The following is a 56,445-nucleotide window of genomic DNA, read 5'->3' on the forward strand; positions in this document are numbered from 1 at the left end:
CAAAATAATTAACGTAAAAATTAACATTAATTTTGCGTTTACATAAAATATTTAGCGTAAATCTCCGCGTTAACTTTAATTTTATTCGACGGTGGTGAACTCAAGGCATCAACTGCAACGGAGACGCGCAAAAAGCGCGGCATCAATACGATGATCACCAACGACGTAGAGTTCAAATCGATCCCCCTGCCGACCGCCGAAATGGGCGGTGACGAGCTGTTCCAGCTTGGCATGATGTATTCCACCGGTCAGGGCGGCGCGCCTGTCGATCTGATTTCGGCGCACATGATGTTCAACCTGGCCTCGATGCGCGGTTCGCTCGAAGCCCAGGTCTATCGCAAGGAGCTGTCACGCGAGATGGGCCGCGAGGACATCGCCGAAGCACAGAAGGCTGCCCGCCAGTGGCTCGACGCCGGCCGTATCGGCTACGCGGCTTAATCTCGATCTTCGATCAAGATTAAGCTCTTTTGCGTAGAGCGCTCAAGTGTTGAATAGCGCGGTGGCATGGAAGCTAAGCTGCGGTCGGTTAGCGCTTTAGAGCCTGATCTCTTCGACGGGATCACCGCGCTCGTACTCCCATGTCGAAACCAAATTCAATACATCCGCGAATGACTCATCCGGATGAGACGTGGTACATAAAAAGCGGTCTTCATCGCTTCCGTCACCCACGACAATTTCGTCGATAATATCTTCTATCCTGGCGCAGCCTAGTCCGAATACGGCCAGTAGCGATACACCGTCCTTCAGGCACTGTTCAACAAAGCCCTCAAGCAGGGCCTCATTGGATACCGGAACGTGTAGAATGAGTTTGCGGGCGAGGGACATGCCCTATTTTAAACCACCAAACAATTGTCTGCCAGCGTCTTGTTCTCCGGAATTCATGACCTACTGGCCGAAGGCCTTGTAAGTAAAATAGTTCATTATGCCGCCGGGGATCAGATTGTTGACCCATTGCTCCATGAAGACGCCGGCTTCGGCGACATTGGTGCGCGGCACATAGATGATGTCGAAGCGGCGTAAAGCGACCAGTTGCCCCTTGCCCTCCAGCGGATTTTGCAGGTCGACGATGCGACGCATGGCCTGGCCGTCGCGCCCTCTGCGGATGATCAGCACCTGATGGCCCTTGGCGCCATGGGTGAAGCCGCCGGCCGCCATCGTGGCCTGGAGCGCATCCATATCGCCCAGCATATCGACCCAGCCCGGATTTCTCACTTCGCCGCCGACCAGCACGCGCATCGGCGCCGTGTCGCCGGGATAGACGGTCACCTGTGGATCGCGCAAGATTCCGGCATAGGCGCGGGCGATTTCAGCCTGTAGCTGCGGCACGCTTTTATAGGCGGCCATGACTTGTCCGATCAGGCCGAGCGTAATGCGGCCGTCTGGTCCCACCTGGGTCTGGCGGCTGAGTTCCGGCGCGCCGGGAACGCTCACTTCCAGCTTGTCGCCGGGGTAGAGCAGATAAAAAGGCTCGTCGTCGGTCCAGCGGGCGAAACCGATCAGCGGCGCTTCCGGCATTTTTTCTGTCGCGCGGGCGCTGCTGGCGATCAGGCCGTCACCGAGCGCGAGGCCGAAACCGGTTGCCAGGCTGGTTGTCAGTAAAGCGCGGCGTGTGACCATTAGGGCGGCGAATCCATGCGGTATGGGAGGGAATCTGATACCTATTGAATAAGGCGGAAAATGGTAAACATTCGTTAACGCCCGATCGGTTAATTTAGCAAATCTCAGACTTCCGCCCTTTGCTGAATAAGGGTAACTGTTTGAAACTTTTCTGAATTTTTGCAACGGACAAGAGACTCAATGCGCACCGACGACGTGTGGGACGATGACGGCGACCGGGTGGTGCCTTTGCGCCGGCCTGCAGGGCAGCCTCAGCCGGGCGCAGGCAAATCGGCGGGCAGGCGTCTCATGCAGTTGGGTCTCGGCGACATCATTGCCCTGTTGTTCCGCGAACTGTGGCTGATGCTTGTCGTTTTCGCCGTCATTTTCGGCGTGGGGCTGATGGCGGCTTTTTCCATGCCGTCCAGCTATACGGCCGGGGCCAGCCTGCTGATGCAACTCGGTAAGAACTATGTCTATGAACCGGTGGCCGGCGATGCGGCGCGCGGCGCAACGGCGACGATCGACCAAGTTGTGCAGTCGGAAGTCGAAATCCTCAGCTCCACCGAACTGAAGCGCAATGTGATCGCCAAGCTGGGCTACAAGGTCATTCTGCCATCGTCGCCCAGCCTGTGGGACCCGAAAACCGACGCCGCCCGCGCCGAAGCGGACGCGGCGGCGCTCAAGGTGTTGCAGGGCGGTTTCGAGGCCTCGACCGCGCCGCAGAATAATGTGGTGCGCCTGACCTTCAGGCATGAGGACGCGCAATCGGCTTCGCTGATTCTCAATACCCTGATCGACGAATACCTGACCTACCGCCAGCAGGTCTATGCCGACCAGACCGGTCCTTTGCTGCAAAAGCAGAAGGACAGTTTCGATACGCGTCTGGCCGACGCCGACCGCACCTATCAGGCGTTTCTGGCGCAAAATGGCGTGGCCGATTATGACGCGGCCAGGGCGACCTACGCCAAGATATACGATCAGGTCACGATCGACCTCTATGCCGCGCAGACGCAATACGCCACCGATCAGGCCAAGCTTAACGAGGTAAAGGGCAGTCTCGCCCGCCTGAACCCGGAAATGAGCATCGAGCGCGATCTCGATCTGTCGGTGCCGAACAAGATCTTCGCCTTGCAGCAGCAGCGTCAGGACCTGCTGTCGCGCTACCTGCCGGCGGCGCAGCCGGTGAAAGACATCGATGCGCAGATCGCTTCGTTGCAGGCCATGATGAACAGCGGCAAGGGAATCGGCGAGGCGACGCACAAACTGGGCGCCAATCCGCTGTATCAAAGCCTGCTCAGCCAGAAGTTCGACCTGGAGGCCGATATGGCGTCGGTGTCGGGGCGGATGCGTTTGTTGCAGCAGCAGGCCGGTCAGGTGATGAGCAAGCTTCAGGGGCTGGCGGGGCTGGAATCCGAGTACAATGTGCTGGCGACCGAGCGCAACGCCTTGCAGGACAGCATCAAGACCTTCACCCAGCGCATTCAGGAAAACCAGGCGGCACAGCAAATGAAGGCCGGCGACGATACCGTGCGCGTGGTCGAGAAGGCCCAGATGCCAAACAAACCCAAGAGCCTGAAACGCATTATCCTGATCCTGTCCTTCCTGTTCGCGGGGTTCACGGCCCTGTGCGCCGGGCTGCTGCGGGTCTATACGCGCAAGGGGTTCGCCAATGCGCAGATGGCCGCGAAGGCGCTGGATCTGCCGGTGCTGGCCCAGGCGAAGACGAAAGCCGCATAAGTGTACGGATTGCGCAACTTAAACGCCTTGATACGGATGCAGAGCGCTGCGACACTCCTGATATCGATTCGATGCGGGGATGAATGCGTCCGCGCCGGTTTTAGTGGCATCCATGGTTGATCTGACACGCGAAATGGCTGACCTGATGTCGGCGCTCGGCCGGCCGCAATCAGCGCAGGGCCGGGCGCTGATGTTTGTGTCGGCCTATGGCGGCGAGGGCGTTTCGACCGTGGCGCGTGAATATGCCCGCTGTGAAGCCGCCTTCGCCAGGAAACCGGTCTGGTTGATTGACGCTGATCTCGCGGGGCAAAGCCAGATGCAGGCCATGACCGCGGATCCCGAACGCTTCGGCCCGCCGGGCGCGCTTAGCCAGGCGACGCCCGATGGCTCCGTCTTTTTCACCGTGACGCCGCCGGGACGCGAGGCCGATACGCACTATCTGGTGGCGCGGCCGTTTCTCGGCCGCCGGCTGTGGGTGACGCGCTTTCGCCACAAGAACCTCGCGCCCGGCCAAAAAGCGCGGATTTTCGACCGGACGACCTACTGGAAGGCCTTGCGGCAGCACGCCCAGACCATCGTCGTTGATGCGCCGGCGATGACGGACTCCACCGTGGCGCTGCAACTGGCGCCCCTGATGGACGGGGTGATCATGGTGGTCAGCGAAGGCGAAGGCGATGTTCAGGCGCGCATCGACCTGAAGAACGACATCGAGCAGGTCGGCGGCCGGTTTCTGGGCATGGTTTATAATAATGCCAGCCGGATCGTGGGCGGGGCTGTGAGGCGACCGCTTGGGCGGTTAGCCGCCCTGTGAAGCGCCATATCGGGGAGGCGATCTCCGATTTGTGGCCGGGCCTGAAAGCCGACTGGCGCGACGACTGGTTGTCGCTGATCTTTGGCGCCAGCGTTCTGTTCGTTTTTTCGCAGGCCTGGCTGTGTCCGCTGTTCGGTTACGGCGCCCAGTCGGCGGCGGCAGGCCTGATCGTCCGCAACTTTTATTATCCGTTTTATCTGATGAGCCTGGCGCTGGCTGTGATCTGCTGGCGGCAGATGTTCAGCGCCCTGTGGCGGACGCCGCTGATACTCAGCCTGTTGATGCTGTGCGCCATATCCTATGTCTGGTCGATTGACCCCTCCGGCACTTTTAGGCGCTTTATCGCCCTGTCATTCACCATGCTGGCCGGTTATGCGCTGGCGGCGCGATTTTCGTGGGCGCGCCTGACCGAAGTCATCGCGCTCGCCTTCACGGTGATGATGCTGGGTTCGGCTTTTTTCGCCATTTTCATCCCCAAACTCGGCCTGATGCACGACCTTTTCCCCGGCGCGTGGCGCGGGCTGTGGCTGGAAAAGAACAATCTCGGTTCGTGCATGTCGATCGGTTTCGTGGCGGCCGCTGCGGCGGCGCTGCATAACCCCCGGCGGCGTCTTTTCTGGTGGATCATGGCGGCGGGCATGGTGGCGCTGACCGTGCTCTCGACCTCCAAGACCGCGCTGGTTTGCCTGGTGCTCGGCATGGGCGGCATCGCCTTCATCTACCTGGCGCGGCGCGGACCGGTGCTCGGCATCCTGCTGACCTGGCTGGCGGTAAGCGTCCTGCTGGCGTTGTGCGGTCTGATCCTGTTCGCACCCGATAAGCTTTACCTCCTGCTTGGCAAGGACGCGACCCTGACCGGGCGGACCTTCATCTGGGACGGCATCTCGCGCGTGATGGAAAGCCGGCCCTGGCTCGGTTACGGCTACGGCGTGGTGTGGACGGACGAGGGGGATTACGCGCCGCTGGCCAAGATTACCGCCGTGGCCGGGTTTCGCGCCTATCACGCCCATTCCTGCTGGTACGAGACCTGGCTGGGGCTGGGGATCGTCGGGTTTTGCATCTGGGCGCTGGTCTTCGCCGAAATCTGGCTCAAGGGGCTTTATCGTATGCTGCGCGGCGACGGCGGCTATTTCGCCCTGCCGCTAATGGGCATCTACAGCCTGTCTTCTTTGACCGAAAGCATGGCGCTAAGCTGGAACGACCTGCGCTGGAGCCTGTTCGTCATGGTGCTGGTCAAACTGTCCCTGCCAAGGGATGAGGACGCGAAGGATTTGAATTGGCGGTGATGGCCCGGTAGACGTTCAGGGGGTAACTACGGCCAGCGGACCATAAGCTTTATCCAGTCGGCATTTGGTTTACCCTCGAAATTACGCATATCGAGGGTGAAATACTTTTGCACCAGATCTATTGTCGATGCGCCGAACCCATAGGTTTCCGGACGCTCGGCCAGAATGTCGCAATTGAGCAGGTTTCCCATCGCGTCGAACTGACATTCCAGAAGGGCGACGCCGCGTTGTCCGATCGCTTTGGCTGACGCCGGGTAATATTTCCGCATGGCGTCGTAGCCCGGCGTAGAGACTTTCCGGGCCGTCACATAGTTTCGGCCCGGCCGGGACTTCGCTTCAGCCGGGATTAACGCTGCCAGTTCCTTCAGCGTCATGTGTCGCATGTCAGGCTGGGAGGTCGGTGTTTCCGCCCGCGCCGCAGAGGTCGCAAGCAGGGCAAGACAGATCACTGCAAAGAAGCGTTTCATATTTCCCCCCCCAAGAAATTTGAAAGGAAGATATGCGTAATTACCGTGTTTGTAAAACCTGTAGCCAGATCGGCTTTCTGGTAACGATGAAACTTCGTTTTTCTTTTACCTGCCAGCTATAGGCTGAGCCGGAGTCAAACCAGGGATGCGCCATGGATCAGGTTTATCTGCTTCACCATATTCGCACCATCGAAGACCACGAAGACGTCAAGCTTCTTGGTGTTTTCTCAAGCCGCGAACTGGCCGAACGGGCGAAGGAACGCGCGCTGAACCTGCCGGGTTTCAAGGACAGCCCCGATGGCTTCAGCGTTGATAAATACCTCGTTGACCGGATGGGCTGGACGGCTGGTTATCGCACGGTTTAAGCGCGCAGCGTCTTTGTCAGTTTCACGCTACCGCTATCGTTTGTGAAATATCGACACATAGGATAGCCTGGCTTTAACGGTACACGGAGGTGTTCATGTCGGTCGTCGGTATTGGTGGCGTGTTTTTCCGGGCGGATAATCCCGAAGCCCTGCTGGCCTGGTATGACAAGCATCTGGGCCTTGTGGTCGATTTTGCCTCACCGTGGGTGCCGGAGCGCGGGCCGACCCTTTTCATGCCGTTCAAGCGCGATACGGATAACTTCCCCGCCGACAGGCAGTGGATGATCAATTTCCGGGTAAAGGCGCTGGATCAGTTGATCTCAGCGCTGCGGGACGGTGGCGTTGAGGTGACCACGAACCCGGAGTGGGACTCGCCGGAAACGGGCAGGTTCGCCCGCATCTATGATCCCGAAGGCAATCCGATTGAACTGTGGCAGCCGCCCGCGGATTAAGCCGCCTTGGTCTTTTGTGCGGTCTGCCCGGACGCCAGTCGGGCGCCTTCGGCATAGGTGACGATATCGAAGCCCATATCAAGCGCCCGGACGATCAGGCGTTCGAGCGTTGCCGGCGTGCAGCCCCAGTCGGACGGGTTTTCGCGGACATCGTGGGTATAGAGCACCAGCCAGGCAGTTTCGTCCTCCGCGCGGATCAGCCAGTCAATGGCGGTCTGTTCGCCATCGGCGCCCTCAATGCCGACGGCCGGGGTCTGGTTGAGGTCGGTGCCGGGCGTGATCAGGCCGTGGTGCAGGGCGCGCGAGGCCAGGAAGCGGTCATTGAGCACTGATTTCGCCTGCGGGGAGACATCTCCATAGGGATAGGCGAAGGTGACGGCCTTTGGCAGGCCCATCTGGCGGAAAGCCGTGGCGCTGAGGTCGAGGTTTTGCGCAATCTCCGCCGCCGGGGCGCGGCCGCAATCAAGATGGCTGTGGGTGTGGCAGGCGATTTCATGCCCGGCGGCATGAAGCGCTTTTATTTCCGCCTCGGTGGTATAGACGCCCAGGTGACTGTCGCTGCCGGAGAGGCCGGCGGAGATGAAAAAGGTGCCGCGCGCGCCGTATTTTTCGAGGATGGCCGCGCCGGCATGGGCGGCGGAGGTGGGGGCGTCATCGAAGCTGACGGTCAGCAGGGGGCGTCTTAGGCCATCGAAGCGGGCCGGGCGCGTGTAGATCAGGCGCGCCAGCCGGCGGCGCAATTTGCCATAGAAAGAGCTGTCGGCTGTGTAGATGTCCGTCATCAGACCACCTGTGCGTAAAGGGCGGCGCGGTAAAGGCGCAGGGCGAAGGCGCGCAGCCTGACCGGCAGGAGCGGGGTCAGGCCGGCCGCTTTGATCAGCGGGCGAAGCGCACCAATAAAGGGGATTTTTCTCAACAGTTTCGCCGCCTTATAGCTGGGATATTGAGAGACGACATGAGGATGCTTTTCGACAACGCGTTTGAAGTTACCGACCGATTGTTCGTATTTGCGCGCCAGGGTTTCCGGCGTGTCGAGTCCCATATGGGTGGCCGTGTTGTCGATATGGCCGACGCCGTATTTCGCCGCGACGCGCATCCCCCATTCGGTGTCTTCCCAGCCCCAGCCGGTGAAGGTGGGGTCGAACCCTTCGGCTTTGAACACATCGCGGCGGACGAGCAGGTTTGAGGTGAAGACGTATTTTTCGGGGTGCTGGCTGCGGTCGGCGGCGCTCAGGCAATCGCTCTGGCCGGCCATGGTCTTGTGGATGGCGAAAGCGGGCGTATCGGGGGCTTGAATCAGCGAAAAGCCGCCGAAAACGACCGTGCTCCGGCCATTGGCCTCGGTCAGCCAGCGATCAAGGAAGGCTGGATCGTCGGGCAGCATGTCGGAATCGAGGAAGAGGAAATAGTCGCCGCGCGCCGCTTCGGTCAGGCGGTTGCGGCCACGCGCCCGGCCTTCGTTTTGCGGCAGAGTGATCAGTTCGCAGGCCAGAGGTGACTGGCTGATAAAAGCGCTGGTTTCGGCGGTTATCTCCGCCATGCCGGAGCCGTCATCGATCAGGATGATTTCCAGGGCTTCGGGCGTGCGGCTTTGCAGGGCGCGCAGCAGGGCCAGCGGGGATTCCCTGTAGAACGGGATCAGCACCGACAAGCGCGGCGTTACAGTGGTGAAGGCAGGGTTACGAAAGAGCTGGCTCATGCGAACACCTTGGCACGCAGGCGATTGACGATTTTCAAAGCCGGTTCGCGGATATGGTTGAGATCGAACAGCCAGGCCAGAAGTGCATAGACAAGAACGCCGGTCGTGCCTTTGGTGATCAGGTCGACAACAGGCAGGTGGGTGGACGGCACTAACGCGACCGCCGCCATCATGACCGCAACGCTGAGCAGGGTCTTGCCGAGGTCGAGGACGGGGACGGGCAGGGCCAGGGTTTTCAGGCCGAGCAGCCACGAAGCGACCAGACCTAGCGCAAAACTCAGGGCGGAGGCGACGGCGGCCCCCATCAGGCCCATCAGCGGAATGAGCAGCAGGTTCAGCGCGATATTGCTGACGGCCGGCACGGCCATGGCCACGACGAGCAGACGGGTCTTGCGGGCCAGGGTGAAGGCTTGCAGGAAATAGTAGGTGTTGAGTCCGGACAGCAGCGCGCCCAGGCTGATCAGGGGCGTCACCATCAGGGCATCGGCGCGCAGGCCCTCACCGATCAGCAAAGTGCCGAGCGCTGGTGCCACCATGATCAGGCCGCCGACCGCCGGGAACAGGACGAAGGCCATGGTGCGGATCTGGTGGCGGGCATTGTCTTTCAGTTCGGTTATACCGCCGTGTTCCAGGGCGTGGACCATGGCCGGACCGCCGGCGGCGCCGAACCAGATGAACAGTACATCGAGGATGCGCGAGGCCAGCGAAAAGCCGGCATGATAGGCGCCGGCCTCGGCGTCATTGAGGAACCAGGCGATCAGGAAGCGGTCGGCGGTATAGAGCGCCAGGGTCAGGATCAGGCTGGCCGACACCGGGAAGCCGTAATGGGCGTAGGCGCGGGCTTTTTCCGCACTGAAGCGGCCTTTGAGAGCACGGCCCCAATCCTCACGCACAACAAACGGCAGGCAAATCAGGGCAATCAGGCCGCCGCCGACGACCGGCGAAGCGCCGCCCAGACCAACCGTCGCGCACAGGACGCCGAGGGCGAAGCCGCCGGCAGTCTGGATCATATCAAGCATTGACGCCGCGCCAACCCGGCCTTCGGAGCGGCGCTGTTCCTGCACCAGCTTGATCAGCGAGCGGAAGATAACGCAGCCGAGGCCTAAGCCCATGGCCATTTTCAATGATTGACCGGACGCGCTTGATACCGGCCACAGCCACAGGCCGAGCGCGCAGACGAGGGCGAAGACAACGGCGACGACGGTGAACAGGCGGTAGAGGGTGCCGTAAAGTTCGGGGGCTTCACGGTCGGTGCGGGACTCGGCGGGATAGAAGCGCGCCATCGCGGCTTCGATCCAGGTGAAGAAGATTGTCTGGGCCAGGCTCGATATGCCGAAGGTCAGGGCGTAGCGGCCGTAATCATCGGGCGAGAGCACGCGCGTGAACACCATCAGGGTGGCGAACCCGATCAGGCCTTGCAGGATATTGGCGGGCAGATAGCCCCAGAGACCCTTAGAGAACATTGAAAGACTCCGAGGCGTATATGCCTCGGCAAGGGCAAGCGCCCGCCCGAGCCTTTGCGAGGTATCTCTTCATGTAAAAAGCGAAAGTCGTGAGCATCAGCGAACGACTTTCGCGTCGCCGAGCAGGCAGGGAATGGTCATGGCCATGATGTACAGATCGAACCATATTGAATGGCGCTCGATATATTCGACATCGAGGCCAATGCGCCGGCGCACATCTGCGGCATTATCAAGCGGGCCGCGTGACCCCTTGATCGCCGCCCAGCCGGTGACGCCGGGTTTCATGCGGTGACGCCAGGCGTATTCGGCGACCAGGCGCGCGCTTTCATCGGGGCCGGTCTTCATGCCGATGGCGTGCGGACGCGGGCCGACAAGCGACATCTCGCCCTTTATGACATTAAATAGTTGTGGCAGTTCGTCGATACTGGTCTTGCGGATGAAGCGGCCGATGCGGGTGACGCGCGGATCGCCTTTGGTGACCTGCTGGGCCGCCGTATGATCGGTCAGGTGGGTATACATCGAGCGGAATTTCCACACCCGGATCGCCTCGTTATTGAAGCCGTGGCGGCGCTGGCGGAAGAAGATCGGGCCGGGACTATCCAGCTTGATCAGAACGGCGACAACGGCCATCAGCGGCGCGAAAATGATCAGTGCGAGGGTGCCGATGATCAGATCCTCGGCGCGTTTCAGCATGGCCTTGTGATCGTCTTCGGAGATGCCAGAGACACGCGCCAGCGGAATATCTGCCACCCGTGACCAGGCGGCCTTGGCGGCATTATCATTATCCATATCGACGAACAGCGACACCTCATTGGGCAAGCTGCGCAGCTTTTCGATAATCGTCTTGACCCGCGCCTTGGCGGAGGTATCCAGCGCCACGACGATCTGGTCGACATAGGGGGTGATCTTGTGGCTAAGCAGGGACTGCACGTCGCCCAGCACAGGCACACCGGAAATGGCATGGGGATTGCGCGCCAGGCGGTCGTCGAAAATGCCGATGATATTGACGTGGCGTTCCTTGAGCGCGGCCTCGACCAGCTTTTCGGCATGTTTGGTGGCGCCGACGATAACGATGCTGGGGATCAGCTTGCCCTGGCGGCGCCAGCGATCGACCAGGCTCCACCACAACAGATGCTGGAGCATGAAATAGACCAGGCTGACGGCGGCCCAGAAACGGACGGCGGCGGTCACGGCGTAGTCATTTACGGAAAAATCAGCCAGGAAATCCGCCAGCACATAGCCGGCGCCGAAGACCATGGCCAGCTTGACCATGTGAATCCAGACGCGGGCATTGCGGCCGAAACGGTAAAGGCCGCAGGCGTAAAGCGTCCAGTAAAGGGCGAGCGTGGTGGCGAGAAACGGCAGGATATTGCCGAGCGGACTGGTGAAAAAGCCATGCGGCGCCACGGACCTAGCGCAGATGACGGCGAAGAAAACCAGGGCCAGAAAATCGATGGTGCGGAACAGGCGCACGAACATGTCGCCGCTGCGCCGTTCGCGGGCCGAAACCAGCTTTTCCGGCCGGAACGGACCTCGCCGGTCCTTTGGGTCCAGACGTGTGACGTCTTCGAGTGTATGGCGGGGGAGGGCGGCGTTCATGACCTGACTGTGGGCTTATTCTATGCTTGCGGGTTACGCTACGGTATTTGCCTTAGGCGTCAGTTAACAGGCGGCGATTTTCCTGATTTTTTCTTGTCCCGGCACGGAAAGGACAGGTAACCGCTTGCAAGTTCGAAGCCGGAAAAGCGATATTTTCGTGTTTGAGATGACATCTTGCGGAGATGATTTGCGGGGTGGCGCGCAAAGCTGTGCACCTTTTTTGCAAACGGCGTTGCCTTTTAAAAACGAATACGCTAACTCAGCCATAACGGAGACGTGGCCGAGAGGCTGAAGGCACTCGTTTGCTAAATGAGCGTACCCCCAAAAGGGTACCCAGGGTTCGAATCCCTGCGTCTCCGCCATCCCCCCTTTCCATAGTTTCCACTACTGGCCGATAACCCTTATGTGATAAGGGTTTGCGCGTTTTGGCTTGATCGTAGGTTTCCTTAATGTTCCCATCTACCCGCCGTCGTTGGTGGGATCGGTGGTGGGATTTGGGACAGGTTTTTTCATGGCAAATCGTACCGCAAAGAGGCTCACGACGAAGGGGGTAGCGGCGCTTTCAAAGCCCGGCAGGCACCCTGATGGCGACGGGCTTTATCTGAAAATTTCGCCAACAGGCGGAAAGGCGTGGATATTTCTTTTCAGGATGCCCGGGATGCGAAAAGAAATGGGCCTTGGTGGGATCACCGATGTCACCTTAGCCGAAGCCCGGGAACTGGCCGACATAGCGCGGAAAATGGTCAGGAGTGGGAAAAACCCGATCATCGAGCGCAAACTCGGTAATCGCACGGTAGCCGATACGCCGACCTTCAGGGTTTTTGCGGACGCATACGTTAAGTCAATTGAAAGCCAGTGGAAAAATGCGAAGCACAGGGCACAATGGAAAATGACACTTGAGGTGTATGCGGCCCCCCTTCATGACAAACTGCTATGTGACATAGACACCAATGATATCCACCACGTCCTGACCAGGGACAATCTGTGGAATACCAAGTCTGAAACGGCCAGCCGGCTCAGGGGGCGTATTGAGACCATCCTGGATGCCGCCCGGGTTAAAGGTTATCGCAAAGGGGAAAACCCCGCACGCTGGGAAGGTCATCTGGAGCATCTGTTGGGTAAGCGGAAGAAGCTCACACGCGGGCATTTCGCGTCGATGCCATATGAGGAATTGCCGGACTTCATCAGTGACCTGAGAACACGGACAGCCAAAGTCGCCAGAGCGCTAGAGTTCCATATTCTATGCGCGTCCCGACCCGGCATGGTCGAACAGATGCTGATGACTGATGTGAACTTTGATGAACGGGTCTGGACGATCCCAAAAGAGCGGATGAAGCTCGAACGCGATCACATGGTTCCATTGTCACAACGCGCGATCGATATCCTGCTCGAAATGAAGAAAACCATGAGAAACAATGTCGTATTTTATGGCCAGAACCCCGGAGAACCGATTTCCAACAATGCGCTGCGTGCACTCATGAAAAGAATGGAGAAGGGGCATTACACCCCCCACGGCTTCAGGTCGTCCTTCCAGGACTGGGCTGGCGACGAAACAGAACACGAGGAAAAGACGACCGAATTTGCGCTCGCGCATTCGGTAGGTGATGATACGAAAAAAGCGTATCGGCGCAGGCAAGCTTTGCGGAAACGCCGCGGCCTGATGGACGATTGGGCGCGCTACCTTAACGGGGAGAATGTTCGCCCGGACAGCAAGGCCGCATAATCAGGGCACCAGGGCTACAGGACTGCGCGTTGCTGCGTTTGCGCCTTGGCACATGCCGACGCAGAGTCGATCGCCAGCAGGATGATCCGTTCTGCTTCCTCGACTGGTATTATCCGCTTGCCCTCCAGCAAACCCGACCTCAGGCGACCTTCTTTGATCATTTCATAGACCTTGGTTTTACCGATACCGACGGCCCGGCAAAAGTCGTTGACGTCGTATGCGAAAATCGGAAGGCCGTTCTCTAACTGGGGAGCAGGCATTTCACACCTCGTTGAATTTTCGAGGTTATAGTGTTGCTGAGCGATGTGTCCTGCAAGAGCAAAAGACACGAACGTCCGTCCTGGACGGCTGAGATTGGGTGAGAACGGGTAAAACCGGCCGTTACGATCGAACTATATTGAACCATGCCTCTGACGCAGAGGCATGGAAGATAAGTGACATCACCGCCTGTCATCTGATTGTCACAATTACCGCAAAAACGCGAATTATGGCGACGTTGAAATGGTATGTGTGGACCGGGTGTGCGACCATCATTCAATTCTTAGTTGTTTGACGGTCGACGCGAAAGACCGGACTTGCAAGAATGGAGGACGCCGCCGGCATGGTAGAGCTGATACCTGATCTGACGTTCGAAGCCTTTGTTGAGGAAACCAACCGCGTTATTTCGCTGGCGCACCTGTACGAGATTTTCATCCGTCGCATGACGCTGTTCGGGCTGGACCTGATCAATTTTACGGTCATGCGCGACGGCGACGTGCCGGAAAAATATCTCGGCTTCGGTATTATCAGCACCTATCCGGCAAGGTGGCAGCGATATTACGAAACCCATGGCTGCGCCAAATACGATCCCGTACTCAAATGCGCAATCAGTTCGTCTCGTCCGTTCTACTGGCGAGATCTGGAACGCCGTACCCGGCTAAGTCGTAAGCAAATTGCGTTTCTGCGTAAGGCCGAAAAGTCAGGCCTCCATCATGGCGTTGGCATTCCCTTCAACGGTCCACGGACTCAGATTGCAGGCGTTGCGCTTGCAAGTTCCAATCCGTCGCCCGTTAATATGCCTAGCCTGGAACTGATTTTCGGCTACTGTAATCAGTTCTATATCTCGTTCAAACGTATCCTCGGCACGGCGGAATGGCAGATGCCACCGATGTTCGAACTCACGCCTAAAGAGTCTGAGGTCATGGTGTGTGTTGCCCACGGGCTGAAATCGGTCGAAATAGCAGACGTCCTTGGCATGAAAGCCAACACAGTCGAGTCGCACATTCGGGACGTGATATTGAAATTTGGTGCCAGCAATCGGGGCGAAGCCGCTACTCTGGCCCTGTATTATGGTTTAATTGATCTGAAACCTCACAGAAATTGGGGATGTTAACGACCCGTGAGTCGTGTTCATCTTAAGTCTCCAGCGAAACGGGGACCAAATAAGATGCTGAATATCACATCCTTTAAGGACATTACTCAGAACGCCGACCTTTTCTATGGCCAATTCCAGTTGCGTCATCGCGAATTCATGGAACGTCAGCATTATGACGTCCGGGCAATCAATGGAATGGAATTCGACGAGTACGACACCCTCGCAACCGTATACCTCGTCTACTCGACAGATGGTAAAACCGTTTTGGGCTTAAGCCGTCTTACGCCGGTCGGTTACGGCTGTATGTTACAAGATCATTTCCCGGACCTGGTCGGTGACAAGTCGATCTTCCAGGATGAGCGCGTCTGGGAAGGTACGCGGTTCTGCATTGACAGTCGCCTGCCAGCAGAAGAGCGCCGGCATATCTGCCATGTCATCTGTCGGGGCTATGTCGAATATGGGCTTGCTGTCGGCGCGAGCCAGATCATTGGCATGATGCAGACATATATTCTGAGGTCGGTTTTCGAACGATCCGGCGTATCACTGAAGCGCCTGGGCGACATCCAGCAGATAGGTGATCACAACAGGGTACAGGCCGCATCAATCGAAGTTGCATCCTGGCAGCTTGACCGGATAACCGAAGTGACCGGGATGGGCACAGTTCTCCCGGCCCTGAAAAAGGCGGCCTGATATGCCGCGGAGATCCAAAGCGACGCGTGAACAGTTCGTCGAGGAAGGCATTGACGTTATCGACCGGATGCGTGGCGACATGCGAAAACTGGGAATGACTGAGGCCGCAGAGGCCCTGGACCACGCCTTTGCGAAGTGTCTCCGGGCTTACCTCGGCTACATCGCAAAGGACCCGCGGTATCCGAGACGAAATGGCAATGGAAGTGGCAACGGCGGGACGACCGAATGAGTCGCGGAAGACAAATGAGTCAGTTCAGTCGGTAGGCGTAATCATCGGCCGGGACACGACCGATCAAAGGACGCCAGTAGCGCGGGCAGAACGCCTGCGGGGGGTAAGTGTATGTGTGAAGTGCAAAACGCATGTGTAGCGGGGGCGGCCGAACGCGACTGGCGTGACGGTGCCTATTACAAATCATTGGTGGCACTCGACAGGCGGCGATGGGCATGGCTCTGGCTGAAGCGAAATCACAACTATCAGGCCGCGCTCAGGGCCATGGCCGAAGCCCGATGGCAGCATCTGGGCGAGGGGCGGCACAAGCTTGTCCAGCAGAATTTGGACAGCCTTTTTCCAAAGGGATATTTGTACATGCCGATGGCGCGGGTGGTGGCGATCGGGATGCGAGGCTTTTCTGGCAAGCGGGCGTCGATCCGTCCGTTGTGGTCGCAGAGGCCAAACCTATATCCCCCTCGCACATTGATGCATTCGACATCGCCCGTTTCGCAGACAAGGCTGACCTGGTCATGGACGGCCACGGACACGAGGCACTGTTGCTCGATGATGGTGAACACCAGATTCAGCTGGACATTCGCCGGGGCACTCTTGGTAAGGGGCCGGTGCGCCTGCGCTATGTGGTGGAAGGCAATCACCAGGTCGATGCGAAATTGCGCACACTGACGCGCCTTCGCGCTTTCCAGCGTCTGGGACGCTTTCCCAAAGCGCTGTTCCCGATTGAGACCGGCGCGGCCAAATGGGCCCTGGCCCTTCATGCCTTTGATGGCGCGGCGTCTGGTGCAAGTCACAGGGAGATCGCGGTAGCGCTCTACTCGGAGCGACGGGTTGCGGAAGAGTGGAACGGCGCGTCGGACTTTCTGCGCATGCGTGTCCGGCGCTTACTGACCTTTGCCAGAAGGATGGTCGATGGTGAATACACGAAACTCCTCCACTGATCCGACGACCTGGACAGTCTTCCAGACGTTGTTGTCGGACATGGTGGGCCGCTACGTCGGAGTGCGACGGCTCGTAGCAATCGGTGCAGGTTTGGAAATTGTCGGCGTCGGGCTGGGCGTGGCCGGTCCATTTTTCCTGAAACTCGTGGTCGACAGGCTCGACAAGGGTGGCGCGGGGGCGACTGCGGTCCTGTGTGTGGGGCTTTTTGTGGCTTTCTGGGCCCTAAGCAATGTCATCGCGACCTGGCGTTTGCCTTATTCGACCCAGCTGATCGATCGGCTGACGGAGCGATATACGACCCGTGCGGTCCTGACCAGTCTGCCAGAAGCAGCCGATGGTCGCGAAGGTGACAGCGGACGCATGATGGGTTTGATCGAACGTTTGCCCTATAGCCTTACAATCGTAGTCGACGGACTAATTTGGCACGCTGCGCCGCTTGTCATTCAGCTCATTGCGAGCCTGTGGCTCTTAGCTGGGCTGATCCCGTTTTACTTCGCCATGATCCTCGCGGTGGTACTTGTGGCCTATTCTGGCGCCACTTGGCTTGGTGCCATTCACCACCAGAAACTGGCCGCTCATGCCAATACCGCGGCGGCCTCGGCCTCTGAGGTCACGAGCGATGTCATAAGGAATGCGCGGCGTGTCGTGCTCAACGGCACCCTTGGGGCAGAGATCGGTCAAATCCGTGAGGGGCTGCAGTTCAAGGCGGCCGCAAACCGACGAATGATGTGGTCGCTGGTCGGAACGTCGATCCTCCAGTATGGGATAGTCGGCATCGGCCTGACCGGGCTGCTGACAATGGCAGTATCCGATGTTCTGGCTGACAAGATGACAGTTGGAAACTTTGTCCTTCTCCAGGCCTATGTCTTTCGGCTGGTTGCCCCGCTGAGTGGATTTGGCTTTCTTTTAAGTCAGGCCTCAGTGTCGATCGCCAATATCCGGGACATTCTGGCATTCAATTCGGTTGCGGAAACGGACGCGTTCCAAATTGAGCCGCCAGCTGGTGCCGCTCAGATCGTTCTGGAGCATGTGAATTTCAGCTACGGACCAGGACTGCCCGGCCTGCACGACATTTCTGCAGTTCTGGAACCAGGAAGTTTCAATGTGATTGTTGGCCCCAATGGATCGGGAAAATCGACCCTGGCACAGATCATCGCTGGCGGCCTGAGACCGTCGAGCGGAGAGGTGACGATCAGCGGCCAGAACCTGGCAACAGTGGCCCGGCAAGATCACCATCGGTTCGTTTTATATGTCCCGCAGTTTATCGGGCTGTTTAATCGTAGTTTAAGCGCAAACGCGCTTTATCCGCCCAGTCGTCAAACGGAGGCCCAACTAGCGATGCTGCTGTCAGAGTGGCGCTTCCATGACACAGGCCGGGCAATTGATTTCGGCGCCATTGTCGGCGAGCAGGGGGAGCGCCTGTCCGGAGGCCAGATACAGAAACTGGAACTAGCGCGTATCATAGGCGTTAAGGTGCCGGCTATCATCCTGGATGAAAGCACATCAGCTCTGGATCCGGTGAGCGAGGAGGCGGTGATCCGCACATTACGTAGCCGGTTCGGCCTGGATACCACATTGGTATTAATCAGTCACCGGCAGCGGTTAGCGGAGATGGCAGACCAGGTTCTGTTTATGAAAAACGGCCGGCTGGTTCGAAATGGACTTCACGAATATCTGCTGCGAGATTCCGCCGTGTATCGGCAGTTATGGGCCTGACGGCGTTTATCGTCTAAAGGCGAACTTTCATGCGCCAAATAATGCGGCCTGTCTCTGAAGGCCTATCGAACCAATCGACCGTGGTTTGATTTTGGAACGATTACGACTTTGGGATCCCCAATCACTTCGGGATTAATTCCTTCGAGAGAATAGAGGTTGCCTGGTTCGGTATTGATAGCCATAGCCAACTTGTACAAGGTCCGGATGGTGGGATTGCGTTTACCCTTTTCCAGTTGACTAATGTAGGCCTGATCTGTGCCGAGATTATGTGCGGCCGCCTCTTGCGACATGCCTTGGGCCTCTCGAATTCGCTTAAAATTCAGGCCAACTAATCTTTCGACATCCATCCGACCAGATTTGCGATTTCACTTCCAATCGCCATGGCGCATGCGCCATGTATGGCGTTAATTAGCAAAAAAGGGCGAGGTAAATTTCCGATTTTGCGGAGTAATTTGCAAACTCTGTTCAGGAGTTATTTGTCTTGTTATTTTGACGTGAGGGTCTCTCTAGAGAAACCAATACGTCAAGATCACCTGTGATGGTCTTAGGAACGCCCTTTAAGTTGAATAATTCTCCAATATCAACATTCAGACCTCGGCCTATTTTATAAAGTGTGACAACATTGATCGTCCGTAGACCACGCTCAATCAAGCTTAAGCTTGATTGGTCTGAGTTTGCTATTTGAGCGGCAGCATCGATTTGAGAAAGGCGCAACTTTCGCCTCAATCTTCTCAAATTCCAGCCGATAAGTCTGTCGACGTCCACCCGAATAAACCAAATTAGCAAATTTCATTCACATGGAGCATGAGCCATAATTTCCTTGCATCCAATGGCGCATGCGCCATAATTGGTGCGAGCGATGCGACTTTTTTTGAGCTGCCCCATGTCCGATTTCGATCAAGTTCCGCTTAACGCAGTTGACCGTCACGTCGGCTCTCGCCTTCGCGCAAGGCGTCTATTGTGCCAAATGTCGGAAGAGTGGTTGGCCGACCATCTTGAAGTGACCATCGATTGCCTTGCAGCTTTTGAGGAAGGTTCCGCGCGAATCAATTATGGCCAGTTGAAGATCGCAGCTCAGGCGCTCGACGTGCGGGAACGCTATTTTTACGCGGGGTTCGGAGGGCAGGGGGCGCCTGCGAGTGAGAAAAAGTCGTGGCTTCGGGACGTCGATCGCTGGTTTCGGGACCATGTATCGCCCCATGAAGGAATGTTTCTCAAAGCCGCAAAGCAATTGACAGGTAGCCTGGAGGCAGCCCGGGATCTGGTCCATGATGCCTATGCTAATGTCCTCGCTGACGACCGATGGCGTACGGTGGAGAATCCGCGTGCCTATGTCCGCCGTTCAGTCACCAACCTCGCGATCCAGCGTCTCCATCGGAAGAAGGTTGTCCAGATCGACGAATATGCCGACATCGATCAGGTTGCCTTTGGGGACGACGCGCCGGGTGCTCAGCAAACTCTTGAGGGCCGCGAGCGGCTGCGGCTTGTCATGGAGGCCCTGGACAAATTACCTGGCCAGTGCAGGCAGGTCTTTATCCTTCGCAGGATTGACGATGTTTCCCCAACTGACATTGCAACCCGCCTCGGTATCAACATCAAAACCGTGGAGGGGCACTTGGCGCGGGGCATGGTCGCTTTACACAAGCACCTTGAAACTGCCGAGACAAGCACGCACATGTCGCTGCGCGTTGTCAGCGCTGACGGATCTAGGTCCGTGTCAGTTAAGCGGGGTAGGGGCCGGGACGGATCGCGGTGACAGCCGAAACTAAAACATCGGTAGACGCGCTCCTGACGGAGGCGGCTATCTGGCATACCAGGATGGATTGCGGCACGGCCGATGTGATCGACTTTGAAAAGTGGCGAGACGCGGACCCGCGCCATGCGGCAGCCTTTGCACGCGTTGTCGGAACCGCCGAACGCGTCCGTGAACAGCGAGCACCGGTCCATCGACTTTTGGAGATGAAGAAGGAGGCGCAGGTCTCGCAATCGCGTCGTCGGTTCCTCGTGGCGGGTGTCGGTGCGGTTGCCGCGACTTCAATGGGTGCCGGTATGTTTGCGCTGTTTGGGGGTACACGCGCGAGCGCCGAAACGGCGGTTGGCGAGCATGGGGTTCGAAAGCTGCCGGATGGTGGGCAGCTCGATATCAACACCAATTCGAAAGTTCAGTGGCAGTTTGACAAAAATGAGCGCGCCGTGTGGTTGTCGCGAGGAGAAATCGCCGTTGTTGTCCCGCATGATGCCCGGCCATTCTGTCTCTACGCGGGCGGGGAAAAAGTGCTTGTGGCTGCTGGACGTCTGAATGCCCGGTTGCGGAACGAAGCGCTTGATCTGTTGATACTGGACGGTGCCTGCATGGTACTTGGGCAAAAAGCCAATGGGCCGGCAAGAGAAAGTGATAAGTCGATTGAGGTGCGGGCAGGGGAGGCGGTCCTGACATCTGCCAACGGAACTCGCGTGCGAACCATGGCGCCAAACGACATCCAGTTCGTAGCCTCATGGCAAAAAGGGGAACTGATCTTCAGGGGGGAAACGCTCGGCACGGCAGTTGATGAGTATAATCGCTATTTGACCCGCAAAATCTCGATTGGAGACCCGTCCCTGCAGGCCATTCAATTGGGTGGTCGCTTCAAGACCCACGATCCGGCCGATTTCCTCGCATCTCTTCACGCGGGCTTTGGGATTAATGTTGCGCGGATGGATGACGGCTCGGTCGTGTTGACGCGGTAAATATATTTAAAAAAACTGCAGCAGTCGTAGAGGGTTTAAAGTTTAAAAACGATCATATCTCCTGAGTATCACAAAAGTGACACGTAAAATTAGGGGACATAAAAATGTTTAAACGCATAACGAAGAGGCGTGTCTTAAGTTCATCTGTTATTGCAATCGCCATTGGTGCAGCTTTGCTGTCATCTCCGGTCAGTGCAGATCTGTCGTCTAAAATAACGTTCAATATTCCAGCGGAAGATGCTGCGAAATTCTTAAATGATTTTTCGACCCAGGCCAATATACAAATTCTGTTTCCATATGAGATTGCCGCGAAACACACGATCCCCGCTTTAGAGGGGACTTACACGGCAAGCGAAGCTCTGGCGCTGATCCTCCCAAACTGCGGTCTCGAAATTGCGAGCCAGACAGACACGACCATCACCTTACGGGCTGCCAGTACCGCGGCGGTGCCGCCTGTGGCGGAGGCGCCGACAGAAGTCATCGTCACAGGCACTCACATTCGCGGCGGGAACCCGACTTCGCCGGTCCATACGGTGACGCGTGCGGATATTGAGAACTCTGGCTACGCCGACATTGGTCAGGTAATCCGTAGCTTGCCTGAGAATTTTTCCGGTGGTCAGAACCCCGGCGTCATTGCCGCTTCGGCAACAAATCTCGCTAACGACAACTATTCGAATGCTGCCACCGTGAATTTGCGAGGGCTCGGAACGGATGCGACGCTCGTTTTGCTGAACGGTCATCGTCTGTCGGCCGACTACTTCTTCCAGGGCTCAGATATCTCAGGCATCCCGTTGGCTGCGATACAGCGCATCGAAGTCGTTCCGGACGGGGCATCGGCCTTATATGGGTCCGACGCCGTTGCCGGCGTCGCCAACTTTATCACACGCCGGAATTACAACGGCGCCGAATTGAGTGGCACGTTTGGTGGCGCCACTCAGGGCGGGGGCGAACAGAAAAACATCAGTCTTCTGGGGGGACGCGCGGGCGGCAATGGATATATTCTGGGTAACCTGGAATACGCCAGCCAAAGCGGTATCGTTGCCTCACAACGCGATTTCACGGATGAGGTCGCGCCATACACAACCTTGCTAAGTCCTCAGGAACGAAAGTCCCTCTTCATTGGCGCGGGCCGCAAGTTCTCTGACGATCTGTACCTGACTGTAGATGCCCTGGTCAGTGAGCGATACGCCAAAACGCGGCCATACTTCTCGGACACCTATTTGGGCACCACCCGGACACCGGCTTATAATCTCGCAGCAACCCTGGAATACAGTGTAACTGACAACTGGAAGACCCGGCTTACGGGCGTGGCCTCTGGCAGCCAGAACAAATTGCAGTCGATCAGCAGCGGCGTGGTGACCGCCTCACAACTGAAAAACGATATTCAATACCTGGAGCTGACTGCGGACGGGACGGTTGCACGGTTGCCGACCGGTGATCTCAAAATGGCATTCGGGGGCGGTTATCGCCGCGACCATTTTGTCGTCGGAGAACCCTCCCAGTCGAACTATCAGGTTTCGCACAGGTCGGTGGGGTACCTGTATGCGGAAGCGCTCGCGCCACTCGTTGAACCGTCTGCCACGCGGGTTGGCCTGAAGGAACTGGAGTTAAGCCTGTCCGCTCGTACGGAGAACTACAGTGATTTCGGTACGTCTACCAACCCGAAGGTCGGCCTGCGTTATGTGCCCGTGGACGGCCTGACCATGCGTGCGACCTGGGGGACCTCCTTCAAGGCGCCGTCCTTCTACCAGGCGTACCAAAGTTCGAAGCTGTATTTATTCCCGGCCGCTATTTTGGGTTACACAGGCAGCCAGCCGAACGCCACCGCGCTCTGGCTCCTTGGCGGTAACGCTGACCTCAAACCGGAAACTTCGAGCTCATGGACGCTGGGAGCAGATTACACTCCGACGAACCTGAAATCGCTCCGACTCTCAGCGACCTATTTCGATATCGCCTATAAAGATCGTGTGGTTCAGCCGGTGGCCGACGTAACGGTCGGGTTCAGTAATCCCAACTATGCGCCTTTTGTCACGTTAGACCCATCGGCAGAAGCACAGGCTATACTCGTTGCTAACGCTCAGGAGTTCTACAATTATTCAGGCGGGGACTACGATGCGGGCAATGTGGTGGGAATTCTGAATGACTCCTACCAGAACGCTACGGCCCAAACCGTTACAGGGCTGGATGTCAGCTATAGGCAGGTCTTTGACTTGCCCGCCGGAACAATCAGCGCCTTTGCCAATGCGACCTGGCTGCGTTTAAAGCAACAGACCATTTCCACGGTCCCCAATGTTCTTCTTTCGGGAACTATTTTCAACGCGCCCGACCTGAAGGCCAGAGCTGGCTTGACCTGGCAGGATGGCGGACTGTCCTTCACCGGCCTGGCCAACTTTATTTCCGGTGAGACCGACACCGGCGTAATTCCCAACGTCTCAGTGGCTTCCTGGACGACCATCGACCTCACCCTGGCCTACAGCCTGCCCTCGACTCAGGAGCCATGGCGCGGCGTCCGCATTGGCCTGACCGCGTCGAACCTTTTTGATCGCGATCCACCGAGAGCGGTGAGCCCATCGATCTCAGTGCCAGGCATATATTATGACAGCACCAATAGCTCGGTTATGGGGCGTTTCGTTGCTCTTTCCCTGACGAAGGCGTGGTAGGGCTATGCGGTACATCGCTGCGGGGGTTGCACTCGCCTTGGCGACCTCGTGGGTCACGTCGGTTCATGCTTCACCAGACAAATGCCCGGACTTGCTGCCAAAAGCGGAAAGCGAGTTGACGCCGACCAGAAAGTTGACTCCGGAAGATCTGGTGACTTTGCGGGATATTGGGCCGGTTGATCCCGAGGATAAACGCGCGCCCATCCTGGCGATCTCACCGGATCACACGCGCATGGCGTTTCAGATCAGGCAGGCCAACATCGAAACCAATCGGTACTGCCTTGGAATGGTCGTCTTGCCCCTGAGCAAGACGGCTGCGCCAAGACTGGTGGATGTCGGTGGCGACTATATGAAAGTTGTGTACGTCACCACCGGCTTCGCCGATTATACCTCGCCCGGAGCCGCGGCCGTTGTGGAGGCGAAATGGTCACCCGATGGGGCCTGGATTGCCTATCTGAGGCGGGATGCCGGCCGTACGCAGCTGTGGCGCGCGCGCGCCGATGGAGGCGATGCACAGGCAATTTCAGACGTGCCGTTCGATATTGAAGACTTCGCCTGGACGGCCGGCGGGTCCGGATTGGTCGTTTCCGGGCGTCCTCACCTTAAAGAGGCCGAAATTGCCCAGGTCCAGGAGGGGCGCTCCGGCTATCTGTTCGATGATCGCTATGTGCCGGTGGTGAGCAGCAAGCCGCTCGTGCGGGAACCTGTTCCGGTCGAAACTTTTGTCATTGATGCCGGGACTAAGGCAATCCGACTGGCTGTGCCAACCGAAGCGAAGCGTCTTGTGCCCCCAGACCTTGCCGGTCTGCCCCCGACAGCCAGATTGGCAACACTGTCGGAGAGAGGGGCTGTCGCATGGATCCAGCAACCGGACGGCGATACCGACCTGGTTGCGCCAACCCGCTTATATGTTCGCGACGGGCGTGAAATGATCTGTGAGGCGTCCACATGCACCCAGGTTATAAGCCTGTGGTGGTCAAACGATCAGACGCGGGTCATCTACCTGCGGTCGGAGGGCGAGCCCCACGGCCGAAATGGTCTGTACGAATGGAAACCGGGGGCGGGGGCGCCACGGCAAATATTGACGACGGACGACGTCCTGATCGGTTGTCAGGTGGTTGGAGCGACTCTGATCTGCGGTCGGGAAGGCGCGCTACAGCCTCGTCGTATCGTGGCGATAGATCTGGCATCGGGACGGGAGCGTGTCATGTTCGACCCGAATCCGGAGTTCCGCACACTCCAGCTGGGAATGGCCCAGCGGCTTTACTGGAAAAACGAATTTGGACTCGAAACGCACGGCGACCTGGTCTTGCCGACGGCCTACCGGCCCGGCGACAAGGTCCCGCTTATTGTCGTCCAGTATCTCTCACGAGGCTTCCTGCGGGGCGGGACGGGAAACGAGTTCCCCATTCGGGCCTTTGCGTCCCGGGGATATGCCGTCCTGAGCTTCCAGAGCCCGGCCAGCATAGGTTTAGCCAAAGGGGTTAAGACCTATGCCGAAGTCAACCGTCGTGACCGAATTGATTGGGCGGATCGTAAAAGCATCATCTCATCCCTTCACACAGGGGTGCAGATGCTCATCGATCAGGGCATCGTCGATCCGGCGCGCATCGGGCTGACAGGACTCAGCGATGGCTCGTCAACCGCTCAGTTTGAGCTGGTCAATGGCAAAATGTTCGCAGCCATGGCCGTAGGCACCTGTTGCGACGAACCCGTTATCGTCAACACGCTGGATGGCCCGGTCATTGGCGCCTTCTTCCATAAGATGGGCTATCCCACCCTGACCGAGCCGGACGACGCGTTCTGGAGGCCGGTATCCCTCAGGATGAACGCACATAAGATTGAGACGCCCTTGCTCATGCAACTGCCCGATCGTGAATATCTCGGCGCACTGGAAGCCTACACGGCCCTTAAGGAATTGCATAAGCCGGTAGAGATGTTTGTTTTTCCCGATGAGTACCACATCAAATGGCAACCGGAACATCAGCTCGCCAGCTTCAATCGGACATTGGACTGGTTTGATTTCTGGCTTCGCGCCAAAGAAGATCCGGCGCCTGAAAAGGCCGAACAATACACCCGCTGGGAGACCATGCGGGCCGAACGTGACAAGAGATTGGGCGCGACTCCGGGACCTTAGGGTTTTCCGCGCTCATAGGCCCCGTCTGGCGTTTTTGGGCGGGGCCGCACCCCGCGCGGGGCATAAGCTTGCCAGTAGCGCACCCAGGTTTCGGCCTCGACCAGCAAAGATAACCGCATATAGTCGGCATTTCGAACCGGGCGGGAAATGGGCAAAGCGGATCGGATAGCCTCGATATTTAGCAAATTTGCCCGAACGAGTTCGCCGTCGATCAAAATGTCCCGTAGGACCGTCTGGTTCCGGTCGATGACGTCGTAGGCAAAACTGGTCGGCCCGCCTTTCGACCGCCTGTCAAGGATGGCAGTCGGTAGTTCGTCTGAAAACGCTTTTCGGGCCATCGATCGGTTCTGTCCGGCCTCGCACCAACGCCAGCTGGGGATACTCAGGCACGCCTCCACAATCGGCTGCGAGAGAAGCGGATTTATCTGGGTGGGCTGCGTCCGGGGAAATCCATCGATCGTTCCCTGTATCCGAAGTATCATAGCGGCATGGGCAATCTTGCCGGGAACGGCGGTGACTGGAGCGTCGAGCCAGGGATGCCGATCGGATGACAAAACGCCCGAAACCTCTGGTCTTAGGAATTGCGTGTTGGGCGCCCATGCGTATTGGTTGGAACCGGCTCTAAGAGTCCGACAGGTCGCGTGTATGGCCTCGCTGAAACTGCACCCTGTCAGCAAACACACGTCGTTGAGTGTTCTTAGGGTGCCGAAGCCAGGGCCTTCACATTTCAGTCTGTCGACGATGGGGGAGGCGGACCGCAGATAGCAAAAGACATTGTCCCCACCGATCCCTGAGAAAAACGCATCGATGCCAAGGCGCTTCGCCAGGCGAAATTTCAACGCGTTTTCGCTCTGACCGAAGGCGCCTGACAGCGGGCGGGGCAAATGGGTCGACGTGCATCTCGAAATCTCTACGTCCGACAGGTCGTGAAAGCCTTCCAGCATCTCGACCCTAAGGTGGTTTGCGACAGCCCTGGCGTATGACCGTTCGTCGCCTTCGCCTTCACCTGTAGTCATGGTCAGCGCGATCAGATCGGCATGGTGCGCCAGGCTTGCCGCGACAATCGACGAATCAAGGCCGCCTGAGAGCCCTAACAGGATCCGCGGATAGGCTTCTGCCCATGCGCGAATGCAGGTTGCGACGACGTCGCGCAACCGGTGAGCCTGGTCCAGCACAGTCTCAGTCGGATCAGATGTTACGTGGTCCCAGGGCGTCCACAGGCATTGTAATTCGCGCACTGCAGAAGAGACGCGCAACTGAAAACCCGCGAGCAGTTCCTTCACGCCGACGAGGCCGGTCTCCTCCGTTCGATAATCGAAGGCAAGGAAATGACTGGCCATGAACAGCCAGTTTATTTCAGGTGTTACGAGCCCAGCATCGCACAATAGGTTGATGTCGGACGCGATAACCCAGGTGGGGCCAACCTTAGCGTAATAGCACGGCATCGCGCCTGACGGGTCCCTTAGAATTTCGAACGCGTCGCCTGACGTGACAATGACCGAAATATAGCCGCCCCAAAAATTGTGAATGAGGTGCCGCCCTCCGGTCCGTGCAATCTCAATCTCTGCGTCGGTCGATATACGTTTAACCGCCCTCGGCGCCGGGCTCCGCGTGAAGATGTCTCCAATGATCGCGCCGCGATCACCGCTCAGGGGCATAACCCGGTCATGAGAATTCGTGTAGAGGCAAAACGCGTCGGACTTTATAGCCAGCGAAAAGTCAGTCAGAAGGTCAATCCGGGTCTGTATGCCGTCGGGCCGATCTTTTTGAGGTCCGATCAATAAGAGATAACGTAGCGCCATTCATACCACCAGGATCGGGGTATAAGGCCGGATCGTATCAACTTCATCCGCCAGTACGATGTCGTCGTACTGAACCCAGGCATGAGCGGCGAATGGGCTCATTTTTACACCGATGACGAGGCGAGGACAAAAACCTCGGCGCTTCGAAAAGGTGAGCAAAGCCACCGAGTTAGTGAGGCACTGGTCTAACGTTCGAAGCAGATGACGGCTACGGGCAAAGGCCGAAATGTCCCGCGTCATTTGGATATCCAAAGGGCGAGATGCTGAGGCGGTCGATCGGTTCATCCGCACCGTCTCGATGATCTCCCAGAGGGAGTTCGCACCAACAAATCGAGTGGCACTCCGCCGATGCAGAAGCGCTTCAATTATACTTATGGCCTGTCCGCCCCCCGCTGAATCGATTGATGATTTTGGGATCGCAATAAGGGGGAGGTTCGAAGGCGCCGTGCCGCATGCGCAATCTGTTCTAAGAATTCCGGAACGGATCAGGCTGTCGATCTCTTCATTGGCTGCATCCGGTTCGTGGTCGCAGGCTAGGAGCTCCTGGAAAGCGGTATCGGATTTCTTGGGAAGACAAAAATACCGGTTGGCGGCTAAGTCGAGAAAGACGGCGCGTTGATTGGCCACACAGTAATAAAGGTCGTCGCGAATGGTAAGCATGACGATGGTCCAGGGCTTCGCTCAGGGAAAGTAAAAGGGCACACAGGTGACCGTGTGCCCTCTGACAGGCTCAATCAGCGGACAGACCCGGGATCGGCTTGCGTTGCAGTTGAACGCCATCAGGCGGATCAAATTGCGTCCCGCCCTTGGTTTCGATGGTGGCGTCGCCGAGATCGATGACGTCTTCGGATTCACGATCAAACTTGGTCATGATAGTTTTCCTTGGATGCTTGAGTTGAAACCGCGATTATTCGCGGCAAACTAAAGCTAACACCCAGGGATGAGATGCGTGCCTGAAGACTTTGAAATGTCTACGAAAAATCAGGTGTGTATTTCTGAAAATTCCAGTCAGATGCCGTCGCTCGGATTTATAAGATCACTGCCTGTCGCGCCGTAGGCCTGCGTGACGATTTGCGGAACAATATTCAGCCGCCGCTTATGGTAGGCGACGATCAGTTCCCGCAGGGCACCCGTATCCTGACGGAGCCACGCGTCCGCGAAAGCCTGAAGCTCCCCGGAACTGGCAAGGTTGAGGTCCGCCTTCCTTAGGCGAAGCGGATGCAAAATAGCGTTCTGCCGTTTGATCTCTCGCACGAAATGCTTGTTGTCGGCGAGGGCGGCGACCAGCGAGAACAGGCGTTCGATATCGGCGACCGGATCTGGTCCTGGCACGAACGGGGCGGGTTCAATCGATGGGTTTGGATTTACGGTCGCGTTATCGAGGCCCATTAGCAGCACCTCCATATTCCAGCGGTACTGGTCGCGCGCACTCTGGTCCGTGACCAGGGGACGATAAAACCCGTCATTGGTATGAATTTCCAGCAAACCTTCGCCAACCAGCCGGCTCAACGCCATACGAACCGTGGATTTGCTGCAGAGGTATTTCTGGCTCATCGCGGTCACGTTGACCCGCTGGCCGGGCAAAAGGTTGCCGCTGCACACCTCGTCCCGGATGCGATTAATCACCTGTTCAATTAAAGACGCTGACTCTGCCATCGGAAATCCCACTTGCGTAAAACGGGTAGAAGACATATTCGGGCGCGCGCATATTGAGGCGGCTTTATGCGTATAAGTTGTATGCCACTTTTGCCATTCTCGCAACGGGGGAACGGAGAAGCTTCCGCTGAACAGGGCGTGAGCGGATTAATTCAGACTGTTTTTTAATCTGTTGAATTCAGGCTCAAGCGCCTCGCGGCGTTGAAAATAAACGGCCAGGAGTTGCTTAAGCCTGGGAATGTCTCGCACCCGCCAGGCCTCGGACAGGGCCTGGTATTCTGCTTCCAGGTCGGGAATAAGCGCGCATTCATATCGGCGTGTGCTGAACAACTGCGCGTTCACAACGGGCATCATTTCGCGGAGGGTCTGGTCCGCGAAGGTACCAGAGATTTCTATGAACAAACGTTCCGTGGCGGCTGTAACATCGGTGTCTCCTCCGGCGTGAGAGCAGATGTTCGATGTGGGCGCGGAGGGCGGTTTCATGACTGACACCGGAAAAGAACCAACTGACCGAATGTGACGAGAGGCAAAGGATGACACTTTCAGAACCGGCAATCAATCTTATTGCGATTGATTTCATAAAACACGCTGTTGGGAAAAGGCGCTAGCGGCAGGGCCGCCGCCAGTCCCAGACGGTAGGCGACAGTCTACGCGCTTGTCGCATCGCTCTTGCCGGACACGGGCCTCTCGGCGCGCGCCTTGGCGGCGGCGGTGAGCTGCTGGCGGACGTCGCCGGCCATTTCGACCATGAGGACGGTGAGCCCCAGAAGCGAACTGAAGAACATGATGGTGTAGAGGTACAGACCCGCCGATTGCAGGTCGGGCATGTCGCCCAACTGTTTCAGCACGGCGGAAAAGTCGATCAGGCCGTGGAAGGGGGCGGCCACGGCGTCGAAGCAGTGACGGCATTCGGATGCCAGGGCATAGCCCGAAATGGGCTTGACGCTCTTGAAGGCGAATGATTTTATGGAGTTGATCATGATGTTGGTCCCTTGGTTCGAGTGAACTTGGGAGCATCAAATCAGCCCCGCTGGGCGTGCATATCTATGTCTCGATGAGACTTGGCCACGGCGTGAACGGCCATGCGGGACCAATCGAGTTCTGCGCCGGTATCACAGGCTTACGGCGCCTAGACGGTCGTCCACCAAATGGAGATATTAACCCTGCGTTAAATATGGTTAACTGCGCGCGTTCCCCCGAGTACAAGGACAATGGAGCGGCAGAATGCATATCCCTTCTTCGAACATACACGACCGGATCGTCCTCCACGCGCAGGTGAAGGGGTTGTTCGGCGAAAAAATTTCTGAGCTGGCCTCGATCGAATCCCTTCAGGTCTTCACCTGGCGGGGAAGCGACTACAATCTGGATCGGCCCAACAAATGTCGCAACATCGTCGCGGACATTCAAGGGTCGCTTGTGTCGCCCGAATGCGAGGCGATCATGATGGTCCTGGCGCTCCAGGACTGGACGCTTCAGCACGACAAGGCCGGCTGGCAGGAAATGTACGGCCCCTTGTTCGGCGATCGCAAGCAGAACGAGTTGAAGAACGCCCTTCACGATCACCCGCGCATCAACCAGAAGACCCTTGCGGTCATCACGGGCATCAGCCCGACGACGGTGCAGGTGCGCCTGGACGCGCTGGAAGCCATCGGCTTCGTGACCAGGACGGAGTGCGTGGCGTCGAAGCCGCGATACACTTCCATCACCGCCGCCGGGCTGGAATTCGTCCAGACAATCGCCGAGACCATCGACGGTCTCTTCTACGGCAACCGCCAGCAAAGCGCTGGCGAAAGCTAGAATTGCCTGCATCTTGGGAGATTGGTTGATGACAAGTGTAATGAAGTCGTCTTTTGGGGCGCGCGACTCCGGCAATTGGCTGGTCGTGCCGTGCCCGAAGGAAGTGGCGATGGCGAGCAACAGGTTTCAGGGTTGGCCGAAGGCGGTGGAAGACCGCTTTTTTTGTTTGGACGATAGGGACAATTACCGGGATGAACTACAGGTCAGGGCCTTGCAAACCGTGAATGCCAAGTCGAGCGGAAGCGCCGCAACTCTTTTTCACCTTATATTCGCAGCGCTTTTCCGATCGGCCTGCGGTTCGTTTCTTGACAGCTCGGTCTTGTGTCATTTCATATCGCCTTCACGAATAAGGCGGTATCGCTGCAATAACGTCGCTAGATTTAGCGAGAGCGACCTTGTTTGGATCAATGAAGGCGAATTCTATCAGGAAAATGCCTCGTTCAAGGATTTGATGATTTGCAACGCTAATTTGCGAAAGCGAATACGAGCGAAGGAAATAGTCAGGATTTGCAATCGAGGACAGACGGTGAAGGCACTGAGCTTCGACAGTAGGGAGGAACTCAGTTTTCATGAGCCGAGCAAGACGAGGGAAGCCGCGTTCAACTGGTCGCGGTTTAGCGGTTCCCTAAAAACCACGGCGGAATTGGCGCAAAAGAAGCGCCAGTCAACGTCGGCGGTGGTCATTCCGTTCCCTGCACCAGGTGAGGCGAGCACGCGCGTCGGCTAGTCGCGTGGCGAATAACCATTAACCCTCGGCTTATTTGTCCGACAAGTTCGCCTGGCGTTCGCTGGGCGAACTTGCTGTTTTTGGCCTGAAACCACTTACAGTTGAGGTGTTTTGCCTTGAATACTATGCTAGGCTTTTGACTACGCAGTAAGGGCATTCGTCGCCCGCACGATCCTTCAGGCCTATGCGGCCACTTCGCCTGGCGCCGAAAAACAGATAGTGCGGCGTGTCTCGCTCCTTGCTACGTTGCCAAGGCGCGAGGTCCACGAAATTAGGTCGATTATTCGGAATGCCAGACTACGATTTCCATACGCTTTCACATGTCGATTTCGAAGACCTAACGCGGGACTTGTTGCAAGCATCGGAGGGCATCGTCCTTCAAAGCTTCAAGGTGGGGCGTGATAGGGGCGTTGACCTGCGCTATGCCGTTGGTTCCGAGAACTGGATCGTTCAGTGCAAACATCTTCGGAAGTCCGGATATGCCGCGCTTGTAAGGGAGGTTCGCAGAGAAGTTCCGAAAATTGAGTGCATGAACCCTGCACCGTCCCGGTATACATTGGCGACCAGTGTTGAACTGTCCGACGCGAACAAGGAAGAACTTGCCAAGATATTGGGCATGATGGGTACGCGCGATATTCTCGGTGCCAACGACTTGAACAATTTGCTGGACCTCCATGAAGAGATTCAACGGAGACACTACAAGCTGTGGCTGTCCAGTACGACGGTGATGCAGCGGGTCTTGCATAATGCCCAGGCGATGCAAACCGACTTCGAATTCCGCCGAATTATTCGCGAGGTGCCAAGATTCGTGCAGACTGCGGCTTATGGTCAGGCGAGCGAACTCTTGAAGCGGGAGCGCGTCCTGGTGCTTTCAGGACTCCCAGGTGTCGGGAAGTCGACGATCGCTGACGCTCTGGTGTATGAAAAATTCTCCGAAGGCTACGAGCCGATTATCGCCAGGAATGGATTCGAGGAGGCGCGCGCCCTGTTTAAGCAAGATGTTAAACAGGTATTTTTGTACGATGATTTTCTGGGAGCCACTTTTTTGGGCGAAGGCGGCTCGGCCCTAGTTCGTAACGAGGATCGGTCCATTACCGACTTTTTGAATGTTGTCGCGGACGATGAATCCAAGCTCCTTATTCTTACGACGCGGGAGCACATTCTTGCCGAGGCCGTCGAAAGGTCCGAGCGCCTGCGCCACTCTTCCATACGTGATTTCCGTTACATCGTATCCGTGGGAGCCTACACGGGTGATCAACGCGCTCGCATTCTCTATAACCATGCGTATTTCAATCGAGTACCCCAACCCTATCTTCATCAACTTCTTCACCAAGACTTGTTCCTGAAGATCATCGAGCATCCGAAGTTTTCGCCGCGCGTTATCGCTTGGCTCACGGACCCGCGCAGGGTGAAGAAGGTTGAACCGTACGGTTATTCCGATTTCGCGCTCCGGCTGCTCGACAATCCAGCGGAAATCTGGCGCCATGCGTACGACGAACAAATCAGCGAGGCGGCGCGGAGCATTCTGTTGACGTTGCACTCACTTAACGGGCGCGTATCCCATGAGCGCCTGTTCGCGGGTTTCGAGACACTCCATGCCGAACGCGCGGCTCGATACGGTTTCATGAAATCGCCCCAGGACTTCTTGAGAGCCATTCGAATCCTCGGCGGCGGCTTTCTAACCATCGACCAAAATGCCGTGCAATTCATCGATCCGTCTGTTCGGGATTTGATGAATGAGATTCTCCATGAATCTGTCGAGAATGTATTGGATATATTGCGGGGCGCTGTCTCTATGACGCAGGTCGAGACGGTTTGGTCGCTGGCTGAAATGCGAGACGGCGAGCATATTCACGCTCGCATCGATGAAGCGCTCGCCACCTTGGTGACCGGTATCGACCGGGCTATGAGCGCCAAGCTCTTCTTCGATGACGGCACTTATCAGGCCACCTTTTCTCCGCGCGCCGAGCGACGGCTCGAGCTGCTGGTGGACATTGCAAAAGACGTAAACAATCGAGCGTTGGACCACCTGATTGTGCCTGGGGTGGAGCAAACGATAAAGGCTTGGGAGGTTTTCTCGCCGGATGTCCCCACGGCGACACGAGCGATCAGGGCATTGGATCATTATTTATGGAACGGGCAGCCGGAAATCGTGGCGGCGCGGTGCAAAATGGTTTTGGGTTTGGCAATGCAAACCAAATATGACTTGGACCCCGACGATATGGCGCGTCTGTTGGAAATGGAAGACATTGGTTGGCCTCCGGAAGTTAAGGCTGGGTTGAAAGCCATGGCTGGAAGATGGGCGAAAAGCATGGGGGATTATCTTCGCTCTTGTCGTTCGGAGTATGAGCTTGAGCGGCTCGGCCTAAAATTGCAACAAATTGGCGAGGCGCTGGATATCGACCTTCGGGGACCCATTCAGTCGGTGAAGGTGGAACTGGAAATGTTCGAGCCTGAACGCGAACCCGAGGACGATCGTCGGCATGTGTTCAAAGAGCCAACGAACAAACCTTATTTGGACCGTCGCGCGGTCCGGGATCTCTTCGCGACCCTAAAGCCGGAGGCGGATTGATATTCGGGCGCGCGGGGTGCCCTGAGTAAGTTCCGATCGTATTTGGCGTTGGCAGTCGAGGAAAGTGACTGGTGACATTTCCTTGAACATTTATTCATACGCGGTCTTGAAAGTTAAGTCTGAGTTCTTATGTGACGGGAAGGTCCATGACAGGGGCCAGCCACCTGCAATAGCGAAGTCGTACGCGACGCTGTCTTATCAATTTTCGACCCTGTCGTTTTCATGCGGCTTGGGGGCGGTAGCAGGTGACGTCTTTCCGGGACCGCTGGAGAACAGACACATGTCAGGAATAAACTCTCTCGAAACGCTGCGGCGTCGAGCTATTCATATCAAGCGCGAGCAAGGTCTGAAGCATCATCAGGCATTGAATGTAGCGGCAATTGAACGCGGTTACCAAAACTATGCCCAAGCGGTGCGACTTTTCGATGGCGCAGCGCCTAAGCCAATTCTTTACCCCGTAACGTTGAACCAGTTTTGGTCGAATCGTCAGGTGGGTCAGCGCGGTGTCGAGACGTTGGTTGTGATGCTTCAACAGCCTCTGACCGAGCTGATCAAGCAACGTCATCTTGTTGGTTATCTCGGTGGCACTCAAATTTCCGGTGATGGTAATCTTGCGCTTCCACATGAGATCCACATGGACGATCGCGCCGAATATGCGATGCAGCGACTCCATCGTGCCGCGCGCGCGTTGGAATTCATCGAAATTACCGGTCTTTATCCGTCGACGGCGCTGCGTTGCTATCCGAAGGGAGAGTGGGAGAACCGCCCTCCGATCGCGGATCACGACCATTGCTGGTATGATCCGGAAACACGGCAATACCTGCTTACGACCGAGCCCTATCCCGATCGCCGCAAGGAACGGCTTGATGGATGGCGGCATGAACACGGGTATGATCTCAGTCAAGTTCCCTGGGGCAGCATCTATGGCTATGGGACGGAATTGTGGTTCGCAGCAAAGACGCGGGCTTTTGATATGGAACGCCTGTCTGCCCGCTTGAGTGCGAAGCCGTCCTCATACTCCGACGACAAGTAGGATCGTTCGGGATGCCCGTGTTCAACAAATTATAAGCTTGTTGAACACGAGCAAATTAGCGGTCGCACAGGCGGCTACCCATCCGCAGCGGCGTTAACGGTGAAATCATCGGCGTGAAGTGCCGGCGTTTCAACGGTGGACCCCAGAACCCAGGTGTCAACCTGACCCTGGTTGTCGCCTCGCAGGTCCATGAGCTTAACAGCTACTTCCTTTATCGGAATCGCGTCCTCGTAGCGTTTCCCTTCGAAATAGGTAGCGCCATCGTCGAATGCGAAGTCCCCGTCGCGCCCCCGCTGTGAGCCGCTCGTGGCGAGACGGAAGGGTTGTCCGCAGAGGGATGTGAGCACGACGGCGAGAAAACCTTCAAACCCGTCTGGGCCTGTCGGCGACAGTGTTAGGAGTGCTTCCCTCAAGCTAGAGAGGTGTCCGTTTGTTTGGGCATCCATGAGGCTGATTCTGAGGCGACATTCCTATTGTTTTCAATCTATAGATGTCGCTACGGTCATCAACCATACGGCTTTGCTCTTTCCAACTACTTCTGTGTTGCTACTTCGCGTTCGACTTGCCGCCATCTTTTTACATATTCGGATGTGAACAAGGCGTCGGCATCGCGGTCCAAGGCGATGTTGGCTAACGAGGCAAGCGTGGCGTCAGTCAAGATCAGGTGTCTTGGAAAAGGCGTGCCGTTCGAGTGGCCTTCCTCCTTCAAACGGCAGACAAAGGCCTTGAAGAAATCGGCGGCGCCAGCACGCGATCCAGTGGCGGCAGCCGCCGTCGTGGAGTTGGATGGGCGAATTTCCGGCTTTTCCGCGTCCCGGCTGATGATACGAATGCACTGCGCCAGGTTTGGCCAGTATTTCATATCGAACTGATATTTCAGGGCGGAAAGCGGCTTTTTTAGCTGACTATTGAAAAAGCCGTTGCCGGCCGAGGCATCCTCGATCACCTGGCAGATGTCGTAGTGCGTGTCGCTGTAGAAGCCGGAATGATTATTGAGGCTCTCGCGCTCGTCGAGCAGTGTGGCGAGCTCCTCGGCCACTTTGGCGATCTTACTATTCACGCGCTTCAGGTCATTTCGCCCGGCACGCGACTCCGCAACTTTCTCGGGACTCCACTGATCCGTGATGCACAGTAAGGCATCGAAGAACATGAACAATGACGTCGAGTTGCCGCGCAATTCGGTATAAATCTCGTCATAGGCTTCGGCGAGTTCGAGGTGGCGTTCGAGCATGCGATCTATGATTATGTTGTGGGCACTTAAAACCCCAAGCTCGATGTTGCGCTCCTTATGTTCGCGCAACGCGTTCTCGCAGGCGGTACGGCTGTCCATGGGTTTCATTTTTCATCACTTTCGTTCACGGGAAAGCCCGACAGTAGCGGGTTCAAATTCCTGACGCGGTACACGGAAGAAAAATTTTCGAGAGGTTTCGTGTACCCGCCGAATTTGCCCGACACCCGGACGATATTGTTATCGTAAAGCCATCAACCCGAGTTATCTCCGAGCGCGGCGGACACCACCATTAAACGAAGATCGGATTCGCCGGCTTCAATCATCCCGGCGACGTCATCCGCGAAGTCGGAGGGAGCTTGATGAGCCGCTTCTTCTGTATCGAGCCAAGTCTCTATTTCAGCAATTGTCGCAGCAGTTGCGGGAAGGATTTTATAGGTCATAACTAATGGTACATCCGAAGACGCTCTATTCAAATGGAAAGGTCGGAGGAGGGCCCTGCGACCGGAAGACCTTCAATCCGCTGGCATCGGACGGTTCACATGGCGCCCAACTGGAAAAAGCGTCGCACCGCCGTCGTCGTCCCGTAGAAAAACGTTGATGCGCTCTTCGACCATATTGGCGCAAAGAGTTATCTTGCGTTTCAGCATCGCGCGCTTCATTTTGAATCGGTCGGCCTTGAACATAATATGATAGAAGGCGATCCAAAAAACCATGGCATCGTCAAACCGGATCGAGCCACGAGGTCCAGCAATTGAGTAACAGGTCGCTTTTGCGAAAACCGCCTCGGCCAGTGTGCGCCTCGTTACCTGGCAAGACGATAAAAACAGCCGACGTCTATTCATGACCTTTGCTAAGATCATTGCGGCCTCTGCCGTCGGAATGAAGTCCTTAGTCGTCCAAATACCGTCTTTATTGCCGTGACAAGAAATATGGAGATAACGAATTCTTGACCGGCGAAATTCTTCGATCGCCTCCTCGAATTGCGCCCTGGTTTCGATGTAGCGATAGATCGGCTTTTTCCGCATCACTTTTAAGGCGCGTTCTAAAATTTCCCCCTCACGAGGGTTTTGGGGATCGAGAGATTCAATGATAAAAACTTGCGGCTCACTCATTGGCTTGTCCTTTCTTATGAAGTGCTTCAGCACTTTACTGTTTTGGCTTCGCTATAATATGTGGCGCGCCACTGACTGGCTATCAGCGGTCCGTCTGCGATTTCGAATTGTGTAAAGTCTTTCTCCGAATCTACCTCGTGGCTTTTAAAACCACCTCGTCCTGGCTTGGCGCTCAATTTGTTGAAGGTATCGACGCTCATTTCCATGCTGAGCATGGGTTCGAATAGTGTCTAGCGGCAGTGTCCTAGTCTGGATGCAAGTGACTGCTCCAATCGCAGCCGCGACGCAACAGAGCTTAAATCGAGGGTGCGACTGAATCAGAGGAAGACCCATTCTGGTTCTATCAACCAGAGTGAACTTAGTGCCGCTGGGAATTTGCCGATTTGAATGTCGGTCGATGGCGCCGCTGTACGTCCGCTTTTTGCGCCCTCAAAACGAGCGCCAATGTCGCCTTAGGGCCAAAACGGGTCTTTCGATCGGCGATCACGCCTGTCAAAATGACCTTATCGGTGTCAATTCTGCCTCTGAAGGCGTGCTGTTCGCGCCGCTTGGACTGTCTTTTGGTGATACCAGTGCTGATCTCCCGAGCCATTCCGGCTCGGGGGCAAATTCATACACGAGATATAAACCCTGAAGCCGTGTTCTGCGACAAGATGCAACTCGCGGCGGGCAGCGCCGGGCCTTTGTCGTCCATGGCATCCAAATTACCGGTGAAGGCGTGGTTTGATCTCTGAAATGTACCGATGACTGGCAAACCGTCAGGTTCGTTCCCAGGCCGGCGCGTGCCTAAGGCAACCTCATGGATTGGGGTCTGAACGTAACCGGCCCTGGACCCGCAACAGCCTGACGGCTGTCCGCCACTGCGTTTCAGCCCTGCGGGTGCAGGCGGTCCGGCTCCGTTCGCACGACCGCCATCGAGGTCGCGATTGGCGCGGCACGATTGAAGAAGGAACGACAACCATGCAACCCATCGGCACATTTACCAAATCAGGTGACAGCTTCACCGGCAACGTCAGGACCCTGGCTCTCAATGTCGCGGTTCGGCTGGTGCCCCTCGAAGGGGGCTCCGGGCAAGCCCCGGATTACCGCATCATGGCGGGCAATGTCGAAATCGGCGCGGGCTGGAAACGCACCAGCGATGCCGGACGGGACCACGTCTCATTGAAGTTAGATGATCCGTCCCTGCCGAACCCGATTTACGCTACCCTGTTCCCGGCGGACGAGCACGACACCCACACCCTGCTGTGGTCGCGTCCCAAGGTCAGCTGATCGCAGACACCTGACCCTGCAGCGAAAGCTGTGGGGTTTTCCTTCAGGTTTTGGGAAATTGGGCGGACGCCCTGGGGGGCAGAGCGTCCGCGCGCCGCCAGGTTCGGGGGGGAGTGAAAATGGCGGCGAGGCGGGGAGATAGGCGACAAATGGGGCATCCGTATGACGACTTTGCAAGGAAGAGGCTAAGGGCTTCGCCCTCGCGGCGGTCAAGGATTTCAGTCCCGAAGACGGGACCGGGGGGGCGGTCTCCCCGACCTTCGGCGCTTAGGCTGCGCCTGCAGGCCGGGTGATCCCCCTCCGCCCCCGCCGTCCCTGACCTTTGCTACCCCGGTCTCGCCGACGGGCAGGGTTTCAGCGCGCCAGAGAAGGCCGCTGTAACCCATGCAATAGGAGAAACCAAAATGAATACCCAGGTGATTATTCCGAACACGGCCCCGGTTTCCGGCGCTTTTGCTGTCGATATCTCGCGCGGCGCCGATAATGGCCGCGTCTCATCTGAATGGTTTTCCCGTCCTGATGACCAGCGCTATCTGAACCTCGATGACCTCTATGCCGCTACGCGCAGTCGGGCCGATGGCGCGCATGTCCGCACTGTACAGAGCTCGCAAATCCGCGTCGAAGCCAGCCGCGACGACATGGAAAGTCTGACCCTGATCCTGCCGGGACGCGAAGACTTCGTCAGTCCCACCCATTGGAGTTTCGGCCAGCTGGCAGGTCAGGTCGGCGCGCCCGCGTCGTACTTGCGCCAGCTGCCGGCGTCGCTGGCCGGGATCAATCTGCAACACGGTTTGCTCAGCCATCGGGCCGAACTGATCAAGTCGTTGGAAACGGAAGATGGACGGATTGAATTACGGGCCGTGACCGGGCCGGACTATGGTCGGATCTGGGATCATGAATTGGTCGGCGCAGTCCGAAAAATTGCCGGTAACGGTATCGGCGATACGCGGTGGAAGGTTCCCGGCGTTCTGGACTGGGGCACCATGACCCACAATCCCTATGTTGATGTGACTAGGGAAACGACCACGCTCTATGCCAGCGATCGGGATGTATTCCTTTTTCTGGTGGACGACACCAATCCGATTGAAGCGGGCCGATTGCCGAATGGTGAACCCGATCTCTATTTCCGTGGCTTCTATGCGTGGAACTCGGAAGTGGGGTCCCGCAGCCTCGGGATAGCGTCGTTTTATCTGCGGGGTGTTTGCCAGAACCGCAACCTCTGGGGCGTCGAAAACTTCGAAAACATCACTATCCGTCACTCGAAATTCGCGGCCCAGCGCTTCGCTTACGAGGCCGCCCCAGCCCTGACCAGCTTCGCCAACTCGTCACCAGCAGGCTTCATTGCCGGGATCAAAACGGCCCGTGAGCAAGTGGTCGCCAGAACCGATGACGAGCGCGAAACCTTCCTCAAAAGGCGCGGCTTCAGCAGGCCGGAGACCGTCCGGATCATTGAAACCGTATTGAACGAAGAGGGCAAAAAGCCGGAATCCATCTTCGATTTTTGTCAGGGCATCACCGCCCTGGCTCGCCAGAAAGCGCATCAGGACAGCCGTCTTGAGCTTGAAAAAGAAGCAAAGAAACTGATGTCAGCCGTGACGCGATAATCGTGGAACCGCGCAGTCAGATGGCTGCGCGGTTCGCTTTTGATTTGCAATGAAGGCGCGCCCCGGCGCTCGCCATGCCTTCGGCCTGGCTCGCGGATAGAGGGGCCGAGGGGGCCATTCCAGTGACCAGGGAACGGGGGGACGGATGCGGGGAGGGGGCATTTTCGTCCGTCGCGAAGGCCGCAAATCCCGCCCATTCTTGCCTTCACGCGATCACTTTCAGGTCGCTTGTTTTTGGCAAGGAATGTATGATGGACGACGATGTCGCACGGGCCAGCAAGGCCAAACGGGGCTCTCCCTTTCTGAATACGGCCCAGGCGGCCTTCTATGTCGGGCTGTCCTTAAAGACCCTCGAAATCATGCGTTCGGAACAACGGGGACCCGAGTTCCGCCGACATGGCCGGTATATTCGCTACCACATCGATGACCTCGACACCTGGTCGCGCAGAAGCGCTGACGTCACCCTCAGACAGGCGGGGGAATGATGCACTGTTGCCAGCCCCAATCCCGAACCGAAGCGTCGAAAAAATTGGGCCGGAAATTGGTCATTGGCGTCCTGCTGAAGTCGGGCATCGTCCTTTTGGTTCTGTCGGCGGTGAAGCCGGTCACGCCTTGGCTTGTCTACAATGCCAGCGCCAGCGTGCCCCTCGGCTACTATCGCGTCAGTGTACTATCGACGCCGGTGAAGGTCGGCGATCTGGTCCTGGTGCAAACTCCGGAGACGGTACGCGATATGGCCGATACACGCCGGTATATTCCGAAAACCGTGCCCATGATCAAACACATTGCAGCGATCTCCGGCGATGAGGTTTGCGCGGTGGGTAATACGGTCACCATCAACGGACATGAGGCCGCGCACCGTCAAAGTCGCGACCGGCTGGGGAGATCCTTGCCGTGGTGGAGCGGGTGTCGATGGCTCAAAGATAATGAGGTCTTCCTGCTCAATACGCGCGTCCCCGATTCCTTCGATGGCCGGTATTTCGGTGTGACGTCGGCGACGTCGATCATGGGCAGGGTCACGCCCTTATGAAAGCAACAGCCCTTATCATCGCCTGTCTGTGGCTCGTATCCACGGGGGCGTGGGCGGAAACGCTGCAGTCATCGGTCAGGCCGGTTTGGCAGCGCGCCAGACTGGCCCCCTGGTCGGCCTATATTGACGAGGCCGCGGCTCGTTTCGCTGTTCCCCGCGACTGGATCGAAGGCGTGATCCTGGCCGAGAGTGGCGGGAAAAACAGCGTCAACGGGCAGCCGACCCGCTCGCGTGCCGGCGCCATGGGCCTGATGCAACTCATGCCGGCGACCTATGAGGAGATGCGTCTGGCCTTTAGTTTAGGCGCCAATCCCGACGATCCGCGCGACAATATTCTGGCGGGCACGGCGTATCTCCGTCGCATGTATGATCTCTATCAATACCCCGGTCTGTTCGCGGCCTACAATGCCGGACCAGCGCGCTACGAGACCAGTTTGCGAGGAGAAAAGTTGCCAAAAGAAACCCGCCTGTATCTGGCGGAACTGACCCGGAAAGGCCCAGGCCTTGCATCGAGAGCGGCACTTTTCGTTGGTGTGGCGGCAAAGCCATCGACCGACAATTCGACCGAAAAGCCCGCTTTGTTTGTCGTCCTCAATACCGCCAGACCCGCCGAAAACTAAGGCCGTTTTCGCGCTATCCCGGAAACCGGCGATTTTCGGGGTGTGGAGGAGACGGGGTTTGGCGGGGTGAGGCCGGGGAAGGGGAAAGGGGGGGCGGATAGCAAGATAAAGCTCCTCTCCGATGTCGCGTAAGGCTTTGTCTGCACATCGAAATTTAGAGAGACCACGCCTGCGGAGATGGAGACAGTGTGGGCGTAATTCTTTGATTTCATTGAGAAGGTTAACCTCCCGCAATGGTCCCGGAAGATCCGTTTGAGCCCGAAATGGGCAAAATCCGCGCTCAGGCGCCAAAATCGCTGAAATCGTTCCGATCGCAGGTCCTGCACGCCACAGCCCGCTCCGGCGGTATGGCGAAGCCCGGATCGGCTGCCAGTCGGAGCGTTCGGTCCGTCTCTAAACGCGGGCGCGGGGGCGGCGTCGCGAGGGTCGTCTCCGGTTCGTCCGGACGGACGGCCCGGACGCGTCGTGTGGTGGTTAAGGCGCGGTATGTTAAGCTGACCGGCAAAGGCCTGTCGGCGGCTGCCGCCCACTTAAAATATATCCAGCGCGATGGCGTCACCCGAGAGGGCGAACGCGGTCAGCTATATGGGCCTGAGACTGGCCGGGTTGATGGCGGGGCTTTTATGGACCGGAGCGCTGGCGACAAGACCCAGTTCCGTTTCATCCTTTCCCCCGAGGACGCTCAGCAATATGACGACCTGAAGCCGCTGACGCGAAAGCTCATGCGTCAGATGGAAGACGACCTTGGGAGTAAGCTCGATTGGGTGGCCGTCGATCATTACAACACTGGCCATCCCCACACCCATATCGTCATTCGCGGCCGGGACGATCAGGGCCAGGACCTGGTGATCGCCCGCGAATACATCAGCGCGGGATTTCGGGCGCGGGCGGAGGCTCAGGTCTCCCTCGATCTGGGACCACGCTCCGACCTCGAAATCAGCGCGCAGTTGCAGGAGGAGGTCGGCAGGTCGAGCCTCACCTCGATTGATCGGGCCTTGCTCCGCGACGCCGGTGACGGCGGTCTGGTGGCGGCTGGTCATAGCAACCCGGAATACAGCGCCTTGCGGACCGGCCGGCTGGTCAGGCTGAGAGACTTCGGTCTGGCCGAGGACCTGGGGCAAGGCCAGTGGCGGTTGCGCGGTGATATGGAGCCGACCCTTAGGGCATTGGGTGAACGCGGCGACATCATCAAAGCCTTGCATCACGAACTGAAGGCCATGCGCATGGAGCAGGCGGCGCCGGACGCCGTCATTCATGACAGCCAGACACCTGCCACGGGACAGGAAAGGCCGGTGACGGGGAGGGTCCTAAAGCGCGGTCTGGCCGATGAACTGACGGACCGGCATTACCTTATGGTCGAAGCGACGGACGGCCGCGTCCACTATATCGATATCGGCCAGGGCGATCGAGTGGAAGCGCTGGGAAAACACGCCATTGTCCGTGTGACGGCAACGATTCCGGAACTCAGGCCCTCGGATCACAACATCGTCGCCGTTGCCGCCCGCAACGGTGGCTATTACTCGGTCGATGCCCACCTCAAGTTAGAACCGGCCGCCCGGCAGGCCTTCGCCGAAACCCATATGCGCCGGCTGGAGGCCATTCGGAAATCAACGCAGGGGCTTGAACGGGGGGCAGACGGTCGCTTCAGGATCGGTCCCGACTACCTGGATAAGGCGATGGCGTACGAAGAAAAAGAGGCGCGTCGGTCGCCAGTTAAAATAGACGTGGTGTCAGACATACCCCTGGCGGTCCAGACCCGCCGCAACGGCGTCACCTTCCTGGATCGTGAACTGATGGGCGGCAATGGCGATGGCTACGGTGGGCAGGGGTTTGGCGGGGAGGTGCGGGGCGCGCTTCAGCGCCGGCAGCAATGGCTGGTGGAGGAAGGCCTGGCCGGCGTGAATACGCACGGGCAGATCGTCCCAATGGATAAGCTGATCGAGACCCTGCATCGCCGTGAGTTGGTAGCGGTCGGCGCGGCGCTGGGTAAAGAAACCGGCCTGACTCTCAAACCGGTCCGGGACGGCGAGCTCGTGGAGGGCAGGCTCCGCCAGAGCGTCACTTTGGGAAGCGGCAAGTTCGCCGTTGTCGAACGCGCGCGGGATTTCTCGCTCGTGCCCTGGAGACCGGTCCTTGAAAAGCACATAGGCAAGGAGGTGTCGGGTGTCATGCGCGAGAGCGGCATCAACTGGTCCATAGGGCGCGATAATGGGCTGGGGATTGGAATGTGATCGCGAGGGCGGGGTGGCCTACTTGACTCTGGTCTCGATCGGAACAAATGTAGAACGAATATTTGATCGACCGTAGGACCGGCGCTATGTCTCGGTAGTAGGCATGGTCAAGGTCCGCCAGCAACCGGGCACGGCCAATGGGGTGATCTTCCTCACCCTTCAGGATGAGAGCGGGGACGCCAACATCATCGTCTGGGAAAAGGTCGGGGAGGCGCACCGGCAGGCATTATACGGCTCCAGCCTGATGCTCGTGACCGGATTCATTCAGAAGGAAGGAGAGTGCGCGCATCTGATCGCCCGTTCAATCGTCGATCTGTCGTACTTGCTGGCCGAGATCGGCGGCCGCGATACGGCGCTCAAACCGCCGCATCAGCCGGGTGACGAATTTAGAAGCGGCGGACCGTATTTCGATCATCGCGTGCCGGCGGAGGCGAGGTCACAGATTCGGCAGAAAAGCTAGGATTTCAGGTGAGACAAAGGATGGCGTGAGTTAGAGGTATTATAGCGTTTATCGCGTTTACGGACGACTATTTCGGGCATAAGAATATTAGCTAGAAATTTTCAAAAGATAGTCATGAGCGATCTGTCGATGATGGAATCCAATCCTCTAACCGCGTATGTGCGCCAACTTCAAAATGCTGTGGGACTACCCTTGCCGGCCTACCAGACTGGAGGTGCGGCCGGGCTCGACTTATGTGCCGCAATTGAAGAAGGCGAAGGAGTCACGCTTAAGCCTATGGCGCGGCTTCTGGTGCCGACGGGCCTGATAATATCCGTGCCGCTGGGATATGAAGCACAAATTCGCCCACGCTCCAGTCTCGCCCTGAAATTTGGAATCACCTGTTTGAACACACCAGGCACGATCGATAGTGACTACCGTGGCGAGATTTCCGTCATTCTGATTAATCTAAGTATGGATGACTATTCTATAAAGCGGGGTGACCGCATAGCTCAAATGGTTGTAAGTCAGCATGCCAGAATAGTGTGGGAAAAGCAGGACAATCTGAACGAAACAATACGTGGAGGCGGTGGCTTTGGGTCGACCGGCATATAGATTTTACTTCCGGCGTATTTTTTAGCCGGCCTGCGAAGCTTCGGTAAGGAGTTTAAGCACTTTCTTTGGCATTGACTGCCTCAAAAATTCTGCGAGATGGATTCTAGTCAGATATGGCGCTCCGGTTCCGTTATAAATTTTCCTAAAATTTTGAAAACGCTGAATCACACGAGCACGCAATTCGGCGGCGGTGGATTCGTTTTCACAGCGAACTGCAAATAGACAATCGGATAAAATGATCGGCGCAGCACTATTTAGCGAACAGATGTTTTCCGGCCTTACCTTGCCCACTCGGGGAATTAAGAGATAGTTTCCCGGTACGAGCTTTCGAGCCCTGCTCTCGTCGGCAATTGAAAGCTCGTAAACTGCTTGTATCTGGCCGTCTCTGATAGAAGTCGTGTGAATCATCCCCGTGGTACCTTTTGCTACGATGCGATCCGCCTTTTTCGTAGAAAGGTTACCTCGGACAATTGCTTTCAATACTCGGTCGCCAAGCGTATCAAGCGTGTGATCTAGTAAAGCGTCACGGTAATCTGTTTGCTCAACTTTCGATACCCGTGCAATATAAGTTGTTGCAGCGATTTTAGGAAAAATTCCAGCTTCCGGTTCGGTCAAGTGTTGAAACTGGCACGCAGTTTTTAGCACTGAGCGTGCGTCCCGGTCGAGATCACTGTGTATCGTAGACGCCGGCAATATAGCCAAAATCTCGCCGTTATTTTCTAGGTGGTTAGCAGCAGTAAGAAGAAACGCCATTGCTTGACTGCAATCAATATCGCTAAATAAACCGCGTGGGCGCCACCTTCTTGCACCTTTGTTCGCAAATGGGGGATTGAGAACGATAGTATTAAAGCGATCGAAACCTAAAGCTGACAATTTATCTGACATTTCAGAACCCAAAAAATCAACTGAGCTGAAAGATGCTGTAGGGACCTTTTGGCTCGCCGATCCCAGCGCTTTCTCGTCGATATCGTTGATGAATAAACGCGCCGAAGGCCATTTAGAGGCAGCTGCTTTGATTAGACTTCCATCGCCTGCGCAGAAATCAGCAACTGTTTGAGGTTCAGACATTGTTGATGACGCAACAAGGTACTCTGCTGTCTTCTCAGGGGTGTAATGAAGGTTATTCTGCATCAATGCCCTAGGCGCCAGAAAGTTGAAACGTCATATCTATGGCATTTGCCGCTGCCGCCGGTCCGTCCGGCTTTGCGAACAGGATGGTCATACAAAAGATCGCAAGAATTGTCGCGTAGAGCATATAACATTGCGCCCAAGGCATGCGGTTTAGTCCCTATCGTTGCAACTTGAATTGCACGACCTGGCCACTCGTTTCTCGCGCGTTCAATGTAGCTGTAAACCGAGAAGGGGCAAGCGGCGTCAACGTAGTCTACTCTTTGCCAAGCTCGGGTAGAGCTCAGTGGGCCGGCGTTACCTTCGAATGCGTGAAACGGGTAGTCGATTTCAAAACCGGGAACGCCAACAATCGGATAGATGTCCCTGTCACTCGGCTCGAACGTTTCGATCAAGTGTTTGAACCTGGCGCCCTCGTAACCCAGCAAAGGAATTAAGAGGTTTGGTGCGCTGCCCCGTCGAGGGATTCGGGCGAAAGTGGGAACTGGCTTAAAACCAATGGTTCTTTCACTTAGGTCAAAAAAATCGCCAGGTTTGGGGTGCAGGCTGGGCGTGTAAACTCCTGGCTCTGTGTACAAGCATTGAACATCTTTTTCACCTTCAATCAGGAGCCGTAATAGTGGCATCCACAAATGGTGGCCAAGGCCTGTAATGTCCAAATATATTACGGTGCCGACCAGATCCTCGACCCATTGGCGCAAAGGTCCATTGTCCCGAAACGAAAAAGTCTGGCCAGGTAATAGATCTACTTTGATTTGGCCGAACTCATCCCCTTCAGATATTTCGAAGATGCGATCTGAATCGAACTGAGCTGACCAACGAGCGGGGAGTTGACTTCGATATTCGGCCTGACCGTATATTAAGATCGCGCCGACTTCAAAAGTAACGTTCTCTCGTTCATTATATACAGTATGCGGAGGCGATCGAAGGCCAAATTCAGCGAAAGTATTCATCGAACATACTCATTTGAATTGGGAGCGTCTCGTCAGCAAGTTCGGATCGTCTACCTAGTAGCTTTTTAATTGTCTCTTGGGGTTGGTGAGTAAGGGAAATTAAGTCATCTTCGCCAACCTTCATCTTTCTCTTCCTTCGATGACTAAAGCCGAAGTATGCTGCAAATATGGGGTGAGGCGCGTAGTCCCAGGATCGGACGTCTGAATCAGTGGTCAATTTTGTTCCGGGGGTGCGCACTAAAGCCAGATGCATTACCGCTTCAATCAGCAGGTTCTTAACCTCGGTGTGTTGATCTGTTGAAGTCGATCCCTCTGCAATTTCAAACTGGTTGCATTCTGGCTTCCCGCCAACGGGGTGGGCCGCCATAACCCCAAAGACACGGCCAAGTCCTAATAGTAATTTTGCAAGGGACCCGCCTTGTGTGGAAACGCCTTCTAATTCACGCAGGTAGCTGAGCCCTACTTTTCTGGCTGCAATTGTTTGGAGTTGCGGATCAATTGGTTGCGAGGTGCTTTTTTCGATAGCTACCTGTTCTCGAATGCACTCATTGACGAGTTGCATATAAAATCGAATATTCTGATGGGTCAATTTTGATAAGACAGAGTGCCCGCAGTAATACTTGCTGATCTTCGCGCCTTTTCCTGAGATTGCAAAAAGTAAAGAATATGAATAATTTTCGTATTTTACTCGCGCAGCTTTGACGCCCAGATAATAGTCTTCTAAATCTCTCGTGGCGTGTTGGAAGTCTCTATGTGCAAGTTCCAAGAAAACAAACAACTCATGGTCATGTAGTTCCGTGAGTCGCAGCGTGTCTGGAGACGATTTTAGATATACCCTGAAGTCAACAACATGCCTCTCGACCCCTAAAGCGATCGCTTCTGCTTTTACTGATAGACTTGGTAGAAGACTCTCTACGTCAACTGACGGACCAAGGTTTTCTAAGTCCACTGCCTTTAGGCGCGCCTCGCAAACGCGTTTTGCGAAATTCGGAAAATCATTTTCTAGCTTTTCTTCAATTCTAATCCGCTCGTAGTCTGCGGGACTGATCAATACTTCCGCAGAATTCAATGTTGTACGTTCCCGCCACCCGAGCTCTCTAACACCTATTTTAAAGTAATAATTTCCACCCGAATGCTTAAGCAACGTATTCACCAGTCGCTGCTGATAATCCAAAAAATTTTCGTACTCATCCAATACGACAAAGAAGGTTGTGTCTTTGTGACCATCGATTTTACCCAATTCTTCCATCACAACGTCGAGGGGAGTTTGGAGCGGTGACACGGTTGGCTTGTTGCTTCCGAAGTTATTGATAAAAACTTCTAGATTTATTCGTGCGTTGTCGACTTCAGTTATCAATTCGTCAAGCGTCGCGCACGACTTTAGACCAAGCACCCGAGCTACCCGATGATAGTCTAAAGCTCGGTCTATCTCATTATCTTGGCGCTTAATTTTCAGCCATTGCACGTACCCTAGCGCTTCGTCGCAGAACATTAAATTGAGAAAGTGGCCAAAGAAGCGCTGCCAGGCATCGGGCGTGAGTTCTGGTCCGATAAAAGACGCAACCGTGTTGGTATTAACTTTTATGTATAATCCAATGTATTTTGGATGGGTGAAGTCAGTCTGCCCCAACGCGGCCTGTCCTTCATATGACATGCACCGCAATACGGTCGTTTTGCCAGAACCCCTGCCACCGATGAGAACGCAAGATTTAGGAGCCGCTAAATAGTAAAAATACTCAGGCTCATTGAAAAGGGAATATAAATTCTCACGCATCGATTCGGCTCTAAAGCTGCCGAATAGCTGTTCCAATCTTTGAGCTGTGTTATTTGACATTATGCCCGCCTCATTAATGGTTTCCAGCCATTTCTCTCCGAGAAGAAAATCGGCAAGCTGGCATCGGGTATTCCGTGCTCGAACGCCAAAGTGAGTCCTAACTCATGGAAGCCGTGCCACGCGTCTTGACTTCCGTCCTCTAATAAAAAACCAGCGCGTGCTGAAATGGCTTTTAGGGTCGCAACGGCGATGGAAGCGTCACTAAGGGACATCCCCTCCCAAATCCGAGAATTTGTCAAAGCCGCGTTATGCTTTTCACTCAGAATGTGTGCCGGGTACAATTTAATCTCAGGATGCTGACGAGAAATTCGATCGCTGATAGAGTAGGATGTCATCACACAAGGACAATATGAAATTGAATAGGTCGCATCCGGTAATAAGCTTGCGAACGATATTTGACTTCCGGAGATGTTGTGCACGCGATCAATCGTTTCAAGGAATTGGTTGCCGCTGCCTGCAAAGTCATCAATGAAGACAAATTGGCGTACACTTCCAATTTCTATGAGGGCCTTTTCTGGCGTAAAAATAAAGCCCTCAGGAATTCGTATCACGTCGCGCAATTTTCGTGCGAACAGATTTCCACTGTCTGCCGAATGCGGCACTTCACCTTCACTTGTCACAAATCGCACCTGATTCAACTGCGTCGATGATGGAGGGCGGCCAAAAACTACGGTGTCCCATTGCGCAGTTAAGAATTTTTGGATGGCCTGACGCAGAAGCGCATCAGTCATGGCCTTGTTGAAATAGGTGAAACCGGAGAGAAGGCGTTCCGCGATGTAGAATTCTTCGTCCCGGAAGTTTTCCAACCAGCGCTCGACATTTAGTTCCTGTTGGCGTGGCCAAACTCCGAAATCTCTAAAGTGATCAGATCTTTCGTTAATTAACGCGATGGACAAACTAATTACCTTCTGGACGGGTCGGCCCCATGCGCAGGTTATACGAATGGCTTCGTGACATTAGATATAGGCGCTTGCATTCAACGGCGTGCATCGAATCATTACGTAGTAATTAGCATGGTTGTGACCGGGGATTGTAAAAATATAGGTGGCCAATGTGTGCCCTACATGCCGCGGTTGGACGTGAGTTTTTTATAGTAGTTTAGAGCGTTTTTATCGCGAGGATAAAACGGCTAAACTGGGAACAGGCTGGGATGAAGGGACAATCCAGTGGCTCAAAACCCTCTTCCCCTGATGCTTTGAGACGTATCGCTGTCTGGATGTATGACTTGCCACAAGTACCTAAAGTGGTAGTCTGTCGGAGGGGGAGAGACAATGTCCATAAAAAAAATTCCGTTGAGCCTGTTGCTTGTCAACCGTGGCAACGACCGACATGGCGAGTTGGAAAACGAGACGGCGGCTATTGCCTGGCTTTTCAATGCTAAAGAAATTCATATGCGAAATCTTGCCAAAGACATAACGCAAGAGGGCGGAATTTATGAATTACCGCTTGTTGCTCCTGAGTTTGACAAGTTTCTGGTGTTCGACGGCAATCGACGGGTAACATGCCTGAAATTGATTGTGGATCCGAGACGGGCGCCCACTACAGAATTGCAGGCCTTCTTTGAAGATCTCAAGCAAAAGTGGGCCAACAAAATTCCTCTCGAGATCCAATGCCAAGTCGAGGCGGATCGCGACCGCATTGATGAAATTCTTTTCCGCCGGCACACGGGGTCACAGGGGGGCATTGGTCAGTCCACGTGGGACGACAGAATGAAAAGGAATTTTGTCGACAGGAGTGGGAAGGAAAGTGGAGTTAACGTAGCTGATCAAGTTGAAATTCAGCTTCGTGCAGCTCACTTACTGCCGGCGAGAAATAAAATTCCCAGATCGACTTTGAAGCGCTTGCTGTCGTCTGAGCTCTACCGAAATCGTGTCGGCTTCAGCATGAGCAAAACGGGACTCATTTTCACACATGAACCGGCCATCGTTTTGGGCGCACTTTCTCGCATTACCAATGATATGGTGAGTGGTAAGGTTGTTCTCGGCAAAATATGGGATGTAGACGGAAAAACAGATTATCTGAATGCGCTTGATGCCGAAGGCGTATTACCAAAAGACATACATCTGCTACCGAGTGTAGGACATCAGCCGCCCGCAGAGCCTGATGCGCCACAGGATCGACCAGGAACTGGTGATCCGGGCAATCCAATTCCCGATCCCACGCCGCCAACGCCACCTAAGGCAAAGCCAACGATACGGCTGACTTTAATCCCGCAAAAAGCATACGGCGTTGCTTGGCCTGGTCGGCTTCAACGACATCACCAGATTTGGGAGGAGTTGCAGTTCCACCTGCAATTGTCACAACATCCAAACGCTATTTCGGTATTGTTCAGGGTTCTACTTGAATTGTCGATAGACAATTACATCCAGCAAAAGGCGGTGGTCGTCCACAACAATGACCATCTCGCGGTAAAAGCGTTAAAGGTCGCGGAGCATCAATTCGCCGCTCAGGAAATCGACCAGAAAATGCTTGGCATCGTCAAAAAATTCCAAAATATGGATCAGCTAGTCTCGGCAGACACTCTCAACAGATACGTTCATTCACCAAACTTTGCGCCATCGACTAATCACTTAACTTCGCTTTGGGATAGCTTGTCTCAATTCGTAGTGGCCTGTCTTGAAGCATGAATGCTGTGGCTCTTTTGGCGTTTGGATAACAGCCACAGTATGGCACCTGGATGCCGGGAGCCCTAACCGTCCATCCCATCGCCTCATATCAGATCTTATCAACCGGAACGGAACTGGCGGGGAAGCCTTTCGCAATGAGCTTTCGGAACAGATAACTAGCAAAACGCCGCTCCTTAAAGTGTTGAAGGCGGGGTGTATTTGACAACATCGAAACTGGTCTCGGCAACATGGTATGTGCGCGGGTTTAACGGGTATAACGATCGCGTCAGCGGTGCGCGAATATAGGGCATCAGCGGCCAGGTTCCGCGTCAGGTGAGCCCGTGTTGTGACCCCTACAAAACTTCTGATTGGCCAGATTTTTATTGTGTTAGCCACCGTCATGTTCGGCGTGTGGGCGGCGACACAATGGACCGCCGTTTCGCTTGGCAATCAGGCAGCGCTGGGACCACCCTGGTTTAGTGTCTTTGGACAGCCGATCTATCGCCCGTGGCAGTTGTTTGTCTGGTGGTACTTCTTTGACGCCTACGCGCCCGCGGTGTTTTTCAAGGCAGGGTGTCTCGCGGCCTGCAGTGGATTCTTGGGCTGTCTGACTGCCATTTTGGGCTCATTGTGGCGCGCACGGCAGACCCGTCTGGTGACGACATATGGCTCTGCGCGCTGGGCACGGTTTGGCGAGGTTGAGGCCGCCGGCCTGTTGAGGGACGCCGGAGTGTTTTTAGGACGTCTGCAGGGCGACTATCTGCGACACGATGGTCCCGAACATGTCATGGCCTTTGCGCCAACTCGGTCAGGAAAGGGCGTTGGCCTCGTGGTGCCGACCCTGTTGTCCTGGACCGGTTCCGTCATCGTCCACGACATCAAGGGCGAAAACTGGGAAATCACCGCAGGCTGGCGCTCACAATTCTCCCACTGTGTCCTGTTCAATCCGACCGACATGCGCTGCGCCCGCTACAACCCCTTGCTCGAAGTTCGTCGGGGGGCAAACGAAGTTCGTGACGTCCAGAACATTGCTGACATCCTTGTCGATCCTGAAGGCGCTCTCGAACATCGCTCCCATTGGGAAAAAACCAGTCATTCCCTTCTGGTGGGCGCCATCCTGCACGTCCTCTATGCCGAAGAAGAGAAGACTCTGGCCCGCGTCGCCACCTTCCTGTCTGATCCGCAGCGCAATCTCGTCGATACCCTGAACCGTATGCTGACCACACCGCATCTCGGTGTCCGTGAGGACGGGGTAGGGCGCGTCCACCCGGTCGTGGCCTCCGCCGCCCGTGAACTGCTGAACAAGTCGCCCAATGAGCGGTCCGGTGTCCTGTCCACGGCCATGTCCTTCCTCGGGCTCTATTACGATCCGACGATAGCCGCTGCGACCTCCACCTGTGACTGGCGCATCGCCGATCTGGTCAACGCCGAACGTCCGGTATCGTTGTTTCTGGTCATTCCGCCGTCGGATATCTCTAGGACAAAACCACTCGTCCGTTTGGTGCTGAACCAGATTGGCCGCCGGCTGACCGAAAGGCTTGAAGGCGATCCGTCGAAGCGCAATCGGCATCAACTATTGATGATGCTGGACGAGTTCCCGGCGCTCGGGCGCCTGGATTTCTTCGAGACGGCTTTGGCCTTCATGGCCGGTTACGGCATCCGCGCCTATCTGATCGCCCAAAGCCTGAATCAGATATCGAAGGCCTATGGCGAATTCAACTCCATCCTCGACAATTGCCACGTCAGGATCGCCTTTTCTTCCAACGATGAACGCACGGCCAAGCGTATCTCGGATGCCCTTGGCACCGCCACCGAGCAGCGCGCTCAACGCAACTATGCCGGCCATCGCCTGGCACCCTGGCTCTCTCACGTCATGGTCTCGCGCCAGGAAACCGCGCGCCCCTTGCTGACACCCGGCGAGGTGATGCAACTGCCACCCGCCGACGAACTGGTCATGGTCTCCGGACTGGCGCCAATCCGTGCCAAAAAGCTACGCTATTTCGAGGACCGGAACTTCACCTCGCGGGTCTCGCCGGCTCCGGTTCTGGGGGAGGGGGGATTTGGCGACAGGCCCGCGCCGCGCCCGAACGATTGGGAAGGGCAGGTTCGCGAGCCAGATGCGTACCTCGCTTCGTTACTGGCGGATGAGCCGACACTCGCGGCCGAAGAGGTCGAAGACGACCCCGGCCTGGCCAGACAGCGCCATTCGACCGAAACCGAGCCAGTGGTTCGTGTCGCGGATGAGGCCAGGCCTGGGGAAGAGGTCGAAGTGGACGAGGAGGCCGATCCGACCGGCGAGAAGCAGACCATGGATCGCTTGCGCAAACTAACCGCCATTGGTGCCGCAGACACCCTCAATGTCGAGGCGCGCGAAACCGCCAAACGCGGTCAGACCATCGAAATGTTTAGCGGCTTCTAGGAGATTCCTCATGAAAACGCACAAGATACGCCACCAGCTCTTTCTCGACGCCCCGATCAGTCAGCGTCTGGAAGCCCTTGCCGAAAAGCCCGGTATGAACAAATCAGCCGTCCTCGCCGATGCCGTGAAGGCCTGGCTCGACCGGCGTGGCACGAATGAACTCGATGACCGCTTCGGCCAGCGTCTGAACAGGATCAGCGCACAGCTCAATCGCATTGAGCGCGATCAGAAAATCGTTCTGGAAAGTCTGGCCCTGTTCGTCCGTCTGACCCTGTTACGCGATGCCCATCTGCCGGAGCCCGACGCGGCCGCCCGCGCCATGGCCCGCGATCGCTTCGAACAGTTTGTAGCCCAGCTTGGCCGGCAACTGTCTCAGGGTAGTCAATCATTGACGCCCGGCGCCTTTGAGGAGGGGATGTGATGGACACCTTGTCTGTGCCTGCTCAGCGCCTGCGTACCATGCTGCGCACCGCCATGGGCGAGGGAGTGGCCGAAGCTCTGGCTAACCCGGCCGTTTTCGAGATCATGGTCAACCCCGACGGTGTCGTTCGCCTCGACCTCGCCGGTGAGGGGCGGTTGGATACCGGCGCCATCATGACGGCGGCCGATGTGGAACGCGTAATCCGTCTGGTCGCAAGCCATGTTAATGCCGAAGTCCATTCGGACAATCCGATCGTGAGCGCCGAATTGCCTCTTGGGCCAGATGGGACCGGCGGGGAACGCTTTGAAGGGCTGTTGCCACCGGTGGTCAGCGCACCCTGTTTCTCCATCCGTAAACCAGCCTATCGTCTTCTGACCCTCGATACCTATGTTGCCAATGCGGTCATGACCCAGGCACAGGCCGGGCTGCTGCGGCGGTCGGTGCGCCACCGCGACAACATCCTCGTCGTCGGCGGTACCAGTTCCGGAAAAACCACCCTGACCAATGCCTTACTGGCCGAGGTTGCTGATCTGGATGAGCGTGTCATTCTGATCGAAGACACCCGCGAGCTGCGCTGTGCGGCCCGCGACGTGGTGGCCTTACGGACCCGGATCGGCTTTGTCACCATGGCGGATCTCGTGCGCTCGACCCTGCGCCTGCGTCCGGACCGCATCATAGTCGGCGAGGTACGAGGCGCCGAAGCCCTCGACATGCTCAAAGCCTGGAATACCGGTCATCCCGGCGGGATTGCCACCCTTCACGCCAATTCCGCCAGGGGCGCGCTCCTGCGCCTGGAGCAATTGATCCAGGAGGCGGTGGTGCACGTGCCGCGCCCCCTTATTGCCGAAGCGATCGATGTCATCGTCTTCATCTGTGGCGCCAATGCACATACCGGCGCGCCGCGTCAGGTGGGTGAGATCATGGCCCTGAACGGCCTCGACCGCGACGGCAATTACGAGCTTCGATCAGCCCTCCCGGCTGGAGAAGACTACCTATCCCTACCCTCAATTCCAAGGAGACCTGAATGCGCCTGAACACCTTGTCTTTTTTGTCATCCCGGCCGCGCCGGAAATTACTGCTATCTCATCTGTATATGCCGCTGGTGGTTGGACTGGCCCTTGGTATGGCCACCGCCGCTGGCGCCACCGGTTCCGGTATGCCCTGGGAAACGCCCCTCCAGAACATCCTCGACTCGGTCCAGGGGCCGGTCGCCAAGATCGTCGCGGTCCTCTGCATCGTCGTGACGGGCCTCACCCTGGCATTTGGCGAGACGTCGGGCGGCTTCCGCAAGCTGATCCAGATCGTCTTCGGTCTGTCTATCGCCTTCGCCGCCTCCAGCTTCTTCCTCACCTTCTTCAGCTTTGGCGGCGGAGCGCTGATCTAAATGGACGAGCGCGTTCAGGGCTTTGACGTGCCCCTGCATCAATCCCTGACGCAACCCCTTCTGCTGGGCGGCGCGCCGCGGTCCCTTGCCATCATCAATGGCACCCTGGCCGCCGCCCTCGGCCTTGGCCTGCAAATGTGGCTGGCCGGTGTCGGGCTGTTCGTCGTCGGGCATACCCTGTCCGTCTTCGCCGCCCGTTACGATCCCGACTTCGTCGCCGTTCTCCTGAGACACCTCCGTCAGAAAGCCCACTTCTCATGCTGAACCTTCGTCAATATCAAAAGACCGCGGATTGCCTGGCCGACCATC

Annotated in this window: 58 protein-coding genes, 1 tRNA gene and 2 pseudogenes (1 of these 61 cut by a window edge); 37 read left to right on the forward strand and 24 right to left on the reverse strand. The window is 56.5% G+C overall.

What is annotated here, in order from left to right; all coding sequences use genetic code 11:
* Positions 1-150 precede the first annotated feature (150 nt).
* On the forward strand, positions 151-438 hold the full coding sequence (locus VL130_RS12250; protein ID WP_325363204.1) for a sel1 repeat family protein: 288 nt from the start codon (positions 151-153) through the stop codon (positions 436-438).
* Positions 439-534: 96 nt separating this feature from the next.
* On the opposite strand, the gene VL130_RS12255 is transcribed toward VL130_RS12250, so the two are convergent.
* Together VL130_RS12255 and VL130_RS12260 are read right to left on the reverse strand one after the other, a co-directional pair.
* On the reverse strand, positions 535-825 hold the full coding sequence (locus tag VL130_RS12255) for a hypothetical protein (protein WP_325363205.1): 291 nt from the start codon (positions 823-825) through the stop codon (positions 535-537).
* A gap of 60 nt (positions 826-885) precedes the next feature.
* The gene (locus tag VL130_RS12260; protein ID WP_325363206.1) at positions 886-1,617 is read right to left on the reverse strand and encodes a polysaccharide biosynthesis/export family protein; all 732 of its coding nucleotides are present in this window, start codon (positions 1,615-1,617) and stop codon (positions 886-888) included.
* A 180-nt stretch (positions 1,618-1,797) separates the two neighbouring features.
* Here VL130_RS12260 and VL130_RS12265 point away from each other — a divergent pair, with 180 nt between their 5' ends.
* From VL130_RS12265 to VL130_RS12275, 3 genes are all read left to right on the forward strand, one after another.
* Complete coding sequence (locus VL130_RS12265) at positions 1,798-3,336, forward strand: GumC family protein (protein ID WP_325363207.1); 1,539 nt, start codon at positions 1,798-1,800, stop codon at positions 3,334-3,336.
* Between the two features lie 112 nt (positions 3,337-3,448).
* Positions 3,449-4,147, forward strand: coding sequence for a transcriptional regulator (locus tag VL130_RS12270; RefSeq protein ID WP_325363208.1), 699 nt, complete (start codon positions 3,449-3,451; stop codon positions 4,145-4,147).
* The gene (locus VL130_RS12275; protein WP_325363209.1) at positions 4,144-5,433 is read left to right on the forward strand and encodes an O-antigen ligase; all 1,290 of its coding nucleotides are present in this window, start codon (positions 4,144-4,146) and stop codon (positions 5,431-5,433) included. The genes VL130_RS12270 and VL130_RS12275 overlap by 4 nt, the downstream gene beginning before the upstream one ends.
* A gap of 26 nt (positions 5,434-5,459) precedes the next feature.
* Here the strand turns inward: VL130_RS12275 and VL130_RS12280 are convergent, their stop codons facing one another.
* Positions 5,460-5,900, reverse strand: a complete 441-nt coding sequence (locus VL130_RS12280; RefSeq protein ID WP_325363210.1) for an energy transducer TonB — start codon at positions 5,898-5,900, stop codon at positions 5,460-5,462.
* 152 nt (positions 5,901-6,052) lie between these two features.
* On the opposite strand from VL130_RS12280, the gene VL130_RS12285 reads away from it, so the two are divergent.
* Both VL130_RS12285 and VL130_RS12290 read left to right on the forward strand, forming a co-directional pair.
* Entirely contained in the window at positions 6,053-6,265 is a 213-nt protein-coding gene (locus VL130_RS12285) for a DUF7336 domain-containing protein (RefSeq protein WP_325363211.1), read from the forward strand.
* Positions 6,266-6,360: 95 nt separating this feature from the next.
* The gene (locus VL130_RS12290; protein WP_325363212.1) at positions 6,361-6,717 is read left to right on the forward strand and encodes a VOC family protein; all 357 of its coding nucleotides are present in this window, start codon (positions 6,361-6,363) and stop codon (positions 6,715-6,717) included.
* On the opposite strand, the gene VL130_RS12295 is transcribed toward VL130_RS12290, so the two are convergent.
* From VL130_RS12295 to VL130_RS12310, 4 genes are all read right to left on the reverse strand, one after another.
* A complete protein-coding gene (locus VL130_RS12295; protein ID WP_325363213.1) occupies positions 6,714-7,499 on the reverse strand; it encodes a polysaccharide deacetylase family protein in 786 nt (261 codons plus the stop codon). The two genes, VL130_RS12290 and VL130_RS12295, sit on opposite strands and share 4 nt — an antisense overlap.
* A complete protein-coding gene (locus VL130_RS12300) occupies positions 7,499-8,416 on the reverse strand; it encodes a glycosyltransferase family A protein (RefSeq protein ID WP_325363214.1) in 918 nt (305 codons plus the stop codon). Before VL130_RS12300 ends, VL130_RS12295 begins: the two co-directional genes overlap by 1 nt.
* A complete protein-coding gene (locus VL130_RS12305) occupies positions 8,413-9,879 on the reverse strand; it encodes a lipopolysaccharide biosynthesis protein (protein WP_325363215.1) in 1,467 nt (488 codons plus the stop codon). The genes VL130_RS12300 and VL130_RS12305 overlap by 4 nt, the downstream gene beginning before the upstream one ends.
* A gap of 96 nt (positions 9,880-9,975) precedes the next feature.
* Entirely contained in the window at positions 9,976-11,478 is a 1,503-nt protein-coding gene (locus VL130_RS12310; RefSeq protein WP_325363216.1) for an exopolysaccharide biosynthesis polyprenyl glycosylphosphotransferase, read from the reverse strand.
* Between the two features lie 270 nt (positions 11,479-11,748).
* Between VL130_RS12310 and VL130_RS12315 the strand changes: the two genes are divergently transcribed.
* Together VL130_RS12315 and VL130_RS12320 are read left to right on the forward strand one after the other, a co-directional pair.
* A tRNA-Ser gene (locus VL130_RS12315) sits at positions 11,749-11,840 on the forward strand.
* A gap of 149 nt (positions 11,841-11,989) precedes the next feature.
* Complete coding sequence (locus VL130_RS12320) at positions 11,990-13,201, forward strand: tyrosine-type recombinase/integrase (RefSeq protein ID WP_325363217.1); 1,212 nt, start codon at positions 11,990-11,992, stop codon at positions 13,199-13,201.
* Positions 13,202-13,215: 14 nt separating this feature from the next.
* On the opposite strand, the gene VL130_RS12325 is transcribed toward VL130_RS12320, so the two are convergent.
* Complete coding sequence (locus VL130_RS12325) at positions 13,216-13,530, reverse strand: helix-turn-helix domain-containing protein (RefSeq protein ID WP_325363218.1); 315 nt, start codon at positions 13,528-13,530, stop codon at positions 13,216-13,218.
* 254 nt (positions 13,531-13,784) lie between these two features.
* On the opposite strand from VL130_RS12325, the gene VL130_RS12330 reads away from it, so the two are divergent.
* From VL130_RS12330 to VL130_RS12350, 6 genes and pseudogenes are all read left to right on the forward strand, one after another.
* Positions 13,785-14,573, forward strand: coding sequence for a LuxR family transcriptional regulator (locus VL130_RS12330; protein ID WP_325363219.1), 789 nt, complete (start codon positions 13,785-13,787; stop codon positions 14,571-14,573).
* 54 nt (positions 14,574-14,627) lie between these two features.
* Positions 14,628-15,245 carry an acyl-homoserine-lactone synthase gene (locus VL130_RS12335; RefSeq protein WP_325363220.1) on the forward strand — a complete coding sequence of 206 codons (618 nt, stop codon included), beginning with the start codon at positions 14,628-14,630 and terminating at the stop codon, positions 15,243-15,245.
* A gap of 1 nt (position 15,246) precedes the next feature.
* Positions 15,247-15,474, forward strand: a complete 228-nt coding sequence (locus tag VL130_RS12340; RefSeq protein ID WP_325363221.1) for a hypothetical protein — start codon at positions 15,247-15,249, stop codon at positions 15,472-15,474.
* 111 nt (positions 15,475-15,585) lie between these two features.
* Positions 15,586-15,696 (forward strand): annotated as a pseudogene (locus tag VL130_RS19515) (hypothetical protein); the annotation flags it as partial.
* Positions 15,696-16,412: a DUF2285 domain-containing protein gene (locus VL130_RS12345; protein ID WP_414636277.1), complete on the forward strand. Its 717-nt coding sequence runs from the start codon at positions 15,696-15,698 to the stop codon at positions 16,410-16,412. The pseudogene VL130_RS19515 and the gene VL130_RS12345, both read left to right, overlap by 1 nt.
* Positions 16,384-18,129: an ABC transporter ATP-binding protein gene (locus VL130_RS12350; RefSeq protein ID WP_325363223.1), complete on the forward strand. Its 1,746-nt coding sequence runs from the start codon at positions 16,384-16,386 to the stop codon at positions 18,127-18,129. Before VL130_RS12345 ends, VL130_RS12350 begins: the two co-directional genes overlap by 29 nt.
* 62 nt (positions 18,130-18,191) lie before the next feature.
* Here VL130_RS12350 and VL130_RS12355 read toward each other — a convergent pair whose 3' ends face one another.
* Both VL130_RS12355 and VL130_RS19520 read right to left on the reverse strand, forming a co-directional pair.
* A complete protein-coding gene (locus VL130_RS12355) occupies positions 18,192-18,476 on the reverse strand; it encodes a helix-turn-helix transcriptional regulator (protein ID WP_325363224.1) in 285 nt (94 codons plus the stop codon).
* Between the two features lie 118 nt (positions 18,477-18,594).
* Positions 18,595-18,894 (reverse strand): helix-turn-helix domain-containing protein, encoded by a 300-nt coding sequence (locus VL130_RS19520; RefSeq protein ID WP_414636267.1) that lies wholly within the window; start codon positions 18,892-18,894, stop codon positions 18,595-18,597.
* 118 nt (positions 18,895-19,012) lie between these two features.
* Between VL130_RS19520 and VL130_RS12360 the strand changes: the two genes are divergently transcribed.
* The 4 genes from VL130_RS12360 to VL130_RS12375 all read left to right on the forward strand — a co-directional run bounded on the left by VL130_RS12360 (position 19,013) and on the right by VL130_RS12375 (position 25,653).
* Complete coding sequence (locus VL130_RS12360) at positions 19,013-19,885, forward strand: sigma-70 family RNA polymerase sigma factor (protein WP_325363225.1); 873 nt, start codon at positions 19,013-19,015, stop codon at positions 19,883-19,885.
* Positions 19,882-20,856: a FecR family protein gene (locus VL130_RS12365; RefSeq protein WP_325363226.1), complete on the forward strand. Its 975-nt coding sequence runs from the start codon at positions 19,882-19,884 to the stop codon at positions 20,854-20,856. The genes VL130_RS12360 and VL130_RS12365 overlap by 4 nt, the downstream gene beginning before the upstream one ends.
* Positions 20,857-20,960: 104 nt before the next feature.
* Positions 20,961-23,516 (forward strand): TonB-dependent receptor, encoded by a 2,556-nt coding sequence (locus VL130_RS12370; protein WP_325363227.1) that lies wholly within the window; start codon positions 20,961-20,963, stop codon positions 23,514-23,516.
* 4 nt (positions 23,517-23,520) lie between these two features.
* Complete coding sequence (locus VL130_RS12375; protein WP_325363228.1) at positions 23,521-25,653, forward strand: Atxe2 family lasso peptide isopeptidase; 2,133 nt, start codon at positions 23,521-23,523, stop codon at positions 25,651-25,653.
* Here the strand turns inward: VL130_RS12375 and VL130_RS12380 are convergent.
* The 6 genes from VL130_RS12380 to VL130_RS12405 all read right to left on the reverse strand — a co-directional run bounded on the left by VL130_RS12380 (position 25,650) and on the right by VL130_RS12405 (position 30,091).
* Entirely contained in the window at positions 25,650-27,455 is a 1,806-nt protein-coding gene (locus tag VL130_RS12380; protein WP_325363229.1) for an asparagine synthase-related protein, read from the reverse strand. The two genes, VL130_RS12375 and VL130_RS12380, sit on opposite strands and share 4 nt — an antisense overlap.
* Positions 27,456-28,115 (reverse strand): lasso peptide biosynthesis B2 protein, encoded by a 660-nt coding sequence (locus VL130_RS12385; RefSeq protein WP_325363230.1) that lies wholly within the window; start codon positions 28,113-28,115, stop codon positions 27,456-27,458.
* A gap of 70 nt (positions 28,116-28,185) precedes the next feature.
* Positions 28,186-28,326 carry a benenodin family lasso peptide gene (locus tag VL130_RS12390; RefSeq protein WP_325363231.1) on the reverse strand — a complete coding sequence of 47 codons (141 nt, stop codon included), beginning with the start codon at positions 28,324-28,326 and terminating at the stop codon, positions 28,186-28,188.
* A 137-nt stretch (positions 28,327-28,463) separates the two neighbouring features.
* The gene (locus tag VL130_RS12395; protein WP_325363232.1) at positions 28,464-29,147 is read right to left on the reverse strand and encodes a GntR family transcriptional regulator; all 684 of its coding nucleotides are present in this window, start codon (positions 29,145-29,147) and stop codon (positions 28,464-28,466) included.
* 111 nt (positions 29,148-29,258) lie between these two features.
* Positions 29,259-29,594 (reverse strand): hypothetical protein, encoded by a 336-nt coding sequence (locus VL130_RS12400; protein WP_325363233.1) that lies wholly within the window; start codon positions 29,592-29,594, stop codon positions 29,259-29,261.
* Positions 29,595-29,758: 164 nt separating this feature from the next.
* The gene (locus VL130_RS12405) at positions 29,759-30,091 is read right to left on the reverse strand and encodes a hypothetical protein (protein ID WP_325363234.1); all 333 of its coding nucleotides are present in this window, start codon (positions 30,089-30,091) and stop codon (positions 29,759-29,761) included.
* Positions 30,092-30,335: 244 nt separating this feature from the next.
* Between VL130_RS12405 and VL130_RS12410 the strand changes: the two genes are divergently transcribed.
* The 4 genes from VL130_RS12410 to VL130_RS12425 all read left to right on the forward strand — a co-directional run bounded on the left by VL130_RS12410 (position 30,336) and on the right by VL130_RS12425 (position 35,240).
* Entirely contained in the window at positions 30,336-30,908 is a 573-nt protein-coding gene (locus VL130_RS12410; protein ID WP_325363235.1) for a MarR family winged helix-turn-helix transcriptional regulator, read from the forward strand.
* 28 nt (positions 30,909-30,936) lie between these two features.
* Positions 30,937-31,635: a hypothetical protein gene (locus VL130_RS12415; protein ID WP_325363236.1), complete on the forward strand. Its 699-nt coding sequence runs from the start codon at positions 30,937-30,939 to the stop codon at positions 31,633-31,635.
* Between the two features lie 289 nt (positions 31,636-31,924).
* On the forward strand, positions 31,925-34,207 hold the full coding sequence (locus tag VL130_RS12420) for a restriction endonuclease (RefSeq protein ID WP_325363237.1): 2,283 nt from the start codon (positions 31,925-31,927) through the stop codon (positions 34,205-34,207).
* A gap of 280 nt (positions 34,208-34,487) precedes the next feature.
* Positions 34,488-35,240, forward strand: coding sequence for a hypothetical protein (locus tag VL130_RS12425; protein WP_325363238.1), 753 nt, complete (start codon positions 34,488-34,490; stop codon positions 35,238-35,240).
* 74 nt (positions 35,241-35,314) lie between these two features.
* On the opposite strand, the gene VL130_RS12430 is transcribed toward VL130_RS12425, so the two are convergent.
* The 4 genes from VL130_RS12430 to VL130_RS12445 all read right to left on the reverse strand — a co-directional run bounded on the left by VL130_RS12430 (position 35,315) and on the right by VL130_RS12445 (position 37,583).
* On the reverse strand, positions 35,315-35,686 hold the full coding sequence (locus VL130_RS12430) for a hypothetical protein (protein WP_325363239.1): 372 nt from the start codon (positions 35,684-35,686) through the stop codon (positions 35,315-35,317).
* A gap of 86 nt (positions 35,687-35,772) precedes the next feature.
* Positions 35,773-36,579, reverse strand: coding sequence for a hypothetical protein (locus VL130_RS12435; RefSeq protein WP_325363240.1), 807 nt, complete (start codon positions 36,577-36,579; stop codon positions 35,773-35,775).
* A gap of 143 nt (positions 36,580-36,722) precedes the next feature.
* Positions 36,723-36,911, reverse strand: coding sequence for a hypothetical protein (locus tag VL130_RS12440; RefSeq protein WP_325363241.1), 189 nt, complete (start codon positions 36,909-36,911; stop codon positions 36,723-36,725).
* A 72-nt stretch (positions 36,912-36,983) separates the two neighbouring features.
* Entirely contained in the window at positions 36,984-37,583 is a 600-nt protein-coding gene (locus VL130_RS12445; RefSeq protein WP_325363242.1) for a hypothetical protein, read from the reverse strand.
* Between the two features lie 960 nt (positions 37,584-38,543).
* Between VL130_RS12445 and VL130_RS12450 the strand changes: the two genes are divergently transcribed.
* The 8 genes and pseudogenes from VL130_RS12450 to dut all read left to right on the forward strand — a co-directional run bounded on the left by VL130_RS12450 (position 38,544) and on the right by dut (position 45,391).
* On the forward strand, positions 38,544-38,852 hold the full coding sequence (locus tag VL130_RS12450; RefSeq protein ID WP_325363243.1) for a DUF736 domain-containing protein: 309 nt from the start codon (positions 38,544-38,546) through the stop codon (positions 38,850-38,852).
* Between the two features lie 404 nt (positions 38,853-39,256).
* Positions 39,257-40,456 carry a DUF932 domain-containing protein gene (locus VL130_RS12455; protein WP_325363244.1) on the forward strand — a complete coding sequence of 400 codons (1,200 nt, stop codon included), beginning with the start codon at positions 39,257-39,259 and terminating at the stop codon, positions 40,454-40,456.
* A gap of 251 nt (positions 40,457-40,707) precedes the next feature.
* Positions 40,708-40,941, forward strand: coding sequence for a helix-turn-helix domain-containing protein (locus VL130_RS12460; protein ID WP_325363245.1), 234 nt, complete (start codon positions 40,708-40,710; stop codon positions 40,939-40,941).
* 44 nt (positions 40,942-40,985) lie between these two features.
* Positions 40,986-41,486: a S26 family signal peptidase gene (locus tag VL130_RS12465; RefSeq protein ID WP_325363246.1), complete on the forward strand. Its 501-nt coding sequence runs from the start codon at positions 40,986-40,988 to the stop codon at positions 41,484-41,486.
* Complete coding sequence (locus tag VL130_RS12470) at positions 41,483-42,106, forward strand: lytic transglycosylase domain-containing protein (RefSeq protein WP_325363247.1); 624 nt, start codon at positions 41,483-41,485, stop codon at positions 42,104-42,106. The genes VL130_RS12465 and VL130_RS12470 overlap by 4 nt, the downstream gene beginning before the upstream one ends.
* Positions 42,107-42,339: 233 nt before the next feature.
* Positions 42,340-44,337: a relaxase/mobilization nuclease RlxS gene (gene rlxS, locus VL130_RS12475; RefSeq protein WP_325363248.1), complete on the forward strand. Its 1,998-nt coding sequence runs from the start codon at positions 42,340-42,342 to the stop codon at positions 44,335-44,337.
* A gap of 100 nt (positions 44,338-44,437) precedes the next feature.
* Positions 44,438-44,797 (forward strand): annotated as a pseudogene (gene dnaE2, locus VL130_RS12480) (error-prone DNA polymerase); the annotation flags it as partial.
* Between the two features lie 114 nt (positions 44,798-44,911).
* Positions 44,912-45,391 carry a dUTP diphosphatase gene (dut, locus tag VL130_RS12485; RefSeq protein ID WP_325363249.1) on the forward strand — a complete coding sequence of 160 codons (480 nt, stop codon included), beginning with the start codon at positions 44,912-44,914 and terminating at the stop codon, positions 45,389-45,391.
* Positions 45,392-45,412: 21 nt separating this feature from the next.
* Here the strand turns inward: dut and VL130_RS12490 are convergent, their stop codons facing one another.
* The 4 genes from VL130_RS12490 to VL130_RS12505 are packed head-to-tail and all read right to left on the reverse strand — an operon-like array spanning position 45,413 to position 50,202.
* On the reverse strand, positions 45,413-46,522 hold the full coding sequence (locus VL130_RS12490; protein ID WP_325363250.1) for a methyltransferase: 1,110 nt from the start codon (positions 46,520-46,522) through the stop codon (positions 45,413-45,415).
* Entirely contained in the window at positions 46,522-47,472 is a 951-nt protein-coding gene (locus VL130_RS12495; protein ID WP_325363251.1) for a hypothetical protein, read from the reverse strand. Before VL130_RS12495 ends, VL130_RS12490 begins: the two co-directional genes overlap by 1 nt.
* Positions 47,456-49,306 (reverse strand): hypothetical protein, encoded by a 1,851-nt coding sequence (locus VL130_RS12500; RefSeq protein ID WP_325363252.1) that lies wholly within the window; start codon positions 49,304-49,306, stop codon positions 47,456-47,458. Before VL130_RS12500 ends, VL130_RS12495 begins: the two co-directional genes overlap by 17 nt.
* Positions 49,306-50,202: a phosphoribosyltransferase-like protein gene (locus VL130_RS12505; RefSeq protein WP_325363253.1), complete on the reverse strand. Its 897-nt coding sequence runs from the start codon at positions 50,200-50,202 to the stop codon at positions 49,306-49,308. Before VL130_RS12505 ends, VL130_RS12500 begins: the two co-directional genes overlap by 1 nt.
* A gap of 375 nt (positions 50,203-50,577) precedes the next feature.
* On the opposite strand from VL130_RS12505, the gene VL130_RS12510 reads away from it, so the two are divergent.
* The 7 genes from VL130_RS12510 to trbE all read left to right on the forward strand — a co-directional run.
* Complete coding sequence (locus VL130_RS12510; protein ID WP_325363254.1) at positions 50,578-51,933, forward strand: hypothetical protein; 1,356 nt, start codon at positions 50,578-50,580, stop codon at positions 51,931-51,933.
* A gap of 379 nt (positions 51,934-52,312) precedes the next feature.
* Positions 52,313-54,331, forward strand: coding sequence for a conjugal transfer protein TraG (locus VL130_RS12515; protein WP_414636278.1), 2,019 nt, complete (start codon positions 52,313-52,315; stop codon positions 54,329-54,331).
* A gap of 10 nt (positions 54,332-54,341) precedes the next feature.
* The gene (locus tag VL130_RS12520; RefSeq protein WP_325363256.1) at positions 54,342-54,752 is read left to right on the forward strand and encodes a CopG family transcriptional regulator; all 411 of its coding nucleotides are present in this window, start codon (positions 54,342-54,344) and stop codon (positions 54,750-54,752) included.
* The gene (gene trbB / locus VL130_RS12525) at positions 54,752-55,786 is read left to right on the forward strand and encodes a P-type conjugative transfer ATPase TrbB (protein WP_325363257.1); all 1,035 of its coding nucleotides are present in this window, start codon (positions 54,752-54,754) and stop codon (positions 55,784-55,786) included. The genes VL130_RS12520 and trbB overlap by 1 nt, the downstream gene beginning before the upstream one ends.
* A gap of 59 nt (positions 55,787-55,845) precedes the next feature.
* Positions 55,846-56,136 (forward strand): TrbC/VirB2 family protein, encoded by a 291-nt coding sequence (locus tag VL130_RS12530; RefSeq protein ID WP_325363416.1) that lies wholly within the window; start codon positions 55,846-55,848, stop codon positions 56,134-56,136.
* Entirely contained in the window at positions 56,137-56,400 is a 264-nt protein-coding gene (locus tag VL130_RS12535) for a VirB3 family type IV secretion system protein (protein WP_325363258.1), read from the forward strand.
* Positions 56,394-56,445, forward strand: partial view of a conjugal transfer protein TrbE gene (trbE, locus tag VL130_RS12540; RefSeq protein ID WP_325363259.1) — the start only. Its footprint extends 2,363 nt past the window's final position; only the first 52 of its 2,415 coding nucleotides appear in the window; it begins with the start codon at positions 56,394-56,396; the stop codon falls past the right edge of the window. The genes VL130_RS12535 and trbE overlap by 7 nt, the downstream gene beginning before the upstream one ends.

This window comes from Asticcacaulis sp., assembly GCF_035497195.1.
Lineage (GTDB): Bacteria > Pseudomonadota > Alphaproteobacteria > Caulobacterales > Caulobacteraceae > Asticcacaulis.

Coding starts and splice junctions, on each gene's coding strand:
- VL130_RS12250 (WP_325363204.1), top strand. CDS start 151: ATGATCACCAACGACGTAGAGTTCAAATCGATCCCCCTGCCGACCGCC.
- VL130_RS12255 (WP_325363205.1), bottom strand. CDS start 825: ATGTCCCTCGCCCGCAAACTCATTCTACACGTTCCGGTATCCAATGAG.
- VL130_RS12260 (WP_325363206.1), bottom strand. CDS start 1,617: ATGGTCACACGCCGCGCTTTACTGACAACCAGCCTGGCAACCGGTTTC.
- VL130_RS12265 (WP_325363207.1), top strand. CDS start 1,798: ATGCGCACCGACGACGTGTGGGACGATGACGGCGACCGGGTGGTGCCT.
- VL130_RS12270 (WP_325363208.1), top strand. CDS start 3,449: ATGGTTGATCTGACACGCGAAATGGCTGACCTGATGTCGGCGCTCGGC.
- VL130_RS12280 (WP_325363210.1), bottom strand. CDS start 5,900: ATGAAACGCTTCTTTGCAGTGATCTGTCTTGCCCTGCTTGCGACCTCT.
- VL130_RS12285 (WP_325363211.1), top strand. CDS start 6,053: ATGGATCAGGTTTATCTGCTTCACCATATTCGCACCATCGAAGACCAC.
- VL130_RS12290 (WP_325363212.1), top strand. CDS start 6,361: ATGTCGGTCGTCGGTATTGGTGGCGTGTTTTTCCGGGCGGATAATCCC.
- VL130_RS12295 (WP_325363213.1), bottom strand. CDS start 7,499: ATGACGGACATCTACACAGCCGACAGCTCTTTCTATGGCAAATTGCGC.
- VL130_RS12300 (WP_325363214.1), bottom strand. CDS start 8,416: ATGAGCCAGCTCTTTCGTAACCCTGCCTTCACCACTGTAACGCCGCGC.
- VL130_RS12305 (WP_325363215.1), bottom strand. CDS start 9,879: ATGTTCTCTAAGGGTCTCTGGGGCTATCTGCCCGCCAATATCCTGCAA.
- VL130_RS12310 (WP_325363216.1), bottom strand. CDS start 11,478: ATGAACGCCGCCCTCCCCCGCCATACACTCGAAGACGTCACACGTCTG.
- VL130_RS12320 (WP_325363217.1), top strand. CDS start 11,990: ATGGCAAATCGTACCGCAAAGAGGCTCACGACGAAGGGGGTAGCGGCG.
- VL130_RS12330 (WP_325363219.1), top strand. CDS start 13,785: ATGGAGGACGCCGCCGGCATGGTAGAGCTGATACCTGATCTGACGTTC.
- VL130_RS12335 (WP_325363220.1), top strand. CDS start 14,628: ATGCTGAATATCACATCCTTTAAGGACATTACTCAGAACGCCGACCTT.
- VL130_RS12340 (WP_325363221.1), top strand. CDS start 15,247: ATGCCGCGGAGATCCAAAGCGACGCGTGAACAGTTCGTCGAGGAAGGC.
- VL130_RS12350 (WP_325363223.1), top strand. CDS start 16,384: ATGGTGAATACACGAAACTCCTCCACTGATCCGACGACCTGGACAGTC.
- VL130_RS12355 (WP_325363224.1), bottom strand. CDS start 18,476: ATGGATGTCGAAAGATTAGTTGGCCTGAATTTTAAGCGAATTCGAGAG.
- VL130_RS12360 (WP_325363225.1), top strand. CDS start 19,013: ATGTCCGATTTCGATCAAGTTCCGCTTAACGCAGTTGACCGTCACGTC.
- VL130_RS12370 (WP_325363227.1), top strand. CDS start 20,961: ATGTTTAAACGCATAACGAAGAGGCGTGTCTTAAGTTCATCTGTTATT.
- VL130_RS12375 (WP_325363228.1), top strand. CDS start 23,521: ATGCGGTACATCGCTGCGGGGGTTGCACTCGCCTTGGCGACCTCGTGG.
- VL130_RS12380 (WP_325363229.1), bottom strand. CDS start 27,455: ATGGCGCTACGTTATCTCTTATTGATCGGACCTCAAAAAGATCGGCCC.
- VL130_RS12385 (WP_325363230.1), bottom strand. CDS start 28,115: ATGCTTACCATTCGCGACGACCTTTATTACTGTGTGGCCAATCAACGC.
- VL130_RS12390 (WP_325363231.1), bottom strand. CDS start 28,326: ATGACCAAGTTTGATCGTGAATCCGAAGACGTCATCGATCTCGGCGAC.
- VL130_RS12395 (WP_325363232.1), bottom strand. CDS start 29,147: ATGTCTTCTACCCGTTTTACGCAAGTGGGATTTCCGATGGCAGAGTCA.
- VL130_RS12400 (WP_325363233.1), bottom strand. CDS start 29,594: ATGAAACCGCCCTCCGCGCCCACATCGAACATCTGCTCTCACGCCGGA.
- VL130_RS12405 (WP_325363234.1), bottom strand. CDS start 30,091: ATGATCAACTCCATAAAATCATTCGCCTTCAAGAGCGTCAAGCCCATT.
- VL130_RS12410 (WP_325363235.1), top strand. CDS start 30,336: ATGCATATCCCTTCTTCGAACATACACGACCGGATCGTCCTCCACGCG.
- VL130_RS12415 (WP_325363236.1), top strand. CDS start 30,937: ATGACAAGTGTAATGAAGTCGTCTTTTGGGGCGCGCGACTCCGGCAAT.
- VL130_RS12420 (WP_325363237.1), top strand. CDS start 31,925: ATGCCAGACTACGATTTCCATACGCTTTCACATGTCGATTTCGAAGAC.
- VL130_RS12425 (WP_325363238.1), top strand. CDS start 34,488: ATGTCAGGAATAAACTCTCTCGAAACGCTGCGGCGTCGAGCTATTCAT.
- VL130_RS12430 (WP_325363239.1), bottom strand. CDS start 35,686: ATGGATGCCCAAACAAACGGACACCTCTCTAGCTTGAGGGAAGCACTC.
- VL130_RS12435 (WP_325363240.1), bottom strand. CDS start 36,579: ATGAAACCCATGGACAGCCGTACCGCCTGCGAGAACGCGTTGCGCGAA.
- VL130_RS12440 (WP_325363241.1), bottom strand. CDS start 36,911: ATGACCTATAAAATCCTTCCCGCAACTGCTGCGACAATTGCTGAAATA.
- VL130_RS12445 (WP_325363242.1), bottom strand. CDS start 37,583: ATGAGTGAGCCGCAAGTTTTTATCATTGAATCTCTCGATCCCCAAAAC.
- VL130_RS12450 (WP_325363243.1), top strand. CDS start 38,544: ATGCAACCCATCGGCACATTTACCAAATCAGGTGACAGCTTCACCGGC.
- VL130_RS12455 (WP_325363244.1), top strand. CDS start 39,257: ATGAATACCCAGGTGATTATTCCGAACACGGCCCCGGTTTCCGGCGCT.
- VL130_RS12460 (WP_325363245.1), top strand. CDS start 40,708: ATGGACGACGATGTCGCACGGGCCAGCAAGGCCAAACGGGGCTCTCCC.
- VL130_RS12470 (WP_325363247.1), top strand. CDS start 41,483: ATGAAAGCAACAGCCCTTATCATCGCCTGTCTGTGGCTCGTATCCACG.
- rlxS (WP_325363248.1), top strand. CDS start 42,340: ATGGTCCCGGAAGATCCGTTTGAGCCCGAAATGGGCAAAATCCGCGCT.
- dut (WP_325363249.1), top strand. CDS start 44,912: ATGAGCGATCTGTCGATGATGGAATCCAATCCTCTAACCGCGTATGTG.
- VL130_RS12490 (WP_325363250.1), bottom strand. CDS start 46,522: ATGCAGAATAACCTTCATTACACCCCTGAGAAGACAGCAGAGTACCTT.
- VL130_RS12495 (WP_325363251.1), bottom strand. CDS start 47,472: ATGAATACTTTCGCTGAATTTGGCCTTCGATCGCCTCCGCATACTGTA.
- VL130_RS12500 (WP_325363252.1), bottom strand. CDS start 49,306: ATGTCAAATAACACAGCTCAAAGATTGGAACAGCTATTCGGCAGCTTT.
- VL130_RS12510 (WP_325363254.1), top strand. CDS start 50,578: ATGTCCATAAAAAAAATTCCGTTGAGCCTGTTGCTTGTCAACCGTGGC.
- VL130_RS12515 (WP_414636278.1), top strand. CDS start 52,313: ATGTTCGGCGTGTGGGCGGCGACACAATGGACCGCCGTTTCGCTTGGC.
- VL130_RS12520 (WP_325363256.1), top strand. CDS start 54,342: ATGAAAACGCACAAGATACGCCACCAGCTCTTTCTCGACGCCCCGATC.
- trbB (WP_325363257.1), top strand. CDS start 54,752: ATGGACACCTTGTCTGTGCCTGCTCAGCGCCTGCGTACCATGCTGCGC.
- VL130_RS12530 (WP_325363416.1), top strand. CDS start 55,846: ATGCCGCTGGTGGTTGGACTGGCCCTTGGTATGGCCACCGCCGCTGGC.
- VL130_RS12535 (WP_325363258.1), top strand. CDS start 56,137: ATGGACGAGCGCGTTCAGGGCTTTGACGTGCCCCTGCATCAATCCCTG.